The organism is Rhodanobacter sp. FW106-PBR-R2A-1-15 (assembly GCF_058789735.1).
In genome coordinates this window covers 54,198-111,868 of the sequence record NZ_JBYTEM010000008.1, presented here as the reverse complement: position 1 = coordinate 111,868, position 57,671 = coordinate 54,198, and the positions used below count along the sequence as shown (strand labels likewise).

Here is a 57,671-nt window from a genome sequence, read left to right as displayed (position 1 = left end):
CCCGCGCCGAGGTGCTGGACGTGGCCAACGCGGTGATCGACGGCACCGACGCGGTGATGTTGTCGGAGGAAACCGCGGCCGGCGCGCACCCGGACAAGGCGGTGGCGGCGATGGCGCGCATCTGCCTCGGCGCCGAGCGCCAGTTCGAGCCGAAGGAGGATCTGGCCAGCGCCAGCCACCACATGAATCGCACCGACCAGGCGATCGCGCTGGCCGCGATGGTGCTGGCCGGCCAGCTCGGCGTGCGGGCGATCGTGGCGCTGACCGAGTCCGGCGCCACCGCGCAGTGGCTGTCGCGCTACCGCAGCGCGGTGCCGATCTACGGCATGTCGCCGTCCGCCGCCGCGCGCCGGCGCATGCAGGTGCTGCGCGACGTGCAGCCGGTGGCGTTCGATCACGACGAGAAGCGGAGCATGGCCGCCTCCACCCGGGCCGCGGTGCGGCTGCTGTTCGAGCAGGGCAAGCTGGCCGAGGGCGACAGCGTGGTGATCACCTATGGCGACCGCGTCGGCCACGTCGGCGGCACCAACACGCTGAAACTGCTCGCGGTCGGTCCCGGCGGCACGGTCGAGAGCCTGCGCGACCTGTGACGGCTGACGCGCCGCTGTCCGGCCGCCCGCCGCCGGCTGATGGCGGGTCGCAATGCCGCTACACTTCATGCCGTCACCCCGGCCAGGAGAACGCCATGACATCCGTGTCCCGCCTGCTTCGCCAGGGCCTGCTGCTGGCGTTGGTGCTGGGCTTCGTCGCGCCGGCGCTGGCGCAGATGCGCCGGATCGACCCGCAGGAGCTGTATCGCTACTGGATCCTGCTCAACACGCAGGTGAAGATGGATGTGCCCAACAGCGGGCTCAACCTGGACCAGCCCAGCTGCGCGGCGGTGACCTATACGATCGGTTCGGATGGCGTGCCGATGAACGTGCAGGTGGTCAAGCTGGTGCCCAAAAGCGACCTCGGTCCGGCGGCGCGCAGTGCGGTCTCCAATTTCCGCTACGGTCCGTCACTGACCAACCGCATCGGCGAGCCGGTCGCCACCTATTACGTGGTGCCGTTCAACGCGCCGAAGGACCCGGCCCAGCGCCAGCAGCTGACCGACCAGTGCAAGCTGCCCGGCTACGCCCCCTGAGCCGGGGCCGTCCGTCGGCGCGCTGGCGCTGGCGGACGCCATCTGGCCTATAATCCCCGTTTTGAACCGTGCCGCTTCGGCCCCGAGGCGGCTTCCACCTTGTGCGGGCGGGCATGCCCGTGCACCACGGAGTCGTCATGAGTATTGAAGATCTCGAAAGCATCGCCCTGGCGATGGTTGCGCCCGGCAAGGGCATCATCGCCATCGACGAGTCGACCAACACCATCAGGAAGCGCTTCGAGGCGGTCGGCATCGAGAACACCGAGGAAAACCGCCGCGCCTACCGCGAGCTGCTGCTGACCACGCCGGGCCTGAACGAGCACATCTCCGGCGCGATCCTGTACGACGAGACGATCCGCCAGAAGACCCGCGACGGCGTGCCGTTCACCGAGGTGATGAAGAAGAACGGCATCATCCCCGGCATCAAGGTCGACAAGGGCCCGCAGCCGCTGGCCGGCTTCCCCGGCGATGTGGTCACCGAAGGCCTCGACGGCCTGCGCGAGCGCCTGCAGGAATACGTGAAGCTTGGCGCCCAGTTCGCCAAGTGGCGCGCGGTGATCAATATTTCCGAGGAAAACCCCAGCTCCACCGCGATCGAGGCGAACTGCTACGTGCTGGCGCGCTACGCCGCACTGTGCCAGGAAGCCGGCCTGGTGCCGATGGTCGAGCCGGAGGTGATCATGGACGGCGACCACAGCATCGAGGTCAGCTACGAGGTGCATGAAGCCGTGCTGCGCAGCCTGTTCAACGCGCTGTACGAGCAGAACGTGATGCTGGAAGGCACCATCCTGAAGGTCAGCATGGTCATTCCGGGCAAGGATTGCGACGAGCAGGCCGACGTCGAGGAAGTCGCCGAGGCCACCGTGCGCGTGCTGAAGTCCACCGTGCCGGCCTCACTGCCGGGCATCGTGTTCCTCTCCGGCGGCCAGACCGACCAGCAGTCCACCGCGCACCTCAACGCGATGAACCAGATCGGCCCGCACCCGTGGCCGCTGTCGTTCTCCTACGGTCGCGCCATGCAGCAGGCGGCGCTGAAGCTGTGGTCGAAGGATATGAAGGCGAACTACGCCGAAGCGCAGAAGACCGTGCACGCCCGCGCCCGCGACAACGGCCTGGCTGCGCTGGGGCAGTGGAACGGCTGAGGGGTTAGCTCCCGCGATTATCGACGATCGCGAGAGTCAAACGGGCAGCCATCCATGGCTGCACTGCTCAGAAAAGAAACGGGCACCGTGAGGTGCCCGTTTCTTTTTCCGTGTGATCGGCCAACCGATCAGAAGCCGTAGGAGCCCGCTTGCGGGCGATGCTTCTGCTCTTCGAATTCCGGCTCTCAACAGACGAAGGTCTGGTCATCCCGGCTTCAAAAACATCGCCCGCAAGCGGGCTCCTACAGTAAAAAGGGCGCCTTGCGGCGCCCTTTTTTTGATGCATGAAACATCGAGACTCAGAAGCGGTATTCCGCGCTGACCGAGACCATGTCGGTGCTCAGGTTCACGCGGTCCTTCTTGGCGTCGTAGTAGTCGTAGTTCAGGCCGACACTGACGTTGTTGCTGAAGTCGTAGCCCACGCCGGCACCGGCGTACCAGCTGGTGTCGTCCAGGCCCTTGCGGATCGGGTTGGCGTCATTGCTGAGGCCGTGGCCCTTCCAGCCGTAGATGCCGGTACGCGCGCTGACGTACCAGTTCGGGCTTACGTTGAAGTGGCCGTTCACGCCGGCGGTCCACCCGTGCAACTGCGACTTGCCGCGGTCGACGACCGGCTGGCTGTTGAAGATGTTCTTCGGGTGGATGTTGCCCAGGTCGTTGTAGCCCACCTCGGCGCCCAGCGCGACCGACGGGTTCAGCGCCCAGCGGTAGCCGCCGTTGATGCCGTAGCCGGTGGTGCTGTCGTCGTACGGGCCATGGTTCAGCGAGGCCTGGCCGACGTTGCCGTTGATGAACCAGCCACCCTTGTCGGTGGACGCGCTTTGCGCGAACACGGCGGGAACGGCCAGCAGGCCGGCGGAAGCGAAGGCGAGGGCAAGCAGGGTCTTGTTCGTTTTCATGGAGCTTCTCCAATTTGTTGTCGTGGCAGTCGGCCCTGAGGGGGAATGGCCGCTGCTGGCGGTGCGCCGTCCGTTCGGCCGGCGACACCTGATTCCTTAGATGGGTCGTGCCCTGGAAGATTCAATACCGATTAGTTCAGTATTAAGCTTGAGTTAATTCGGCACCGGGCTCAAAAGCGGTACTCCGCGGTCAGCGACGCCGTATCGGAACTCAACTTGATCTGATCTTTGTTCGCGCGGTAGTAGTCGTACGACAGGCCCAGGCCGAAGTGCTCACTGAAGTCGTAGCCGGTACCCACGCCGGCGTACCAGTCGACCTTGTCCATCTTGTGCCGGTTGATGTCCTGGTTGGCGTAGCCGTGACCCCGCCAGCCGTACACGCCGGTGCGGCCACTGACGTACAGGCCCTGCCACACGTTGATCTTGCCGTTGACGCCCGCGGTCCAGCCGCGCAAGGCCTGACGCTGCGAGGTCAGGTTGACGTCGTTGCTGTTGAACACGTTCTTCAACCTGAAGTTGCCCAGGTCGTTGTAGCCGGCTTCCACGCCGAGGCCCAGATCCTGGCCCACCTTCCAGCGGTAGCCGCCATTGAGCGCGTAGGTGGTCGGGTGGTCGTCGTACGGGCCCACGCGCATGTGGGCCTGGCCGACGCTGCCGTTGATGAACCAGTTGCCGCTGCCGATCGGCTGTGACGGCTGGAAGTTGCCGCCGGCGACCGGCGTGGTGTCTTGAGCAAAGGCCGGCAGGGCGCACAGCGTGGCGGAGGCGAGGGCAAGGGCGATCAGATTCTTTTTCATGGGGATACTCCTCGTTTTTGGACCGGGCCGGCGCTGTGGACCAGGCGCGCGGCCGGGCAGCACCTGGGGATGGCGCTGCGGGGCGCAGTGATAGTGGGTCGTGGCTGAAGCTCGCCGAACCGTATGGTGGGGAATTAAGCGGCGATTAATTCCGTGGCCGCGGGCGACAGCTGGCGGCCGGATCGGCGACAATGGCGCTTTTGCACCCTCCGGAGACCGCCCGATGACCACCCGCCGCGAACTCGCCAATGCCGTGCGCGCCCTTGCCATGGACGCCGTGGAGGCGGCCAGGTCCGGTCATCCGGGCATGCCGATGGGCATGGCCGACCTCGCCGAGGTGCTCTGGAACGACTTCCTGAAGTTCAACCCGGCCAACCCGAAGTGGTTCAACCGCGACCGCTTCGTGCTCTCCAACGGCCACGGCTCGATGTTGCAGTACGCGCTGCTGCACCTGACCGGCTTCGACCTGCCGATGGACCAGCTGAAGCGTTTCCGTCAGCTGCACTCGAAGACCGCCGGCCACCCGGAGGCCAGCGAAACGCCGGGAGTGGAAACCACCACCGGCCCACTCGGCCAGGGCCTGGCCAACGCGGTCGGCTTCGCGCTGGCCGAGAAGGTGCTGGCGGCGCACTTCAACCGTCCGGGTCACGACGTGGTCGACCACCACACTTACGTGTTCCTCGGCGATGGCTGCCTGATGGAAGGCATCTCGCACGAGGTCGCCTCGCTGGCCGGCACCTGGCAGCTGGGCAAGCTGGTGGCGATCTACGACGACAATGGCATCTCGATCGACGGCGAAGTGCACGGCTGGTTCACCGACGACACCCCGGCGCGCTTCGAGGCGTACGGCTGGAACGTGATCCGCGGCGTGGACGGGCACGATGCGGGGGCGATCAAGCAGGCGATCGCCAGCGCCACTGCCCAGCACGACAAGCCCACCCTGATCTGCGCGAAGACCGTCATTGGCTTCGGCGCACCGCACAAGCAGGGCAAGGAGGAAAGCCACGGCGCGCCGCTGGGCAAGGACGAGATCGCCGCCGCGCGCGAGCAGCTGGGCTGGCATCACGCGCCGTTCGAGATCCCGGCCGAGATCTACGCCGGCTGGGATCACAAGGCCAGGGGCGCCACTGCCGAACAGGCCTGGAACGACGCGTTTGCGAAATACGCCGCCGCCCATCCACAGCTGGCCGCCGAGTTCAGCCGTCGCATGAGCGGCGAGCTGCCGGCGGACTGGGCCGCGAAGTCGCAGGCGTTCATCGACAAGCTGCAGGCCGACGGCCCCGAAGTGGCTTCGCGCAAGGCCTCCCAGATGAGCATCGAGGCGTTCGCGCCGCTGCTGCCGGAGCTGATCGGCGGCTCGGCCGACCTGGCCGGCTCCAACCTCACCAAGTGGAAGGGCAGCCTCGACGCCGCCACCGGCGACAGCGCCGGCGGCAAGGGCAACTACGTCCACTACGGGGTGCGCGAGTTCGGCATGACCGCGATCGCCAACGGCCTGGCCCTGCACGGCGGCTTCATTCCGTACGATGCGACGTTCCTGGTGTTCTCCGACTACGCGCGCAACGCGGTGCGCATGAGCGCGCTGATCCCGGCGCACGCGATCCACGTCTACACGCACGACTCGATCGGCCTGGGCGAGGACGGCCCGACCCACCAGCCGGTCGAGCACATGGCGTCCCTGCGCTACATCCCGGACAACCAGCTGTGGCGCCCGTGCGATGCGGTGGAGTCGGCCGCATCGTGGAAGGCGGCGATCGAGCGCAACGGCCACCCGGCCTGCCTGGTGTTCTCGCGGCAGAACCTGAAGCACCAGCAGCGCAGCGCACAGCAGGTGGCCGACATCATGCGCGGCGGCTACGTGCTGTCCGATCCGCTGGATACGAAGTTCCAGGCGATTCTGATCGCCACCGGTTCGGAAGTGGAACTGGCAATGGAGGCCGCGCGTGCGCTGGCGCAGCAGGGCGTGGCCGTGCGCGTGGTATCGATGCCGTGCACCGAGGTGTTCGATGCGCAGCCACTGGAATACCGCGAAGGTGTGCTGCCGGGTTGGTGCCGCGCACGCGTCGCCGTGGAAGCCGGCACCGCCGACTTCTGGCGCAAGTACGTGGGCCTGGACGGCGAGGTGATCGGCATGACCACGTTCGGCGCCTCGGCGCCCGCACCGCAACTGTTCGAGCACTTCGGTTTCACCGTGGCCCATGTGGTCGATGCGGTGAAGCGCACCCTTCGCTGAGACTCATCAGCTCTTGTAGGAGCCCGCTGGCGGGCGATGCTTTTTTTCGCCTTGATGTCCCCTACGTTGCACCAGGGCAGGAGTATCGCCCGCCAGCGGGCTCCTACAATCACGTCTCCGATATACCGGATAGTCGTCATGAGCAAGCAAACCCCTGTCATTGCCCCGTCCATTCTCGCTGCCGATTTCGCCCGGCTCGGCGAGGACACCGCCGCCGCACTGGCCGCGGGCGCCGACTGGGTACATTTCGACGTGATGGACAACCATTACGTGCCAAACCTCACGATCGGCCCGATGGTGCTGCAGTCGCTGCGCAAGTACGGCATCATCGCGCCGGTCGATGTGCACCTGATGGTCAAGCCGGTCGACCGCATCGTGCCGGATTTCGCCAAGGCCGGCGCCAGCCTGATCAGCTTCCACCCGGAGGCGAGCGAGCACGTCGACCGTACGCTGGGCCTGATCAGGGAATCGGGCTGCCAGGCCGGACTGGTGTTCAACCCGGCCACGCCGCTGGACTACCTCGACTATGTGATGGACAAGCTCGACCTGATCCTGATCATGTCGGTCAACCCCGGTTTTGGCGGGCAGAAGTTCATCCCCGGCGCGCTGGACAAGTTGCGCCAGGCGCGTGCGCGCATCGAGGCCAGCGGCCGCGCGATCAGGCTGGAAGTCGACGGCGGCGTCACCGCGCAGAATATCGGCGCGATCGCCGGCGCCGGTGCCGACACCTTCGTCGCCGGCTCGGCGATCTTCCACGCTCCGGATTACGTGGCCGAGATCGCCGCGATGCGCAAGGCGATCGCTTGAGCGTGCCCGCCGCGGGGCGCGATGCGATCGGCTAAGCACGATCGCGCGAACCTGCCGCGCATAAAAATCCCGACGCAGTGAACGGCTGCGCCGGGACAAAACGTCATCGATGACGTGAGAGGAAACACCATTGATTGGTGTGCCGGCACGACTGCTTCACAGGGAGGGTGTCTGCCGTCGTGCCGGCACGTTCCATGGCAAGGGGAACGGTACCAATCAGTACTATTGACCGGGGTGATCCGGTTTGGTTCCCGCAGATTCCTGAACGGAGCCGATGCCACGACGTGGCGCGGTCCCCGGCCGAAAAAATCCCCGCGCAAGGAGGGGAAACCGACCACCCTGCGGGACGGGCGCGGTGGTCGCGCTACAGCGGGCGCCAGTCGGGATCGGGTTGCGCTTGCCCCGCATCCGGCGCGACTCCCTTCGCGCCGGATGCACCGCCGTCTTCCACGGAGAGGGGATCGAACGGGTACGGGTCGAAACAGGATGTGTCCATGGCACTCGCCTCAGAGGCTGAGCAGCAGCCCGAGCAGCAACGCGCCGATCGCCAGTGCGGCGCGCAATGGCTCGAAGCCGTGCAGTTCGGCGTTGGGATCTCGGTCGGGGGATTCGGGCTGCGGCATCGTTGAACGTCCTGCGGATGGCTTGATGCACATCAAACCGTCGCCGCGGGCGCTGGCGCCGGCGGAATCGGGCCGGGCGGCTGTCGCCGTGTGGCAAAACGCGGGCAGCCGCGCCGCGCGGCTTGCGTACGCGCGATTCGCATAGCACGCTGCGCGCACCACTACAGGGAGCGCGCCATGGGCCGCAGCATTGCCATCGTCGAGGACGAACCGTTGATCCGTGCCAACTACGTCGAGGCGCTGAACCGTTTCGGCTACGACGCGCGCGGCTACGGTTCGCGCCGGGAGGCCTCCGGCGCCTTCGCGATGCGCCTGCCCGAGCTGGTGATCATCGACATCGGCCTGGGCGACGAGCCGGAGGGCGGCTTCGACCTGTGCCGCGAGCTGCGCGCGAAATCGGCCACGCTGCCGATCATCTTCCTCACCGCGCGCGACTCGGATTTCGACGTGATCTCCGGCCTGCGCCTGGGCGCCGACGATTACCTTTCCAAGGACACCAGCCTGCACCAGCTGGCTGCGCGCATCGCCGCGCTGTTCCGCCGCATCGAGTCGCTGAAGGTGCCGGCGTCCAGCGAGACGGTGATCGAGCACGGCCTATTGAAGCTGGAATCCGAGCGCATGCGCATCACCTGGAACGGCGAGGAGATTCCGCTCACCGTCACCGAGTTCTGGATGGTGCACACGCTGATCCGCTTCCCGGGCCACGTGAAGAACCGCGACCAGCTGATGCGCGAGGCGGAGCTGGTGGTGGACGACGCCACCATCACCTCGCACATCAAGCGTATCCGCAAGAAGTTCATCGCGGTGGCCCCGGAGTTCGACGCGATCGAGACGGTGCACGGCGTGGGCTACCGGTGGAAGCCGTGAGGCGGCGCCTGCTGCCGGCGTTGGCGTGCTTGCTGTTCACCGTCGCGGCGCCGGCCACCGGCAAGGACGACGGCGTGCTGGCGCGCGGTGCCCGGGACGGCGACGCGCCGGCCTGGGCGATCAGCGCGGCCACGCCGCCCGGCTGGACGCGCGACTGCTGCACCTATGCGCGCGCGATCGGCGTCAACGCCGTGCTGTACCAGGGCGAGTGGAGCGGCAAGCCGCAGCGGGTGATGGTGCTCAACGTGTGGCCGCGCCAACTGGGCATGCTGGCCGACGAGGTGCAGGCTGATCGCAAGCGCTACCTGCAGCACGACCCCGCCGGCAAGGTGTCCGCCTTCGTCGTGCGGCATCCGGCCATGCCGTGCGAGGCTTCGGTCTACCAGGGCAGCGATCGCATCGACGACGTGCTGGTGTTCTGCGACCCCGGCACGGCCAGCGGGGTGCGGCTGAGCTGGTCGATGGCATTCGACGACGCCGACCCGTCGCGCCACGCACTGCTCGACGACTTCATGCGCGTGGTGGTGGCCACGCGCTGGGCGAAGGACGCGGCGCCCGCGCATGGCCGCTGATCGCCGGCGCCGATGACGCTGCGCCGCAAGCTGCTGCTGGTCGCACTGTGCACGCTGGCGCTGCCGGTGGCCGGCTGGCTGTACGTGCGGCAGATGGAAACGCTGCTGCGCGAGGGCCAGGCGCAGGCGCTGCTGGCGTCGGCGAATGCGGTGGCGCGCAGCCTGGTGGTGACCGGCGCGGTGGCGCCGGCATCGGGCCGGGGCTGGTACGTGCAACAGGCAGCCAATCCGATCACCGTGGACGGCTACGGCGACGACTGGGCGCCGCTGACGCCGTGGAGCCAGCCGCTTGGCACGAACGGCAAGCTGTTGCTGGCCGCAGACGACGACGGGCTGTACCTCTACGCCGACGTGCGCGACACCCGCCGCACGCGTGCCGACGCCGGCGATGCGAATGCGCTGGCGGCTGATCACCTGATCCTCGTGCTGGGCAACGCGGAAGGCCGGCGCCGCTACCTGCTGGCCAGCGCGGCGCCCGGTCCGCTCACCGCGCAGCCGCTCGATCCTCCGGTGGAGGGCCTGCCCGAGCTGATCGCCGCGCAGTGGCAGGAAGACGGCAGCGGTTACCGGGTCGAGTTGCGCCTGCCGCGTGATCTCAAGCTGCGCACGCTCGGCATCGGCGTGTACGACACGGCCGCGGGCGGCGACCGGCTGGCCGCCGATACGCGGCCACTGCTCAGCTATTCGGGCAAGCTTGCCGGCGAGCTGGCGCAGCTGGTGCCCGACCGCGTGCAGGCGCGCGTGCTGGCGCCGCAGGGCTGGCTGCTGGCACGCAGCGGCCGCCTGAACACGATGCCCGGCAGCGACGGCCAGCCAGGCTGGTTCGCCGCGCTGGTCTACCGCTCGCTGCTGGCGACGCGGCTGGAAGATGCAAACCTGTGGGCGCAGGACGTGCCGCGGCTGGACACCCGCGAAGTGGCCGAGGCGGGTGCCGGCCAGCCGGTATCGGTGTGGCGCAGCGGCGAGGAGCGCGGCAGCGTGGTGCTGGCCGCCGCGGTGCCGATCGGACATGCCGGCCGGGTCGGTGGCGTGCTGCTGCTGGAGCAGGCCAGCCGCAGCGTGCCGCTGCTCGCCAACCGTGCGTTGTTTGGTCTGCTGCTGACCAGCTTCGGCGTGCTGCTGGTCGCCGGCGGCATCCTGCTGCTGTTCGCCACCAAGCTCAGCCTGCGGCTGGGCCGCCTGCGCAACGCGGCCGAGCGCGCCCAGCTCAACGATGGACGTCTGGACGGCCTGTTCGAACGCGGCAAGTTCCCGATGACCGACGCGCCCGACGAGATCGGCGACCTGGCGCGCAGCTTCGAGCGGCTGTTCGAGGTGGTCGGCAGCTACACCGATTACCTGCGCACGCTGGCCTCGAAGCTTTCGCACGAACTCAACACGCCGCTGGCGATCGTGAAATCGTCGCTGGACAACCTCGAGCATGCCGCCTTGCCGGCCGAGGCGCAGCCGTACCTGGCGCGCGCCCGCGACGGCGTGGCGCGGCTGGGCGCACTGGTGCGCGCGATGAGCGAGTCGAGCCGGATGGAACGCTCGATCCTTGCCGCCGAACCGGAGGATGTCGACCTGCGTGACGTGGTGCGCGGCTGTGCCGATGCCTACCGGCCACTGATCGGGGCGCGCCGGCTCGACTGCACACTGCCTGATGCGCTGCTGCCGTTGCACTGCGCGCCCGAGCTGATCGCGCAGGCGCTGGACAAGCTGCTCGACAACGCATTGTCGTTCACGCCGCCGGATGGCTGGCTGCGTCTCGCGCTGCGCGCCACACCCGATGGCGCCGAGATCGAGCTGGCCAACCAGGGCCCGCCGCTGCCTGCGGCGATGCAGGGCCGGCTATTCGACTCGCTGGTCAGCCTGCGCGACAAGGCCACCCCCGGCGGGGTCCCGCACCTGGGTCTGGGCCTGTACGTGGTGCGGCTGGTCGCCGAACGCCACGGCGGCATCGCCAGCACACGCAACCTCGACGACGGCAGCGGCGTGGCGTTCACCCTGCGCTTGCGCGGTATGCCGCGACAACGGCTGAGTGGCTGAGGGCGCGCTTCGCCTACAATGGCCGCTTCCTCGTTTGGCCATCCGGATCTCCCCTACGTGATCTCCCGAGACGAATACGACGCGCTGGTGGCCCAGGGCCACACCCGCATCCCGCTGGTGCGCGAGGTGTTCTCCGACCTCGACACGCCGCTGTCGGTGTACCTGAAGCTGGCCGATGGCCCGTACACCTTCCTGTTCGAGTCGGTCGAGGGCGGCGCCACCTGGGGGCGCTATTCGATCATCGGCCTGCCGGCGAAGCGGGTGTTTCGCCTGCATGGGCATGAGCTCGAAGTGGAAGACTCCGGCGAAGTCAGCGAGCGCCGGCACCTGGATGATCCGCTGGCGGAAATCGAGAAGCTGCGCGCGCAGTACGACGTGCCGCGGCTGCCGCAGCTGCCCGCGTTCTCGGGTGGCCTGGTCGGCTACTTCGGCTTCGAGACGATCGGCTACATCGAGCCGCGCCTCGCGCAGTGGGATCGCGCCGACGAATTGCGCACGCCCGACGTGCTCCTGATGCTGGCCGAGGAAGTGGCCGTATTCGACAACCTCAAGGGCCGGCTGTACCTGATCGTGCATGCGGACCCCGAGCAGCCGCAGGCGTATGCCGCCGCGCAGCGCCGGCTCGATGCGCTGGTCTACCGGCTGCGCCAGGGCGGCGCGTCATATCCGCAGCTCACGCAGTCGATCGCGCTGGACGAGGGCGACTTCAAGTCCTCGTTTACCAGGGACGAGTTCGAGGCGATGGTGGAGAAGGCGAAGGAATACATCCGCGCTGGCGACATCTTCCAGGTGGTGCCGTCGCAGCGTCTCAGCGTCGGCTTCAACGCGCGGCCGGTGGACGTGTACCGCGCGCTGCGCGCACTGAACCCGTCGCCGTACATGTACTTCGTCGACCTCGGCGAAACGCAGATCGTGGGCTCCTCGCCGGAGATCCTGGCGCGGCTGAAGGACGGCAAGGTGGTGGTGCGCCCGCTCGCCGGCACGCGCAGGCGCGGTGCCACGCAAGCGGAAGACCGGGCGCTGGAAGCCGAGCTGCTGGCCGATCCGAAGGAGCGCGCCGAGCACGTGATGCTGATCGACCTCGGCCGCAACGACCTGGGCCGGATCAGCGAGACCGGCAGCGTGGAGGTGAGCGACTCGTTTGCGATCGAGCGCTACTCGCACGTGATGCACATCGTGTCGCAGGTGCAGGGCACGGTGCGCAAAGGCTTGAGCTATATGGACGTGCTGAAGGCCACCTTCCCGGCCGGCACGCTCTCGGGCGCGCCGAAGGTGCGCGCGCTGGAGATCATCCAGGAACTGGAACCGTACAAGCGCAACATCTACGGCGGCGCGATCGGCTGGATCGGCTGGTGGGGCGACGCCGACACCGCCATCGCGATCCGCACCGCGGTGATCCATGGCGGCCGCCTGCACGTGCAGGCCGGCGCCGGCATCGTGTTCGACTCCGATCCCGCCGCCGAGTGGGAGGAGACGATGAACAAGGGCCGCGCGCTGTTCCGCGCGGTGGCGCAGGCGGCGAAGGGGCTGTAGGCGCGGCTGTCGCCGGCTGCTTCGTCCAGCCTGCGACTCGTTCGGGCGGTGTGCCCGTACGCGGTTGTTCCGACGTTCGAGGTGCGACTCGACGAGCAGGCCTGCGCGTCGGACCCCGTGGTTGCCAGCACATCGTTGAACGCAATTTCTTGCAGGGTTTTGCGGCGAATTGGTACGTTATATCGTTGCGTCTCCGATCTTCTCGCCAAGACGCGCCCGCATGAACGACCCGTGGTTCGAGTGCTTGCCGGCACCGTCGACATGATGGCTGCGATGATCGGGCGAGCGCGCTCATTGCGATCCACGGCGTGGTTGCCGTTGTGGCGTCTGCTTGCGGCTGTCGTCGTGCTGGGTCTCGCCGGGTGCGCGGTGGGGCCGGATTTTCAGCGGCCGGCCGCACCCGCAGTCGGCCGCCTGACCGCCGCCCCGCTGCCGACCACCACCGCCGGTGCGGATGTCGCGGGCGGGCAGCCGCAGCGCTTCGTCCTGGACGCCGACATTCCCGCGCAGTGGTGGACACTGTTCCATTCCACCGAGCTCAATGCGCTGATCGAACAATCGCTGGCGCACAACTCCGATCTGAAGGCCGCGCAGGCAGCGTTGGCGGTGGCGCACGAGAATGCCCGGGCGCAGCGCGGTGCCTACTACCCCGCGGTCAACGCCGGCTTCTCGGCTACCCGCCAGAAGCAATCACAGCAGGTTGCGCCCGGGCCGAACTATCCGGTGGTACCCCAGGAGTATCTGTACAGCTTCTTCACTCCGCAGCTCAGCATTTCGTATGCGCCGGACCTGTTCGGCCTGAACCGGCGCACGGTGGAGTCGCTGCAGGCGCAGGAGCAGTTCGTGCGTTTCCAGATGATCGCCGCCCGCATCACGCTGAGTACCAACGTGGTGGCGGCGGCCGTGCAGCAGGCCTCGTTGCGGGAGCAGATCGCCGCGAGCCGCGAGCTGATCGCGATCGACTCGAAAATGGTGGACATCCTGCGCTACCAGCTGGCCAAGGGGTATGCCGACCGGCTCGACCTCGCCGCGCAGGAATCGCAGCTGGCTCAGCTGCAGGCCACGCTGCCGCCGTTGCTGACCCGACTGGATCAGCAGAACGATTTGCTGGCGGTGCTGGCCGGGCGGTTGCCCAGTGGGGCGCCGGCGCCGGCATTCGATCTGGCCAGCCTGCACTTGCCGCAGCAACTGCCGCTGAGCCTGCCATCCAGGCTGGTGGCACAGCGTCCGGACGTGCGCCAGGCCGAGGCGAACATGCATGCGGCCAGCGCCAATATCGGCGTGGCGATCGCGAATCGGTTGCCGAATGTTTCATTGACCGCGAACGCGGGCAGCACCGCGGTGGCGATCGGCCAGGTGTTCAAGAGCGGTACGGGCTTCTGGGGCATCGGTGCCGATATCGCCGCGCCGATTTTTCACGGCGGCAGCCTGCTGCACCAGGAACGCGCCGCCAAGGCGGCCTACGTGCAGGCGTCCGAGCAATACCGCAGCACGGTGCTGACGGCGTTCCAGAATGTGGCCGATACGCTGGCCGCATTGCAGCACGACGCCGAAGGCCTGCAGGCGGCGAGCAGCGCCGCACAGGCGGCGAAGCTCACCCTGGATCTGTCGCAGCGGCAGTACAAGGACGGCTATGCCGGCTACCTGTCGCTGCTCGGTGCCGAGCAGGGCTACCAGCAGGCGCGCATCGCGCTGGTGCAGGCGCAGGCCAGCCGCTACGCCGACACCGCGGCGCTGTTCCAGGCGCTGGGCGGTGGCTGGTGGAACGCCGCGGACGGCGCGCAGGCCCATTCCGCAGCGACGCAGCCACGCCCCTCCGATTCGGATCACGCCAAGGCAGACCGGGACAGCGATGAAAAGTAGATCATCTTCGGCGTCGTGCCGGATACCGTGGCGTCCTGTGGCATTCGCGCTCGCGCTGGGCGCGGTGCTTGCTGCGGCCGGCTGTTCCTCCAGGTCCGAAGCGCAACACGCTGCGGCATCCGACACGCCGCAGAACGTGACGATGACGCCGGCGCAGCGCCAGCGCATCCATCTGTTCACCGTCGCGCCGGCCAGCTTCCATCGCGCGATCGAGACCACCGGCGTGGTGGATTTCGACAACGACCAGGCGACCGGCGTGCTCGCGCCGTTCTCCGGACCGGTGTTGCGCGTGCTGGTGGCGCCGGGCGACCAGGTGCACCAGGGCCAGCCGCTGGCGCTGGTGGACTCGCCGGACTTCGCCGCCGCGATCGGCGCCTATCGCAAGGCACTGGCCAGTGCGCGCAACGCCCGCAAATTGGCCGACACCGACCAGGACCTGCTGCAGCACCAAGGCGTATCGCGGCGCGAGGCCGAGCAGGCGCAGACCGACGCCGCCAGCGCCGAAGCCGACCGCGATGCAGCGTTGCAGGCGCTGGTGGCGCTGCATGTCGACGCCGGCACGATCGAGGCGATCCAGTCCGGCCGCACGGTGGCGCGCACGCAGGGCATCATCCGCGCACCGGTCGCCGGTACCGTGGTGGAAAAGCTGATCAGCCCCGGGCAGCTGTTGCAGGCGGGCACGACGCCGTGCTTCACCGTGGCCGACCTGTCCAAGGTGTGGGTGATGGCGCAGGTGACGGCAGCGGAGCTTGCCGGAATCCGGGTCGGCGACCCGGCGCAGGCCGAGGCTGCAGCGGGTGGCGAGCTGGCGGGCACGCTGGACAACATCGCCGCGGTGGTGAACCCGAACACTCGTGCGATTGCCGCGCGCATCGTGGTGCCGAACCCGCAGGGCGCGCTGCGCAAACAGATGTACGTGCGCGTGCGGATCCAGTCGCGCCAGGCCAGCAAGGGCCTGCTGGTTCCGGCGTCGGCGCTGCTGCGCGACGACGACAACCTGCCGTTCGTCTATCTCGCCCAGGCCGACGGCAGCTTCGCGCGGCGGCACGTCACGACGGGTTCGCGCACGGGTGACGACTACCTGGTCAGCGACGGCCTCAGGCCGGGCGACCGAATCGTGGTCGACGGCGGCATCTTCGTGCAGTTCATGCAGAACCAATGAGCGACCCGCTGCCGCCCATGCCGTCGCGTGCGGCCTCGCTGATGAATCGCATCGTCGGTGCCTCGCTGGCGCAACGCTTCCTGGTCGCCTTGCTGGTGCTGGTGCTGATCGGCGCCGGTGTGCATGCGCTGCACCGCCTGCCGGTGGATGCCTACCCCGACCTGTCGCCGCCCAGCGTGGAGATCGTCACGCAGTGGCCGGGGCATACCGCCGAGGAAGTGGAGCGGCTGATCACGGTGCCGGCCGAGCGCGGCATGACCGGTATCCCGAAGACCGCCAACGTCCGCTCGATCTCGCTGTACGGCCTGTCGGTGGTCACGCTGACCTTCGACATCGGCACCGGCAACTATTTCGCGCGGCAGCAGGTGTTCAATCGGCTCGGTGGTCTCGAGCTTCCTGACGGCGTGAAGCCGTCGGTGTCGCCGCTGTCGTCGCCGTCGGGGCTGATCTACCGCTACGTGCTGCAGAGCTCCGACCGTTCGCCGATGGAGCTGAAGACGTTCGAGGACTGGGTGGTCGAGCCGCAGTACCGCGCGGTCGCCGGCGTGGCGGACGACTCCGGCTTCGGCGGCGGCACGATGCAGTACCAGGTGCTGCTCGACCCGGCCAAACTCGCCGGCGTCGGCCTGAGCGCAACGCAGGTGCAGGCCGCGCTGGCCGCCAACAACGCCAACGCCGGCGGCGGCTTCTATTCGCAGGGTGGCCAGTTCTACTACGTGCGCGGCGTGGGCCGGCTGCGCACGCTGGAGGACATCGGCAATGTGGTGCTGGCGGTGCACGACGGCAATCCGGTGCTGGTCAAGGACGTCGGCCGCGTGGTCATCGGCATCGCGCCGCGGCTGGGCCTGTTCGGTTACGAGAAGCAGAACGACGCGGTCGAGGGGGTGATCTCGCTGCGCACCGGCGAGAAGACCCAGGACGTGCTGCAGCGGGTCGAGGCGAAGACGCAGGAGCTCAACGAGCAGATCCTGCCGAAGGACATCAAGGTCCACCCGTTCTACGACCGCAGCGACCTGGTGACGATCACCACCCAGGTGGTCAGGGACAACCTGCTGCGCGGCATGCTGCTGGTCGTGGTGGTGCTGATCTTCTTCCTGTACGACGTGCGTACCGGGCTGATCGTGGCGGTCACCATCCCGCTGTCCCTGCTGGTCGCCTTCATCGGGCTGGACCTGCAGGGCGCCTCGGCCAACCTGCTGTCGATCGGCGCGATCGACTTCGGCATCCTGGTCGACGCGGCGGTGGTGATGGTGGAGAACATCCATCGCCAGCTCGCCGATCGCGCGGGCACGAAGTTCAACGTCGTCGAGGTGATCCGCGACGCGGCGGCGGAGGTCGACCGCCCGCTGTTCTACGCGGTGGCGGTGATCGTGGTCAGCTTCCTGCCGATCTACGTGCTGTCCGGGCCGTCCGGCACGCTGTTCAAGCCGATGGCGGACACCATGGTGTTCGCGCTGGTCGGCTCGCTCGCCGTTACGCTGACGCTGCTGCCGGTGCTGTGTTCGTGGCTGATGCGCAAGGGCGTACGCGAGCGGCGCAACCGCATGTTCGAGGCGATCAGGTCGGTCTATGCCAAGGGTCTGGATTTCTGCCTCGCCCGGGCATGGCTGACCACGGCGGTCTCGGCGTTGCTGCTGGGCTTGTCGCTGCTGCTGGTGCCGCGCATCGGCGCGGAGTTCATGCCGCACCTGGACGAGGGCGCGCTGTGGGTGCGCGCGACCATGCCGTACACCATCTCGTTCGACGAGTCGGCGAAAATCGCGCCACAGATCCGCGCCATCCTGCGCTCGTTCCCCGAGGTCACCACGGTTGCCTCGGAGCTGGGCCGGCCCGACGATGGCACCGATCACACCGGCTTCTTCAACGTCGAGTTCTACGTCGGCCTGAAGCCGTACGCGCAGTGGAAGGGCGCGTACCACGACAAGGCCGAACTGATCGCAGCGATCAACCGCAAGCTGCAAGTCTTCCCCGGCATCAGCTTCAACTACACCCAGCCGGCCGAGGACGCGGTGGACGAGGCCGAGACCGGCCTGAAGAGCGCGCTGGCGGTGAAGGTGTTCGGCACCGATCTGAACACGCTGCAGGCGAAGGGCAAGGCGATCAAACACGTGCTGGAACAGGTGCGCGGCATCCGTGACGTGACGCTGGTGCAGGAGCTCGGCCAGCCCAGCCTCAGCATCACCATCAACCGCGCGGTGATCGCCCGCTACGGCCTGAACGTGGACGACATCAACGGTCTGATCCAGACCGCGATCGGCGGCGACGTGGCCACCCAGGTGATCCAGGGCGAGAAGCAGTTCGACCTGGTCGTGCGGCTGGACCAGCCGTTCCGCGACAACGCCGAGGCGATCGGCAACATCCTGGTGGCCACGCCCGGCGGCCAGCAGCTGCCGCTGAAGGAATTCGCCGATATCCGGGTGACCAACGGCGCCTCCTTCATCTACCGGCAGGACAACTCGCGCTATATCGGCGTGCAGTTCTCGGTGGAAGGCCGCGACCTGGCCGGCGCGGTGGAGGATGCGATCGCCCAGGTCGACGCGAAGGTGAAGCTGCAACAGGGCTACCGGCTGGACTGGGGCGGCGAGTACAAGGAATACACCGCCTCGCGCGCGCAGTTGAACCTGATCGTGCCGCTCACCGTGGGTTTGATCTTCCTGCTGCTGTTCGCGCTGTACAGCAACTTCAAGTTCCCCTTCATCACCGTGCTCGGCGTGGTGCTGTCCGCGCCGGCCGGCGGCATCATCGCGCTGTGGCTGACCGGCACGCCGTTCTCGGTGTCCTCGGGCATCGGCTTCCTCGCGCTGTTCGGCGTCTCGGTGCAGACCGCGGTGGTGTACATCTCCTACGTCAACGAGCTGCGCCGCAACGGCGTCGGCGTGGCCGAGGCGATCCGCGAAGGCGCGATCCTGCGCCTGCGTCCGATCATGATGACCGCGCTGGTGGCCGCGCTCGGCCTGCTGCCGGCGGCGCTGGCCACCGGCGTCGGCACCGACACGCAGCGGCCGTTCGCGCTGGTCATCGTCAGCGGCCTGTTCACCCGCCTGCTGATCAGCGTGTTCCTGATGCCGGCGCTGTACGCGATCGTGGCGCGGCCGGACGACCGCCTGGAGGTGTAGCCGGGGTGGCTCAGTTCCCGCTGCCGCCCACGATCCGCTGCGCCAGGTTGTACAGGATGCGCAGGTCTTCGTCGTCCAGCGTGTCGCCCTGCATGCCGCGGAAGTGGTGGTGGAACGCGCGCACCGCAGCGGGGCGGTCGTCCAGCGGGTAGCCGACCAGGCCCAGCGCCATCCACGGGTCGAAGCCGGCGGGCGGCTCGACCAGTTCGCCCTGTGGCCAGCGGCCGTAGCCGGCGGCGGCGAGCTGCTGCCACGGGAACAGCGGGCCGGGGTCGTCCTTGCGGCCGGGGGCGAGGTCCTCATGACCGATGATCTGGGTGGGCGGGATGCGCAGCCGCGTGGTGAGGTCGGCGAGCAGGCGCAGCAGGCCGTCGATCTGCGGCTGGGCGAACGGCGTGGCACCGTCGTTGTCCAGCTCGATGCCGATCGAGGCGGAGTTGAGGTCGGTGATGGTGCCCCAGCGGCCCGGACCGGCCTGCCAGGCGCGCCACTGGTCGGGCACCAGCTGGTAGATGTGGCCGTCGGCGCCGATCAGGTAATGCGCGCTGACCGGGCCCATGCTGTTGCTCGAGCGCAGGGTGTCCAGGCTCTGCTGCACCGACTGCTGCTGTGTGTAGTGCAGCACGATCAGCACCGGCCGACGGATGTCGTGGTTCGGCGATGGCACCCAGGTCGCCAGCGGGTTGCGCGGCGGCAGCGGGGCGCAGGCGGCGAGCAGGGCGAGCGGGATCAGCAGGCCAACGATGTGCAGAAGGCGGAATGCAGGGAGTGTCGGGCACATGGCGTTGGGCTTGATGGCTCGTCATTCCGGCGAACGCCGGAATCCAGTCGGGTGACTCGTGCGAAGTACTCAAAATCCATTTCGTGTGCTTCGCACGCATATATCACTGGATGACCAGCCTACGACTGTTGAAATGCGTCTCCGGCTTTCGCTGGAATGACGGTGAAGGTGGGCGAAAGTGATGGCAGCGGTCAATGCAGATAGGGCTCGGCGATCGCCAGTGCGGTGCGGTAAGGCTCCGGGTCGTTGCGGTTGCTGAGCAGGATCACCGTGAGGCGCTGCTGCGGCCAGCGCACGATCACGTTGCGGAAGCCGATGCTTTCGCCGGAGTGCCACAGTGTGTCGCCGGTGATGCGCCAGCCGTAGCCGTAGCTGGCCTGGTACGGTTCGCCGGTGACCTTCACGTGCGGGCTGAAGGCCAGCCGCCGCGAGGCGGCGCTGAGCAGGCGGTCGTCGTACAGGGCGGCGTCCCACTTGGCCAGGTCGTCGATCGAGGAGTAGATGCCGCCGTCGCCGCGGGTGGCGCTGGTGATGCTCTGGTCGGTGCGCGTCCAGTGGCCGTGCTCCTCGCTGTAGCCGTAGGCGCGGTCCGCCACTTCCGGCCCCTTGCCGTGCTCGTAGAGCAGGGTGTGGTCCATGTGCAGCGGCCGGAAGATGCGCTGCTTGAGGTACAGCGGCAGGCTCATGCCGGAGGCGCGTTCCACCACCAGGCCGAGCAGCACGTAGCCGGAGTTGCTGTAGCGGTAGGCACTGCCCGGCGCGAAGTAGGTCCTCGGCGTGGCGGAGAGCAGGCGCAGCACGTCGTCGTCGCTGACCTGGGCGGTGGTGCCGGGCGGGATCAGGTCCTCGTAGTCGACCAGGCCGCCGGTGTGGTCGAGCAGCTGGCGCAGCGTGACCGCGGCCGTCGTCTGCGGCAGCGTGGGCAGCCAGCGCTGCACCGGGTCGTCCAGGTGGAGGTGGCCGTCCTCGACCAGCAGCAGGATCGCCGCGGCGGTGAACTGCTTGCTCACCGAGGCGAGCCGGTAGTTGGTGGCCGGCGTGGCGCGCTCGCGGTCTTCGAGATTGGCCAGGCCGTAGCCGCGGCGCACGATCGGCTTGCCATCCTTGAGCACCAGCAGCGAGGCGCCGGGCACGTCGCCGGCGTACTTCTGCATCAACTGATCGGCGTGGCGGATGGCATCGGCGGTCGATGCGCCAGCGCTGCCGGCGCAGAACAGCATCGAGACGAAGATCGTGGCGAGACGCATGGCAAGGCTCCGTGCCTTTGGTTTGAGCCCCTCTCCCGTCGGGAGAGGGGTTGGGGTGAGGGTGCGGGATCGCCGCGGTGCTCGGCTCCGCCCGGACCCTCTCCCCCGACCCCTCTCCCACGGGGAGAGGGGAGTTTCGATGGGTACGGCGTCATTGCACCGGCACGTCGTACAGCGTGTGCGGCGTGGGTTCCGGCGTTAGCGTGTAATGCCACCACTCCAGCGCATAGTTGCGGAAACCCTCGCGCTCCATTGCATCGCGCAGCAGCAGACGGTTCGCATGCTGCGCGGCAGTGATGCCGGGCGCATCGGTGTGCGCGCGCACGTCGAAGAAGTCGAAATCGGTGCCCATGTCCAGCGGCGTGCAGTGCGTGCCGTCGGCGGCGCAGCGCTGCAGGGTGAGGTCGGCGGTGGCGCCGCGGCTGTGGCCGGAGACCGGTGCGATGTAATCGCCGAGCAGTTTCGACTTGTCCAGCGTGGGATAGTGCTGCGGCTTGGTACGCTGGTCGTTGAGGTCGTGCGCCCAGCGCACGAAATGCGCCACGGCGCGGGCCGGGCGATAGCAGTCCCAGATCTTCAGGCGCAGCTGCTGCGTGCGCAGCTCGCGCTCGACCCGCGCCAGCGCTTCGGCGACCGGGCGCAGCAGCAGGCACTTCGGTGCCAGGTAGCCATCGACCGGCGCACCCACGAAGTTGTTGTGGCCAGCGTACTTGATGTCTTCGGCGATGTCCGGCACCAGCATGCGGATGTCGACGAGGTTCGCCGCAGCGGCCGTCCTGACGGGCGACAGGGTGGGTGGCTGCTCCGCGCGGGCGATGCCACCGGAGGCGACGAGCCAGGCGAGCACGAACAGACACCAAGCTGTCGTAGGAGCCCGCTTGCGGGCGATGCTCTTGGGGTCGGGATTTGGGATATGGGATTCGGGATTCGTGAGAGCAAAAGCATCGCCCGCGAGCGGGCTCCTACGGGGCGTCACTAGTGAGTGGGTGATCATGGGCAGCGTCCTACGCGGCGGAAGTCGAGGTCTTCATAATCGGAGCTGAAGTCGCCCAGCGGGTCGAGCTTGGCCATGCGCAGGGCGATCGGCTGGTCGTTGCTGACGGCGCGAAAATCCAGCCAGGCGTCGAGGTTGGCCGAATCGTCCCAGTGCACCAGGTAGCGATCGCCCAGGCGCATCACCGTGCCGGCCAGTGTCGGCGACTTCGCGGCGGCGAAATGCATCGTTCCATCGCGCGGGCATAGCGTGACGTCGCCGAACCACGCGTCGCGATACTGCCCGCTCCAGTGCGCCAGTTCGGCCGGCGAGGCTGGCCGCTGCGCCGAGGTATCCGGCGCGGACGACGACGGCGCCCGCTGCTTCGCCCGCTGCGCCAGCGCATCGGCGTACCAGTCCACGCCGCGATCGTCGCCGGGCGCGGTGAAGTGCTTCATCAATACTTCGCCAAGCACGGTGCGCGCTTCGTCCGCGTCGCCGTTGATCATGAACACGAAGCCGTCGTCGCGGTCGGGCAGCAGGGCCAGCATCGAGTACATGCCGTTCAGCGTGCCGGTGTGCCACACGCTCCACTGGCCGTCGACGTCGGCCATGCGCCAGCCGTAGCCGTAGGCCATCACGTGCGTGTTATCCCAGGCGCGGCGCTGTTCGGAAATCGGGATCAGCATGTGCGGCGCCTGCAGCACTTCGCGCTGCACCGGCGACAGCCATTGCAGCTGCGCGTGGGTGGGTGTCAGCCAGTTGCGCGCCCAGCTCAGCATGTCGGTGAGGCCGCAGCGGATGCCGCCGGCCGCCGCGGAGGTGATCGCGGGGATTGCCGCGGCCTCGGGCATCGCCACATTGCGCTTGCCGTCGCGACGGTGCGGCGCGGCCACGTCGCCGACCGCGTCGCGGTTCCATGCGCCGACCTGGCAGCGGTCCAGCCCCAGCGGCGCGAACACCTCGCGGCGCATCAGCGTCTCGTACGGCGCACCGCCTGCGGCGGCGGCCACTTCGCCGGCCACCACGTAGAGCAGGTTGTCGTACTGGTACTGCGCACGGAAGCTGTAGCTGGGCTTGATGAAGGCCAGGCCGTGGATGATGTCGGCGCGGGTGAACGCATTCGGCTCCGGCCACAGCATCAGGTCGCCGCCGCCCTCGGGCAGGCCGCTGGAATGGGTGAGCAGGTCGGCCACGCGCATGTTCGTGGTGACCCACGGGTCGTGCATGCGGAACTGCGGCAGGTACTTCGTCACCGGATCGTCCCAGCGCAGCTTGCCCTGGTCGACCAGCCGGCCGAGCAGGGCGGTGGTCATCGCCTTGCTGTTGGAGGCGATCTTGAACAGCGTGCGCGGGGTGACCGGCTGGCCAGAGCCGGCGACGGTCTCGCCGGCGGTGCGCATATAGACGACCTGCCCGTTCTCGATCACGCCGACGGCGATGCCGGGCAGGTGATAGCGGGCGACGACGGCGTCGACGATGGGGTCATAGATGCGGTTGGCGGATCGGGCGTTGGTGCCAAACGGTGCGAGCAGGAGCAGAAGGGCAAGCGCACCCCACCCCAGCCCTCCCCTGCGTGGCAGGGGAGGGAGCGAATGCTTCTGGCTCCTCCCCCTGCCTGCAGGGGGAGGTTGGGAGGGGGTGGCTCGGGCGTGCGGGAGAGCACCCCACCCCAACCCTCCCCTGCAATGCAGGGGAGGGAGCAGAGCGTCGGCGCTGCGCTTCTGACTCCTCCCCCTGCTTGCAGGGGGAGGCAGGGAAGGGGTGGCCCGGGCGTGCGGGAGAGCACCCCATCCCAACCCTCCCCTGCAATGCAGGGGAGGGAGCAGAAAGTGCGCGGCGTCAATGTTGCGCATGCCGCTCGACCTCGCCCCACACGCGCAGCAGGTTGCCGCCCCACAGTTTGGCGATGTCGGCGTCGCTGAAGCCGGCCTTGCGCAGCGCAGCGGTGACGTTGCGGGTTTCGCTGGCGTCCTTCCAGCTGGTGATGCCACCACCGCCGTCGAAGTCAGAGGCGAGGCCGACGTGGTCGATGCCAGCCACTTTCACCATGTGCCGGATCTGCTTCACGTAGTCGTCCAGCGTGGCCAGCGGGTAGGTCTTCTGGATCTCGGCCATGCCTGCTTCCATCTCGGGCCGGTAGTCGTCGTTGTCGCTGTCGTATGCCTTCTCGCCGGCCTGTTTGGCCACGGCCTCCTGCAATTTCTTCTCGGCAGCCTCGCGGCCGGGGTCGTGCTTCAGGAATTCCTTGTACGCCACTGCCTGCACCACGCCGCCCTTCGCGGCGATCGCGCGCAGCAGCTCGTCGGGCAGGTTGCGCGGGTGGTCGAGCACGGCGCGGGCACCGGAGTGGGTGGCGATGATCGGGGCGGCGGATGCCTGGAGCGCATCGCGCACGCACTTGTCCGAGGCGTGCGAGATGTCGACCAGCATGCCGAGCTGGTTGGCGCGCTTCACCACGGCGCGGCCGAACGCGCTCATGCCCTGGTCGCCGGCGCTGTTCATCGCCGGCTCGCCGTGTTCGGTGTCGGGCAGCGAGCTGGTGCACAGGTCGTTGTTGCCGACATGGACCAGGCCGACCGAACGGGCGCCACGATCGAACGCGGCGTCGAGGCGGCGGAGGTCGTGGCCGAGCGAGTAGGCGTTCTCGATCTCGATGGTGGCCGAGAGCAGGCCGGCCTTGTGGTTGGCGACGAGCTGCTCCGGTGTGGTGGCCAGGCGGATGCGGTCGGGATACATCATCAGCATGCGGCCGATGCCGTCGTACTTCTGGCTGGCCTGCTGCACCGCCTTGGCGTAGCCGGCGGCGTCGAGTGCGTGCTGCGGCACCCACACCACGAAGAACACCGCGTTGAGGCCGCCGCGCTCCATCTTGCCGAGGTCGACCAGCAGGCGGGTGTCCTTGCCGACGTCGAAGCGCGGCTCGGCCATGTAGTTGAACGGAATGTCGACGTGGGTGTCGATGGTGACCGGTGGGTCCTGCGCGGCCTGCGCCGGCGAAGCGGCGGGCCAGGCCAGGGCGGCGAGAAGGGCGAGGCGGACGGTCAGGTTCATGCGGTTTCCCAGTTCCGCGCCGGCTGCTCGCCGGCGATCATTTCCTCGAAGTGCTGGCGACGGCGCACCACGGCATAGCGGCCCTGGTCGAGCAGGACCTCGGCCGCCAGCGGCCGCGAGTTGTAGCTGGACGCCATCGACGCACCGTACGCGCCGGTGGCCCTGATCAGCAAGAGGTCGCCCGCCGAGCACTCGGGCAGCTCGCGCGCCCGAGCGAAAGTATCGCCGGTTTCGCAGACCGGGCCGACGATGTCGTAGGTAGCCGGCGGGCGCGGTTCGTCCGCGACCGGCACGATGTCGTGCCAGGCGTCGTACAGGCTGGGCCGCTGCAGATCGTTCATCGCCGCGTCCAGCACCAGGAAGCGCCGCTCGGCGCCTTGCTTGATGCGCAGCACGCGGGTCAGCAGCACGCCAGCCTCGGCCACCAGCCAGCGGCCCGGCTCCAGCAGCAGGCGGCCGCGGAAGCCGGCCAGCGCGGCGCGGATCACGCCGACGTAATCGGTGGCAGCGAGTGGCCGGTCCACGCCGGCGCGGTAGCACACGCCGAGACCGCCGCCCACGTCGATGCTGTTGACCGGATGGCCGGCCTGTTCGAGTTCGCGCCAGAACGCGGCGACCCGCTGCAGCGCGAGGCGGAACGGGTCGAGGCTGAGGATCTGCGAGCCGATGTGCACGTGCAGGCCGTCGAGCTGCACGTGGGTCAGCGCCTTGCGGCCGGCGAACCAGCGGCGTGCCTCGTCGATGCTGACGCCGAACTTGTTTTCCGATTTGCCGGTGGAGATCTTCGCATGGGTCTGCGCGTCCACGTCGGGGTTGATGCGCACTGCGGCGCGCGCGGTCACCTCTTGCGCTTTCGCGAGGCGCTGCAGGGTGTGCAACTCGTCCAGCGATTCGACGTTGAAGTGCATGATGCCGACGTTCAACGCGCCGGCGATCTCGTCGGCGCTCTTGCCGACGCCGGAAAACACGATGCGCTCGGCCGGGATGCCGGCGTTGAGCGCGCGGCGCAGTTCGCCGACCGAGACGATGTCGGCGCCGACGCCGGCGTTCGCCATCAATTGCAGGATGGCGAGGTTCGGGTTGGCCTTGACCGCGAAGCAGATGGCGGCGTCGAGGCCGGCCAGCGCGACCTGGAGTTCGTCGATGCGCTGGCGGATCGCGCTGGCGGAGTAGGCATGAAAGGGGGTGGCGATGCGTTCGGCCAGTTGCCGCAGGTCGACGCCGTCGAACATGCCGGGGGCACCGTCCGTTTCCCGGGCGGTTTCCCGCGCTGCCGGGCGGTTCGTCGTCTGCGTGTGCATGGGTTCGCTATCGGTGGCTGGTGCGGTGGCGCCGGAAAAAAAGCGGCCCGCCAATTGCGCGGGCCACGACCGGGGGAGGCCGATCAGAAGTTGACGGACATCGTCAGCTGGGTGAACCGCGGCGACTGGAAGCCCAGCGGCTGGCGGAAGGTGTCGCTGGTGGAGTTGGAGATGGACGTCTGCAGGTCCTGGTCCACCGCGGTGGTGTGCTTCTGGTTGAGCAGGTTGTAGACGGCCAGCTTGACCCGGAACTCGCCGCCTTCGAACGGCAGGATGTAGCTGATGCCGGCGTTGAGCGTGAAGGTCCACGGCAGGCGGCCGTACTTGCCGCGCGGCGAGCGCTGGTAGACGCGGTTCTCGGATACTGGCGAGTCGCAGTTCTGCACGCAGATGAAGTAGCTGTGGTAGTTGGTGGCGTCGTAGGGGTTGCCTACGCCGAAGCCGGTGATCGGGCCGCCGGAGGCGGCGTTCACATCGGCGCCCAGCTGCCAGTGCGGGGTGAGCGCATAGGTGCCGCGCAGCTTGAACTGGTGGCGGCGGTCGTTCGGCAGGTAGCCGTTGCCGCCCAGGTTCACCCACGGATCGTCGAAGTTCTCGGTGCGGCCGGTGTCGTCGAAGTCGGTATCCGAGTTGACCGGGCCTTCCGCGTTGCCGCGGTTCCACGACATCGTGTACGAGGCGTTCATCGCCCATTTCTCGTCCCACGCGCGGTTCAACTGCAGCTCGACGGCGGCGTAGGTTCGCTTCGGCTTCACCCAGCCGCGCTGGCCGAGATAATTGCCGGAGGCGTCGTACATCGCCCAGCCTTGCTTGGAGGTATCGATGGTGACCCAGCCGTCGGCGGTGCCGGTGCAGTGGGTGTCGCCCCACACGGTGACGTTCTTGCCTGGGTTGGCCATCACCCAGCCAATGTAGCCGTTGCCGCCGCACTGCGGGGTGGCGGTGATCTCCATGTCGTCGATCGCGTTGTGCAGGCGCCGGTAGGTGGCGCTGACGCCCCACGACCACTGCGACGTGATCAGCTGCTGGAAGCCCAGGATCGCCTCGTCCTGGTAGACCGGGTCCATGTTCTTGTCGACCTCGGAACGCAGGTCGCCCACGGTGCCGTCGCCCTGCGAATTGTCGACCGCGCCGATTTGCGGCCCGAGCTTCGGGACAGCGTACTGCACGCCGTTGAGGGTCTTGTACTCCCAGCCGGCGAACGCGTAGTAGGTGCGCTCGTCGAGCAGGCCGCCGGCCTGCTTGATGTTGATCACGTTGGCCACCGGCAGGTAGTAGCGGCCGAGGTTGCCAAACAGCTTGGTGCTGCCGTCGCCCTTCATGTCCCAGGAGAAGCCCAGCCGTGGCGCGATCTGCCGGCTCATCTTGATGTAGCTGCGGCCGGCGGCGTCCTGGTTGTCGAAGCTGTCGTTGCGCACGCCGGCGTTGATCACCAGGTTGGGCGTGAGCTGCCAGTTGTCCTCGATGTAGTACGCGGCGTTTTTGGTGGTGAAGGTGCCGGCGATCTCATAGCGCCGCGCGCGCACGTAGGCGTCGTAGCCGGCCGGCACCACGCCGCCGTTGGAGATGGTGGAGCCGGCGCTGGCGGCGTACAGGTTGTAGTAGTACGCACCCGGTCCGGCGTAGTGGCGGCTGTAGTCGGAGGTGTCGTTCTCGTGGTCGTAGCCGAAGCGCAGCAGGTGGTCGCCCAGCGTCCACTCGAAGTCGGCGCGCGCCTGCTTGCGGGTGTCGTTGCGCTTGTACACGGAGGAACTGCTGGTGCAGCCCAGCCGCACGCCGGGGTCGTGCAGCCGCCTGAAGGCGTTGTTGGCCGCGACGTAGTTGCAGTCGATGTCCAGCTGCGAGTGGGTGAACGCCTCGCGCTCGTTGCGACCGGTCATCAGCTTCATCGACAGGTCGTTGGTGAGGTAGCTGGTCCAGGTCAATGCCCAGTTCTTGCCGCCGGTGTCGGTGAAGACCTGGTTGGTACGGGTGCCGGTGGTGTTGGTGTCGTAGTCGTAGCCGTAGACGTCGCCGGTGTTCTTGTTCTTGTCGGAGAACGCCATCAGCTGCAGCACGTTGCTGTCGGTGATGTTCCAGTCGATGGTGGTGCCCCAGAAGCCGGTGTGCGAGTTGTTGGAAGTCAGCGTGGTGCCGGCGTTGTTGGTGTTGCGCGGGCTGCTGCCGCGCGCCTCGTACATGGCGAAGATGAACAGCTTGTCCTTGACGATCGGGCCGGAGGCCCAGACGTTGGTCTTCACCAGCGAGTCCTGGTCGCGGCTGGCGGTGAGGTAGCGCCGGCCGCTGGCGTCGTAGTGGTCATCGGCGCGCGAATGCCAGTTGCCCGGTTCCAGGGTGATCTCCATGCCGCCCTTGAATTCGTTGGAGCCCGAACGCACCACCGCGTTGACCACACCGCCGGTGGTGCGGCCGAACTCGACCGAGTAGCCGCCGGTCTTGACCTGGAACTGGTCGTAGAACGCGAACGGTGCCTCGGAGAAACCGTTGCGGTTGTAGAAGTCGGTGACGTTGAGGCCGTTGACGTAGAACGCGTTCTCGGCGATCGAGGAGCCGCCGAAGGAAATGCCGCCGAAGGCAGCGTTGCCCTTGACCACGCCGGGGGCCAGCAGGGCCACCGAGGTGACGTTCTGGTCGACCGGCAGGCGCGCCAGTTCGGCGCGCGAGACGATGGTGGCCGACTCGGTGGAGCTCACGTCGATCACCGGCAGCACCGAGCCGGTGACGTTGATGGTGGCCAGGCTGGTCGCGTTCGCCGCGCCCAGGTCCACCGTGGTGGTGGTGCCCAGCGCCACGGTGACGTTGCGCGTCGGCCCCACCGGCTGGCCGCTGCTGCTGGCGCTGATGGTGTACTGGCCCACCGGCAGGAACGGGAAGCGGTAGTTGCCGTCGTTGTCGGCGGTGATCGTGCGGGTCAGGCCGGTGGCCGGATTGGTCACGACCACGGTGGCGCCGGCCTGGGTGCGGCCGGCCACCGAGCCGTCGTTGTTGGCTGCGTACACCTGCGGTCCGCCGAAGGCGGCCAGTGCCATTCCGAGCGCCGTGCCGAGTACGGTCCTGCGCAATGTCCGGGTATTGCTCATGTCCCCATCTCCCCCATCGACGCCGTCGATGCCATGTTCATGAAAAGCTGCTGGTTGGTTAGTTGCTGCTGCGTCCCTGCGCCGCTGGCAGAACCTGCCAGTCGAAGTCGTAATCCAGTTGATCGAAATAAAGGTTGCCGCCGCGCCATTCGGCTTCGCCGCGCTGCGAGTCCACGTCGTCGGAACGGAAGTGCCGTTTGGACGGCTGGAAGTGGCGGCCGAAGTCGTCGTTGAAGGCGATGTGCCAGTTGTCGAGGCCGCCGAGGTAGAACCACTCCAGCGCCTGGTCGTCGCCGGGTTTCGGCTGCAGGCGGCCGGTGGTGACGTCCATCGGCACCCAGCCGTACGGCGGCAGGTACAGGTAGCCCCAGTCGTGGATGTTGCTGTAACGGCTGCCGTCGTCCGAATAGACCATGCCCGACTGCCAGCGCGCGGGGATGCCGTTGAGCCGCAGCAGGGTCATCAGCAGCAGGGTCTGCTGGCCGCAGTCGGCGTGGCCGGCGTGCAGCGCGTAGTCGCTGATGTTGGAGATCGTCGAGTACTCGCGCGCGCCGGCCCAGGGGATGCGGTCGACCGCGGCGAACAGCTTCTGTGCGATGCGGTACGGGTTCTTCTCGTCGCCGACGACCTTGCGCGAGAACGCGCGCATCGCGTCGGTGAACACGATGTGCGGCGCGCGCTCGGCCACGAACGGGGCCAGTTCCGGCGTGATTTTTTCCGCGGTGACCTTGGCCGGGTCGAGCGCGTGGTACTGCGCCAGCAGGGTCAGCTCGTAGGTGACCGAGAACACCGTCTTCTGCCCGGCCACGGCGGGCTTTTCCAGGTACACCGTGCGCTGCGGCGCCGACGCCGGCGCGATGTCGTGTTTCGCCGGCATGCTGGCCACGTAGCGGATGTCTTCCTGCTGGCCCGGCACCGCCTGCGGGTAGGGGATCCATGCGCGCACCGTCTCGCCGGCGGGCACCGCGTCGGCGTCGATGCTCAGCGTCTGCGTCATGCGCAGGCGCTGCGGCAGCACGCTGCTCTTGTGTTCGGCCAGCGCGGCCTGGTAGATCGCGCGCTGGTGGTCGTTCAGCACTTCCATCGGGCCGTCGCTGATCGGCGTCCGCACCGCTCGCCGCGCCACCGCTTCGGGGCTGAGCCGGAACAGGTTGCCGGGCGCGCGCTTGAAGTACAGCGTGCGGCCGTCAATCAGCTGATGTTCGAACAGGCCGGCCGCGTCCCATTTGGCGAACTCGGCATCGGTGAGGTCGGGGATCTGCTTGTGCACGCGCGCCTCGACATCGTCGGCGCTCAGCGTGAAGTCGAGCAGGATGCGGCGCATGCGTTCGCGCTGGAAGGCGAGCGCGTCGCGCGTGCCGGCGGTCAGTCCGGGTTGTGCCAGTGCGTCGGCGATCGCCGCTTCGGCGGCCTTGAAGTGGCCGGCGTCGATCTGGGCGATGATGGGGGTGACGGCCTTGCCGTCTTTGTTGTTTTCGGCATGCGCGAACGGCACGACGAGCAGCAGGGCGAGCAGGGGCGCAGCGAGGCGCAGGCCGCGAGTGCGACGGCATATTCCCGGTGCGACAGGCAGCAACGTATCCATCGACAAACGTCCCCGCAACGAATCCCCTGAAACCGCTGTGTAACACGCTTGCAAATGCCGGTCAATAATTTATGCTTCTTGAATATTAAAGAAGAATCAACTATTCCTTGATGGCGGAAGCCGGCCAGCCTGCGAATACCCGCGAACGATCCACGAGGGGATGCAAGTGATCCATACGGTCTGGCCTTACCTGGCGCTGATGCTGCTGATCGCCGGGCTGTTTCCGGCGATCGAACGCCGCTTCGGCTGGAAGGTGTTTTCGGTGCTGCCGCCGATCGTGCTGACCTATCTGTTTGTCACCGCGCTGGCGGTGTCCGGGCTGTGGCAGGTCAACGCGGAGATCAAGGCGGCGCAGTCGATGCTGGTCTCCCACCTGGTGCCGGCGCTGCTGTTCCTGCTGATGATCAATTGCGACCTGCGCGCGATCTGGCGGCTGGGACCGCGCGTGCTCGGCGTGTTCGCCTGCACCTCGCTCAGCCTGTTCGTGGCCTTCATCGCCACCTACCTGCTCTACCGCCACTGGCTGCCCGGCGACGCCTGGCAGCCGCTGGCCGCGCTCTCCGGCAGCTGGGTTGGCGGCAGCGCGAACATGATCGCGGTGAAGCAGGCGATCGGCATGTCCGATACCTATCTGGCGATGTCGCTGCTGACTGATGCGCTCGGCTACTCGATGTGGGTGGTGGTGCTGTTCTCGGTGGCGCGACTGGCGCCGGCGTTCAACCGCTGGACCCGGGCGGTATCCAGCGGCGACATCCCGCTGGCGCCGGCGAAGACCAAGGCGCCGACCACCTACGACAGCGTGCTGCTGTGGCTGGGCATGGCGCTGGCGGCGGCGGCGCTGGCGGGCTGGCTGGCCGACTGGCTGCCGGTATCCGGCATGGTCAGCGCGACCACCTGGACCATCCTGCTGGCTACCGGCTTCGGTCTGGTGGCGGCGCACACGCCGCTGGCGGAGTTCCCCGGCGCCAGCACGATCTCCAGCGCGATGCTGATCAGCGTGGTAGCGGTGCTGGCCTCGCAGAGCAACTTCGAAGGCATCGCCGCGGCGCCGCTGTACCTGCTGTGTGGCGTCACCATCATCGCCATCCACGCGGTGCTGCTGGTCGGCTTCGCCAAACTGTTCCGCTTCGACCTGTACCTGTGCGGGATCTCCTCGCTGGCGCATATTGGCGGGGTGGCGGCCACGCCGATCCTGGCGGCGAGCTATTCGGCCGCACTGGTGCCGGTCGGCATCCTGCTGGCGCTGCTCGGTTACATCCTGGGTACCGGCTTCGGGCTGGTGGTGGCGATGGTGTTGTCGGCGCTGGCCGGCCCGTGACGCGGTTTCAACATAGGACCAAGACGATGCGAATTCCCCTGCTTGCCGCCACCGTACTCGCGCTCGCCTTCGCCGGCGCACCGCTGCAGGCGCGCGCGGCGAACGATGCGTTGACCGTGCCGCCGTCCGGCGTGCTAGGCGTCGGCGAGGCGCAGCTCACCCCCACGTTCTGGATCGGTCTGCAGGCCGAGCCCGACCGGGTGATCCTCGACCGCGCGGCGATCGAGGCGCAGAACGCGAAGCTGCTGCAGGTCGATCCGTCGATGCACGACCTGCGCGCGTTGCCGAAAACGCTGAGTCGCGAGCAGGTCGCCGGCTGGATCACGGCGTTGTCCGAGCGACCGGACCGTCCGCTGTTCGACGTCGACGGCCAGCCGGTGCCGGCCGCCACGCTGGACGCCATGGTCGGCAACCTCGCCCTCGGCGCGATCCCCGCACAGCAGCCGACACGCTACGGCCTGGTGGTGCGCCGCGCTGCGCTGCGCACGTTCCCCACCGCGCTGCGCGTATTCAGCGAGAAGGGCGACACCGACATCGACCGTTTCCAGGAGACCGCCGAATTCCCCGGCACGCCGGTGGCGATCGTGCACGCCAGCGCCGACGGCCGGTGGCTGTTCGTGGTCAGCCCCCGCTACGCCGCGTGGACCGGGAAGGAAAACGTGGCCGAAGGTAGTGCTGCGCAAGTGTTTGGCTACGCCGACAAGACGCCATACCGGGTGATCACCGGCGCCACCGAGCACACCGTGTTTACCCGCGAGCAGCCGGCGGTATCGCAGCTGCAACTGGACATGGGTACGCGCATACCGCTGGTCACCGACCTGCCGCCGGACCAGCCGGTCAACGGCCAGACGCCGTATACCGCGCACGTGCTCGAGCTGCCGCTGCGCAAGGCTGACGGCACGCTGGCGTTCACCCCGGCGCTGCTGCAGAAGAACACCGATACCGCCGCCGACTACCTGCCGCTGACCCACGCCAACATCATCCGCCAGGCGTTCAAGTTCCTCGGCGAGCGCTATGGCTGGGGCCACGCCTACGACGGCCGCGACTGCTCGGGCTTCGTCTCCGATGTGTACCGCAGCATGGGCGTCGAGATGCCGCGCAATACCAGCAGGCAGGCGATCAGCCCCGCGCTGGAGCACCGCGCGTTCACCACGAAGGACAGCCGCGAGGCGCGCATCGCGGCCGTGCAGGCGCTCGAGGTGGGCGACCTGGTCTACATCCCAGCTCACGTGATGATGGTGATCGGCCACCTGCACGGCCAGCCGTACGTGATCCACGACACCACCGGCATGAGCTACCGCAAGGCCGACGGCAGCAAGGCGCGGGTCAAGCTCAACGCGGTGTCGGTGACGCCGCTGCTGCCGCTGCTGTTCAACGACCAGCAGAGCTATGTCGAGCGCATGACCAGCATCGTGCGCATCCGCCCATGACGGAAACCCATCCCCTCTCTCGCGGCGTCATTCCCGCGCAAGCGGGAATCCACTTTGCCTTCCCGGTCCGGAGCAGGATGGATGCCCAGCTTCGCTGTTGAAAAAGCATCTACCGCTTGCGCGGGAATCACGTCGTGACATGTCATCGCACAGGATCAGAGCAAGCCAATCCATGAAGATCACAGACATCCAGTTCGGCATGCTGCGGGTGCCGCTGAAAACCCCGTTCAAGACGGCGCTGCGCACGGTCAACACGGTGGAGGACATCGTGGTGATGGTGCACACCGACTCGGGCCAGGTCGGCTACGGCGAGGCGCCGGCCACCGCGGTGATCACCGGCGACACCCACGGTTCGATCATCGACGCGATCCGCCACTACATCTCGCCGCGGCTGATCGGCCAGGACATCGCCAACCTCAATCACCTCACCCAGCTGATCCAGTCTTCGATGGAGAAGAACACCAGCGCCAAGGCGGCGGTGGAGATCGCGCTGTACGACCTGTGGGGCCAGCTCTACGGCGCGCCGCTGTACAAGCTGCTGGGCGGCGGCGACCCGGTGATCACCACCGACATCACCATCAGCGTCGACTACATCGACAAGATGGTGGCCGACTCGGTCTCCGCGGTGGAGCGCGGTTTCGAATCGTTGAAGATCAAGGTGGGCAAGGACATCGGCGTCGACATCGAGCGGGTCAAGGCGATCTATGCCGCGGTGGAAGGGCGTGCGCTGCTGCGGCTGGACGCGAACCAGGGCTGGACCGCGAAGCAGGCGGTGTACGCGCTGCAGACGCTGGAGGACGCCGGCATCAAGCTGGAGCTGATCGAGCAGCCGGTGAAGGCGCGCGACCTGGCCGGCATGCGCTACGTCACCGAGCGCGTGCACACGCCGGTGATGGCCGACGAGAGCGTGTTCGGCCCGATGGAGGTGATCGAGCTGATCCGCCTGCGCGCGGCCGACATCATCAACATCAAGCTGATGAAGACCGGCGGCATCTCCAATGCGGTGCGCATCGCCGACATCGCCGGCATGCACGGCATCGAGTGCATGATCGGCTGCATGCTGGAAACCTCGATCAGCGTGGCCGCGGCGGTGCACGTGGCGGTGGCGAAGTCGAACGTGATCACCAAGGTCGACCTGGACGGCCCCTCGCTGTGCCAGTTCAACCCGGTCGACGGTGGGGTAATCTTCAACGAGTCGGAGATCTCCGTGACGGACGCGCCCGGACTGGGCATCCGCGAGATCCGCGGATTGGAGAGGATCGAAGCCTGATGTCGCCGCTGGTCAAAATCCGTTCGGAACGCGACCAGATGTCGGCAGTGGAGCGGCGCATCGCCGACTTCATCCTGGAGAACGCGCAGCTGCTGCGCGACTACTCGTCGCAGCAGCTGGCCAATGCGCTGGGGATCAGCCAGTCCAGCGTGGTCAAATTCACCCAGAAGTTGGGCTTCAAGGGTTACCCGGACCTGAAGTACTCGGTCGGCGAGGCCATCGCCCGCGCCGACAACGGCGACACGCCGCAGGTCGCGGAGGCGAGCGGCGGCGAAGGCGGCGGCGCATCCGCCGGCCACCTGTGGCGGCGCAAGTCCGAAGCCGAGGAGGCGACCCGGCTGATCAACCCGCCGGGAACCCTGCATGCCGTGGCCGACGCGATCGAGCAGGCCGGCCGCGCCGGCAAGGTGTTCATCATCGGGCTGGGCGAGGACGACATCCATGCGCGCGGCTTCGCGCTGAGGCTGTCGCTGCTGGGCATCCTCACCGTGCACAATTTCGACACCGCGCGGATGACCGCGAACGTCTCCGCCGCCGGTCCCGGCGACGTGCTGCTGGTGTTCTCCGAGCACGGTAACCACCCGGCGCTGTGCAAGATCGCCCGCTATTTCCGCGAGCGCCGCGGCCAGGTGATCACGGTGACCCGGCACACCGCCAACCCGCTGCGCGCGCTGGCCGACCTCAGCCTGGTGGTATCGGCGCACGATGAGCTGCCGTACATCCAGCCGCTGCTGTACCAGTCGGCGCTGCAGCACCTGCTCGACGGCGTGTTCGTGCAGTTGTGCGAAGGCCACGACGACCTCCACGCGCAGCTGCTGGCCAACCTTGACCGCATCCAGCTGATGCTGGAGCCGTGATTTGGCCGTTCAGGCGTTCCCGATGCCTCGGCGCCTGAGCCCCTCTCCCCCCGGGAGAGGGGTTGGGGAGAGGGTACGGCAAGGCCGCACGCTCCGCTCCGCCCGAACCCTCACCCCTGCCCCTCTCCCAAGGGGAGAGGGGTCCCACCGTGCGAGGTCGTCGCAAACCATGCGTATTTCCCTGCTGCTCGGCTTTGCCATCCTGTTTGCCGGCACCGCGCACGCCGGCGCCGCGAACGCGCCATGGCAGAACGCCCGCCAGATGATCGTGGTCACCACCGCCGACTGGAACGTCGATCACGGCGAGCTGCGCGCCTTCGAGCGTAGCGGTGACGCCTGGCAGGAGGTCGTCGCGCCCGCGCCGGTGACCGTCGGCAAGAACGGCGCCGGCTGGGGCCTGGGCCTGAGTGCGCCGCAAACCGGTGGCCCAGTGAAACGTGAGGGTGACAAGCGCAGCCCGGCCGGCGTGTTCCGCATCGGCGAGGCGTTCGGCTACGCCGCCCACGCGGCCACCGCGCTGCCGTACCGTGCGCTCACCGCCACCGACTGGTGCATGGATGTCAGTGGCGCGGCGCAGTACAACCGCATCGTCGATGCGGACGTGGTCGGCCTGGAGGCGGTGAACAGTTCCAGCGAACCGATGCGGCGCGACCTGCACGCGAACGGCGACCAGCGCTACCGGCTCGGCTTCGTGATCGAGCACAACGCGCAGGCGGCGCCGCAGGGCGGCAGCTGCATTTTCGCGCACCTGTGGAAGTCGCCGGCCGACGCCACCGCCGGCTGCACCGCGATGGCGCCCGCGCTGATGCAGAGACTGCTGGCCTGGCTGAAGCCGCAGGATCATCCGGTGTTCGTGCTGCTGCCGCAGGGTGAGTACGAACGCCTGCGCGCATCGTGGCAACTGCCGGCGCTGGCGGAGGCTGCGCGGTGAGTGCCACTACCCGGGTGCTGATCGGGCTGGCCGCCGGCGCGGTGATCGGTTTACTGCTGGCCGGCTGGAACGAAACCGTGGCGCTGCAGGTGGCGAACGTGGCGCAGCCGATCGGCAAGCTGTGGCTGAACGCGCTGCAGATGACGGTGGTGCCGCTGGTGCTGGCGCTGGTGGTGGTGGGCGTCAACACCGCCACCGACGCGGCCGCCTCGGGCCGCATCGCGCGCCGCGCGATCGTGGTGTTCATCGTGGTGCTGAGCGGCGGCGCGCTGTTCGCGGCGCTGGCCGCGCCGCTGGTGTTTTCGCTGTTCCCGCACAACCCGGCGCTGATCACGGCGCTCGACCACGCCAGCGTGCCGGCGGCCGCGCAGGCGGCGCCGAACTGGATCGACACGCTGGTGGCGATCGTGCCGAACAACGCGATCATGGCCGCGGCGCAGAGCGCGATGCTGCCGCTGGTGGTGTTCGCGCTGTTCCTCGGTTTCGCGCTGACCCGGATCGAAGCAAAGCGGCGCGCGCTGCTGATGGAGTTCTTCCAGGCGGTCGCCGACGCGATGATCGTGATCGTGCGCTGGGTGCTGTGGATCGCGCCGCTGGGCGTGTTCGCGCTGATTCTTTCGGTCTGCGCCCGCTCGGGCCTGGGCATGCTCAGCGCGCTCGGCGTGTACGTGCTGGTGGAGTGCCTGCTGTATCTGTCGGTCACCGCGATGATGCTGCCGCTGGCGGTGGCGTTCGGCGGCGAGAAGCTGCGCCGTTTCGCGCTGGCGCTGGTGCCGGCGCAGGTGGTGGCGATCAGCACGCAGTCCTCGCTGGCCTCGCTGCCGGCGATGCTGGAAAGCGCCGACCGTCGGCTCGGCTACCCGCAGCAGGTGGCTGCGCTGGTGCTGCCGATGGCGGTGAGCCTGTTCCGCCTGACCAGCCCGGTGCAGTACGTCACCTCGGCGGTGTTCATCGCCTGGGCCTACGGCATCGACCTCGGCACCGCGCAGCTGTTGGCCGGTGCGCTGCTGGCGGTGGTGATCAGCCTGGGTTCGGTCGGCCTGCCGGGCCAGGTCACCTTCATCGCCACCAATCTGCCGGTGGCGCAGGCGATGGGCCTGCCGCTGTCCCCGCTGGGCCTGATGCTGGCCGTCGACACCATCCCCGACGCGCTGGCCACGCTGGGCAACGTCACCGGTGACATGACCGCCACCAGCGTGGTGGCGCGGCAGTCGCGGGGCGACCTCGGCCGGGCGCTTCCGTGAATTGACGCGGTGGCGGTGGCGCGGGCCGGCGACCCGGCGCGGTCACGCGCGGTGCGCGCAGTGCGGTTATCATGATGCACTGCGCCAATGCGACCGAAGCGACTCCCGCCATGCTGCTGATGATCGACAACTACGACAGTTTCACCTACAACCTCGTGCAGTACCTGGGCGAGTTGGGGCAGACGGTCAAGGTGGTGCGCAACGATGCGCTCACCGTGGCCGGCATCCGCGCGCTGAAGCCCTCGCACATCATGATCTCGCCGGGACCGGGCACGCCGAACGATGCGGGCGTGTCGCTGGACGTGCTGCGCGAGCTGGTCGGCGAGATTCCGGTGTTCGGCGTGTGCCTGGGCCACCAGGCGATCGGCCAGGTGTTCGGCGGCAAGGTGGTCCGCGCCAAGCGGATCATGCACGGCAAGACCTCGCCGGTGATCCATCGCGGGCAGGGCGTGTTCGCCGGCCTGCCGAATCCGTTCGAAGCCACGCGCTACCACTCGCTGGTGGTGGAGCAGGGCTCGCTGCCGGATTGCCTGGAAGTCACCGCGTGGACGGAAAACCCGGACGGCTCGATCGACGAGATCATGGGCCTGCGCCACAAGACGCTGGCGGTCGAGGGCGTGCAGTTCCATCCCGAATCGATCCTGACCCAGCACGGCCACGACCTGCTGCGCAATTTCCTGGGCCAGCCGCTGAGGGCGGCGGCATGAACGGCCACGCCCGCGACATCACCATCACGCCACAGGAAGCGTTGCAGCGCACGATCGAGCACCGCGAGATCTTCCACGACGAGATGATCGCGCTGATGCGGCAGATCATGGGCGGCGAGGTGAGCCCGCTGATGACAGCGGCGATCATCACCGGCCTGCGCGTGAAGAAGGAAACCGTGGGCGAGATCACCGGCGCCGCGCGGGTGATGCGCGAGCTGTCGGCAAAGGTCGAGGCGCCTGCGCACGAGCACTTCGTCGACATCGTCGGCACCGGCGGCGACGGAGCCTCCAGCTTCAACATCTCCACCACGGCGATGTTCGTGGCGGCCGCGGCCGGCGCGCGCATCGCCAAGCACGGCGGGCGCAGCGTGTCGTCGAAGTCCGGCAGCGCCGACGTGCTGGAGGCGCTGGGCGCGGCGATCGAGCTGCCGCCGGCGCAGGTCGCGCAGTGCATGGCCGAGACCGGCATCGGCTTCATGTTCGCGCCGAACCACCACCCGGCGATGAAGGTGGTGGCGCCGGTGCGCAAGGAAATGGGCGTGCGCACGCTGTTCAATATCCTCGGCCCGCTGACCAATCCGGCTGGTGCGCCGAACATCCTGATGGGCGTGTTCCATCCCGACCTGGTCGGCATCCAGGTGCGCGTGCTGCAGCAGCTTGGTGCACGCCATGCGCTGGTGGTGTGGGGCCGCGACGGTCTGGACGAGATCTCGCTGGGCGCCGCGACGCTGGTCGGCGAGTTGCGCGACGGCGTGGTGCGCGAGTATGAGGTGGAGCCGGAGGATTTCGGCCTGGCGATGGCATCCAGCCGCAACCTGCGGGTGGAGAATGCGGACGAGTCGAAGGGCATGCTGCTGGACGTGCTGCAGGGTCGTCATGGCGTGCAGCACGACATCGTCTGCCTGAACGCCGGCGCGGCGCTGTACACCGCCGATGTGGCCGCTTCGATCGGCGAAGGCATCGAGCTGGCTCGCGCCACGATTGCCAGCGGCGCGGCGCATGCGAAAATGCAGGCCTTCGTGGCAGCCACCCGGCGGCTTGCCCCTTCGCGGTAGCTGCACGCGGCGCCGGTATCCTTAGTTGCGCACTGGACGCGCCCCACACCACCAGTGAGATGCCATGACTGACATCCTCAATCGCATTCTTGCGCGCAAGACGGAAGAGGTGGCCGAGCGCCGGACCCGGCTGCCGGAAACCGAGCTGGTCGCGCGCATCGCCGAGCTGCCCGGCACCCGCGGTTTCGCCGCGGCGATCGAGGCCAAGATTGACGCCGGCCTGCCGGCGGTGATCGCCGAGGTGAAGAAGGCCAGCCCGAGCAAGGGGCTGATCCGCACCGACTTCGACCCGGCCGCGATCGCCAGGAGCTACGCGGCGGCCGGCGCTGCCTGCCTGTCGGTGCTGACCGACAGCGATTTCTTCCAGGGCAGCGAGGCGTTCCTGCAGCAGGCGCGCGAGGCGTGCTCGCTGCCGGTGCTGCGCAAGGATTTCATCATCGACGCCTACCAGGTGTACGAGGCCCGCGCGATCGGCGCCGATTGCGTGCTGCTGATCGTCTCGGCGCTGGATGACGACGTGCTGCTGCAACTGTCGCTGCTGGCGGCGGAGCTCGACCTGGACGTGCTGTGCGAGGTGCACGACGAGGAGGAGCTGGAGCGCGCGCAGGCGCTGCCGGTGCCGTTGATCGGCGTGAACAACCGCAACCTGCGCAGCTTCGAGACCTCGCTGGAGACCTCGCTGGCCCTGCAGGGGCTGATCGAGTACGACCGCGTGCTGGTGGCCGAGTCCGGCATCCACACGCAAGAAGACGTGGCGCGCCTGCGCGAGGGCGGCATCCAGGCGTTCCTGGTCGGCGAGGCGTTCATGCGCGCCGAGGACCCGGGCAGCGAGCTCAAGCGGCTGTTCGCCCTGCCGTGACCGTGATGACCGAGGGGGAAAGGCTGGCCGCGTCGCCACGCGTGGTGCTGTTCGATTTCGACGGTGTGCTGATCCGCGGCGATACGTTCCGCCAGTTCGTGCGCGAGCGCTACCGGCGGTCGCCGTGGCGCTGCGCGCTGGCCCTGCTGTGTTCGCCGCTGTTGCTGGCGCAGCGCCCGTTCTCGCGGCGCCTGCCGCTGTACACGCTGGTGCGCATCGCCCTGCTGGGCCTGGGCGAGCAGCGCTACCGGGCGGCGGCGGACGCGTTCGCGGCGACGCTGGCGCGGCGGCCGAAGCAGTTCTGCCGCGATGGCCTGCAGGCGTTGCGTCGACACCAGCTGGCGGGGGACCGCGTGCTGGTGGTGACCGGTTGCGAGCACACGCTGGCCAGCGGGATCCTGCAGCAGCTCGGCCTGACCGGGCTGGAGGTGCTGGCCTCGCAGCTGCGGCCGGGTTGGCTGGGCATGCGCTTGCTGCGGCACAACGTGGGCCGCCGCAAGGTGCAGTCGCTGACCGAGTACGGCGTCGGCGGCTGGCAAGTCGCCTACGGCGATTCGATGCACGACGCGGCGATGCTGGCGCTGGCCGCCGAGGCGGTGCTGGTCAACGGCACGCCCAAGCTGTGCAAGAAGATCGAGAAGGCGCTGGGCCGCGCGGTCACCCGCGTCGAATGGTTCTAGCCGCTACAGCAGCGTCTGCGCCAGCTGGCCCAGGCTGATCAGCACGATCAGGCTGCCCACCGCGGCCATCACGGCCTGTTCGGGCAGGTGGCGCACCAGCCAGGCGGCGAACGGCGCGGCGACCACGCCGCCGGTAAGCAGGCCCAGCACGATCGGCCAGTGGCCGACGCCGACGTGCCAGACCAGGGTGGCGGAGACGCAGATCGTCACCACGAACTCGGCGGCGTTGACCGAACCGATCGTGCTGCGCACGCCGCCGCCGCGTGCGATCAGCGTGCTGGTGGCCAGCGGGCCCCAGCCGCCGCCGCCGATCGCGTCGAGCAGACCGGCGAAGAAACCGAGCACGCCGCTGTGCTGGACCTGGTGGCGGGTCAGCCGCCGGCCAAACGCGCGCAGCAGCACCATCGTGCCCAAGATCAGCAGGTAGGCGTTGACCCAGGGCCGGATCGCCTCGCCCGGCACGCTGGCCAGGAAAGTCGCGCCGAGGATGCCGCCGATCGCGCCGGGGATGGCCAGCTGCCAGAACAGCCGCCAACGCACGTTGCCGAACCAGGCGTGCGATGCGCCGGAGACGCCGGTGGTGAATACCTCGGCGGTGTGCACGGTGGCGCTGGCCACCGCCGGTGGCAGGCCCAGCGCCAGCAGGATCGAGTTGGAAACCAGCCCGTAGGCCATGCCCAGCGCGCCATCGACCAGCTGGGCGAGCAGGCCGACACCGGCGAAGACGAAGAATTGCCCGTAGTCCAAGCGTTGTCTCGCAGCCGGTGGCGGAACGCCATCCTTGACCAGTCTCCGTAAAAAACCGGTTCAGACGGCGGATGGTCGAGCCTGCGTGGAATCAGCGCGTGCCGCGCACCACGATGGTCTTGCCGGAGACGTCGATCATGCGCTGTTCCTCCAGCTGCTTGAGCACGCGGCCGACCATCTCGCGCGAGCAACCGACGATGCGGCTCACTTCCTGGCGCGAGATGCGGATCTGGGTACCGTCCGGGTGGGTCATCGAGTCCGGCTCCTGGCATAGGTCCAGCAGGGTGCGCGAGATGCGGTTGGTGACGTCCATGAAGGCCATCCGGCTGACCTGGCGCGAGGTGCGCAGCAGGCGGTTGGTCAGCTGCGAGCCGATCGCGAACAGGATCTTCGGGCATTCCTCGCGCAGCGGGCCTTCCATCAGCTGGAACAGGCGCTCGTAGCTGACCTCGGCCATCTCGCACGGCGCGCGCGTGCGCACCATCGACTCGCGCTGCGCCTGCTCCACGAACAGGCCCATCTCGCCGATGAACTGGCCGCGGCTGATGTAGGCGAGGATCAGCTCGCGCCCCTGCTCGTCCTCGGTGCACACCGCCAGCGAGCCGTCGATCACGTAATACAAGGTGTTGGCCGGGTCACCAGGGCGGATGATCGCGGTCTTGCCCGGGTAGCGCCGGCGGTGGCACAGCGCCAGGAAGCGCTCCATCGCGGCGGGGTCCGGGGCAAAGCCGAGCGGCGCCTGCGAACGTTCGAAGGCCTGTTGGAGCTGATACTTGAGTTGCGCCACGATCATCTCCTAACGGTGGTTGTCATTGAACAGCGGCAACCATTGCCACACGCCGTGCGTGTTCATGAACCATCCTTGCAAGCCGCCATTATGGCAAACCTGAGCGCTTGTCGCTGGTTCAATTTCTGTTCTTTTTGCCTCATACTTCGCGGTCTTCCGGATGCGGCGAGGCCGTCGCATGCGGTTCACAAGGGTCGTGCAGGCTGCGCGCCTGTACTTCACACCATATCGCGGGGACCCTTGTCGCTAACCCGCCTCTGCTGCTGGCCGAGTGTTCGGCCATGGAGAGCCGCCTGTGGTCAAGCCACTCCCCCGTCTGCGCCTGCAGGGTTTCAACAACCTGACCAAGGCGTTGAGCTTCAACATCTACGATATCTGCTACGCGGTGTCCGAGGACCAGCGCCAGCACTACATCGAGTACATCGATGAGCAGTACGACGCCGACCGCCTGACCCAGATCCTCACCGACGTGGCCGAGATCATCGGCGCGAACATCCTCAACGTGGCCCGCCAGGACTACGACCCGCAGGGCGCCTCGGTGACCATCCTGATCTCCGAGGAGCCGGTGGTGGAGAAGCTCGGCCGCGACTCGATCGCGGGCGCGGTGGTGGCGCACATGGACAAGAGCCACATCACCGTCCACACCTACCCGGAAACGCATCCGCACAACGGCATCGCCACCTTCCGCGCCGACATCGACGTGGCCACCTGCGGCGTGATCTCGCCGCTGAAGGCGCTGAACTACCTGATCGACAGCTTCGAGTCGGACATCGTCATCGCCGACTACCGCGTGCGCGGCTTCACTCGCGACGTGAAGGGCAAGAAGCACTTCATCGACCACAAGATCAACTCGGTGCAGGACTACCTGGCCAAGCACATCCGCCAGAAGTACGAGATGTTCGACGTCAACGTGTACCAGGAAAACATGTTCCACACGAAGATGCACATCAAGGACTTCGACCTCGACACCTACCTGTTCGAGGCGCACGCCGACGATCTCTCGTTCAAGGACCGCCAGCGCATCGAGCAGTTGCTGCGCCGCGAGATCGAGGAACTGTTCCACGGCCGCAACCTGATGTGACGAAAAACCCGCCGGAAGGCGGGTTTTTTTTCCGTTTTTCTGTCGGATCTGCGTCGGGGGCTGTGCCATGCGGTGCCTGCTGTTCAGGCTCCGCCGAACAACTGCTCGGCGCGCTGGAACAGCACCCAGCTCGTCGCGATGACCTTGTCGCCGCCCTGCGGGCGGTTGCCGCGGTGGGTATGGGTGAACGAAGCCGGCGCCAGCAGCAGCGTGCCGGTGCACGGAACGATCTTCCGCCGCTGATGGAGGAACTCGGTTTCCCCCTCGCCGAAATCGTCGTTGAGGTAGATTGTCCACAGCAGGTGCCGGTGCAGGGTGTCCGCGCGCAGGTCGCGCGGGTACAGCTCGCAATGCCAGTAGGGGTAGCCGCCGCGCCCCGCGCTGTAGCGCTGCAGGTTGATGGCACCCGGCCGGAAGACCATTTCCGCCATGGCCGACAGCGCGCCGTCGTCCATCGCCCGGAGGCGCTCGGGCGTCAGCCGGTGGCGGGTGCCGTCGGGGCCCGGGACCTCGAGCATCAGCGGCGCAATCAGCACGTGCGGATAGCGCCGCAGGTACGCCAGCAGGCCGCGGAACACCGCCTGGTTGAGCAACGCTTCCGCGTCGCGCCAGTCGGCCTGTTCGCTGAGGGCCAGATCCTGGCTGTCCTTCAGTTCGGGCAGCACGCCGCTGCCGACCCGGCCCGGGCGGGTTTTTCCGCTGGCGGCAAAGCGCTCCACCAGTATCGCGCACTGCGCCGCCGTCAGCGCGTCGCGGTACGTCTCGATGAAGTCAGCCGGGCCATCGACGGCATCGGAAGCAGTGGACATGCGGGGCACCGTTGGCAGGCAGCGCGGAACGAAGCGGAAGAACACAGACACCATCATGGCACGCGGCAGGCCGGTGCTGGATGCACCATGCGGCGCGCTGCTAATGCCTAGTCGAGCAGACCGCGGCGCAGCGCGTATCGCACCAGCTCGGCGGTATTGCGCACGGCGATCTTGGTCAGTACGCGGGTGCGGTGGTTTTCCGCCGTCTTGGTGCTGATCGATAGGCGGCGCGCGATCTCCTTGGTGGTCAGGCCCTCGGCAATCAGGCCGAACACTTCGCGTTCGCGCGCGGTGAGCAGTTCGTAGCGATCGTCAGGCAGGCGCTCGGGATGCTGCAACTGCTCCGCCAGCGCGCGCGAGGCGTGCGGTCCGAAATGCGCGCGCCCGGCGTGGACGTTGCGTACGGCGGCGAGCAGTTCGGCCGCCGCGCTGTCCTTGACCAGATAGCCGCTGGCGCCGACGCGAACGGCCTGCAGCACGTACTGGTCTTCCTGGTGCATGGTCAGCACCAGCACCCGCGTGTCCGGCAATTCCTGGTTCAGGCGGCGCACCAGCTCGATGCCGCCCAGGCGCGGCATCGACAGGTCGGTGATGACGATGTCCGGATGGGTGGCCAAGGCCTTGTCGATGGCCTCGACGCCGTCGGCCGCCTGCGCGATGACCTCGATGTCGCCGTCGCCCTGCAGGATGCCGACGAGGCTCTCGCGGACCAGGTTGTGATCGTCCACGAGCAGGACGCGGATGGGCTTGGGCGGCATGCGGATACCCTGCCCGCCATCCCGGATGGCGTCAAGCGCAGACCCGGCGGGCCCGGGTCAGCGATTGTCCAGCGGCACGACCGCGCGCAGACGGGTGCCGTGGCCGGAAGCGGAACGCAGCTCGAACTGGCCGTTGAACAATTGCAGGCGTTCACGGATGCCGCCCAGGCCGGTGCCGCCGGCAGCCTGTGCCTGCACCGGGTCGAAGCCGCATCCGTCGTCGACGATCTGCAGCTGCATGCGGCCGCTGCGCTCGACCAGGTGCACCAGTACGCTGCGCGCGCCGGCATGCTTGACCACGTTGTTGAGCGCTTCCTGGGCGATGCGGAACAGCAGCGTCTGCAACTCCTCGTCAAGGGCGGGTATCGGTTCGATTTCCACGGTGATCGCCATGCCGGCCGCTTCGCCGAGGCTGCGCGCCAGCCAGCGCAGTGCCGGTTCAAGGCCGAGGTCGTCGAGGATCGGCGGGCGCAGCAGCCGCGAGAGCTGGCGGGTGTCATCGAGGGTGTCGGCGCACAATGCGATCGCCTCGTCGAGGCTGGCGCGCAGCGTCCCGAATTGCACCGGCAGCGCGTCGCCGATCTGTGCGAGCCGGTGCTTGAGCGCCGTCAGGTTCTGGCCGATGCCGTCGTGCAGGTCGCGCGCGAGGCGACGCCGCTCGTCCTCCTGCACGTGCAGCACCGAGCGGCCGAGGCGACGGAATTCGCGCTCGCTCGCTTCGAGCCGCTGCAGCAGGTGCTGATAGCGCAAGTGGGCTTCGGCGGGAGGAGGCGGGACGTCGTGGGTCATGGCGTGGGTGCGTCCGCTTCCGTGCGGCGGGCTGGCGGACTTCCTGCGTCGTGCAATCGGTCGGGCAATGTGGCCTGGAAGGCGGCCTGCGCCGCCGCCGCGGCTTGCTCGGCAGCCGTCGCCCCGGCGCCGTCGCCGGCCAGCCGCTGGGCGCTGGCGCCCAAGGTGTGGATCTGCGGCGCTCCCAACACCTCGCTGCCGCGCATCAGGTTGACCGCTTCGCGGTAGGCGCGGACTGCCGCCGTCGCATCATGCGCGGCGAGCGCGCGTTGCATCGCCAGGGTCAGCCAGTCCAGCCGCAGCTCGGCATTGCCGAGCATGGCGGTCGCAGCATCCAGGCCGGTATTGGCGCGCGGGTCGAGGTGCGCGCGCAGCAGCGCCACCCGCAGCTGAAGTTCGCGCACCCCCGACGCTTCGGCCAAGGGCTGCGCGGCGTCCAGGGCTGCAGCCGCGCTCTTCGGGTCGCCCGCATGCAGGGCCAGCTGCGCACGCACGATCTCGACTCCTGCACGCTGTTCGCCCGAGGTGCCAGGGTCGGCACCTTCGAGCGCCTTGAGTTCGCGTCCTGCCGCGGCCTCGGCGCCACCGGCGAGCAAGGCCTGCACGCGCAACAGGCGGGTGTCGGCTTCGCCGCGCCGATCGCCGCGCTGGCTGAACAGGGCGATGGCCTTGTCGGCCTGGGCGAGCGAGCCGGCCACGTCGCCCTGCATCAACGCGAGCTTGGCCAGATTGCGCCGGCTCACGGCCGCCTCTTCGGGCATCTGCTGCTTTTCGGCTTCAGCCAGCGCGCCTTCCTGCAGCTTGCGCGCCTCTGGCCAGCGGCCGCGCGCCGCCGCCAGCAGCCCCAGGTTCTGCCCGGTGCGGATGCGGCCGGTGTCGCCGAGGCCGGCCTCGCTTTCCGCGGTACGTTGCCAGTAGCTCTGCGCGTCGTCGTAGCGGCCGAGCTGGAAGTTGGCGAAGCCGATGTCGTTGAGTGCCTGGGCCAGTCCGTGCGCATCGCCGACCTGCTGCCAGCCCTGCAACGCACGACGGTAGGCGTCGAGTGCTGCATGGTAGTCGCCGCGTTCCTCGGCGAGCACGCCCAGCTCGTTGTCCACGGCAGCCAGCCCTTCGCGGTCGTCGATCTCGACCGTCAGCGCGCGGGCCTGCGCGAGTGCGCTGCCGGCTTCGTCGAAGGCTCCGCGCAGGCTCAGCACGTTGGCCAGATTGCGCAGGCTGGTGGCCACGCCGCGACGGTTGCCGACGTCGCGCTGCAGCGCCGCCGCCTTGCGGTATTGCTCTTCGGCATTGGCGGTCTGGCCGAGGCGGCCATAGCCGATGCCGAGCGCGTTGGTCGTTTCCGCCACCCCGTAGAGGTTGCGGCCACGCTTGTACAGCACCAGCGCGCGCACCAGGTAATCGTCGACGGCGCGTCTCGCCTCACCCTGCATGATCGAGAACTTGCCCAGCTCGAACCAGGCGCGCGGATCGTCGCTGTCGCGGGCAGTAAGTTGCGACAGCCTGGCAATGGCGGCGCGAAAATCGCCGCCGCCGCCCTGGGCTCGCGCCAGTTGCAGATCGGCCAGGGTGTCGTCGGGCGTTTCGGCCAGTTGCGCACGCCATTGCGTGATCGCAGCCGGAACGTCGCCGTCGGACAGCGCGCGTTCTGCGGCGAACACGCGCTGCAGCCGGGCAGGCCCGGCGTTGGCCGCGCGCTGCCCGTGTTCGATCGCCTCCAGCGCCACATCGCGCTCGCCGATCGCCTGCGCCAGGCGGAGCTGGGTGCGCCACAGCTCGGGGTCGTCGCGTTCATGCCGGGTGAGGGCGCGCAAATCCGTCAGTGCGGCGGGGATGTCGTTTTTCTCACGCGCCTGCAGAACCGCGCCGAAGGTATCCAGCGTCGCTATGGCGGTGGGTAGTTTCAGCTCCGGTGCGGGCGCAGGTGCGCCGAGCGCCTTGGCCAGGGCCGGCTCGGTGAGCCAGGCGTGCAGGGCGCCAACCGTATCCGCGGCCAGCGGACCGTCCACGGTTTGCGGTACGCCGTCGTCCCCGCGCAGCTCGGCGTGCACGTACCAGTGACCGTCGCGCTGGCGCAGATCCGGGGACAGGGTGCGGTCGGCCACGGCAAGGCGGCGCAGCGTGGCGGGGTCGGGGGCGCTGCCGGCGGCGTCCAGCTGGCGCAGCGCCTGGAGGGTCCGGTCGGCATCGACGCTGGCGACGCCGGGCAGTGCGAACAGGGTTGCGCGAAGGTAGGCGTCCAGCGCGGTCACGCGCGGCGCCGGCAGCGCCGCGCCGCGCAACGGCAACACCAGCACCCGGTGGAGCGGCGGCGCGGCGGCGATGCCGGCCGCCTTGTCGTGCGGCATCCACCACAGCGTGCCGGCGACACCGATCGTGGTCAGCAAGGCCGCCGTGGCGAGCCAGGCGCGACGATGCGCGCGCAGGTCGGGCGGCATCGCGCGGCGGTCGATGGCCTCGATCACGGCGGCCGCATCCGGCAATCGGTGCGCCGGGCGCGGTCGCAGCAGCTGTTCGATCAGCCGGGCGACCCAGGTCGGCACGTCGGGGCGTTCGCGGGTGACCGGCGACGGGGTACGGACCAGTCGCTGGGCGATCGCCTCGGCGGCGGTGGCGCCCTGGAACGCAGGCGTGCCCGTCAGCATCTCGCGCAGGATCAGGCCCAGCGCATACAGGTCGCTGCGCGTGTCCACCGGATCACCACGGGCCTGTTCCGGGGAGAGATAGTCAGGAGTGCCGATCACCGCGCCCGTACCGGCCAGGGTAAGGCCGCTGCTGGCGAGCGAACGGGCCACGCCGAAGTCGCTGATGTACGCGTTGCCCTCGCGATCGATGAGCACGTTGGCCGGTTTCAGATCGCGATGCACCACCTGCCGGGCATGCGCAGCCTGCAGGCCGAGAGCGATCTGCCGCGTGATCCGCAGCGCGTCCTCCAGCGGCAGCGCGCCACGGTCGATGCGCCGGTCCAGCCCTTCGCCGTCGACGTAGTCCATGCTGATCAGCCAGTGGCCATCGTGCTGGGCGAGGTCGTGGATGCGCACCACCTGCGGGCTGGAAACCTGGCGCGCGAGCAACAGCTCCTGGCGGAATCGTTCGAACGCATCCGGCCGGGTCGCCAGCTCGGGCCGCAACAGCTTGAGCGCGACCGGCACGTCCAGCGCGGTGTCGTGGGCGCGGTAGACCACGCCCATGCCGCCCACCCCGAGCAGCGCCTCGATGCGAAAACGCCCGGCAAGCATGGTGCCGGGCGCCAGGTTCATGTGCGCATAGATGCCAGTGGCGGTCGGCTCGCTCGTCATGTCTCCAGCATTCTCTCGCCGAGGATGCTGTTCCAGTCGAGCGGCGTGGGCGGGACCATGGCCAGGTCCCCGCGCGCGCGATGCGCGATGAGCCACAGCGCGGTGCGCTCGGCAAATGCCTCCAGCAGTTCCAGGTCGAGCGTGGTCAGGGGCGGGCCCGGTTCGCGGCGGTCGGCGTAGATCGCGCCCAGCGCCCGGTCGCCGTCCAGCAGCGGCAGGCAGACCAGCGTACGCAAGCCGCCCTGGACGACCGAAGCACAGGCGCCGGGCCACGCATCGCCGCCGATGTCGTTGAAGACGACCGCGCGGCGTTGCTCGATGGCACGGGTGACTGCGCTGAGGCTGCCGGCGAATTCGCGACCGATCATCTGCGACGGTTCCAGCGCGAGCGCGGCGAGGACGCGGTGGCGGCCGTGCGTGTCGACCAGCAGGAAGCCCCGGCTGCAGCCGGCGAGTTCGGCCACCGCACGCAGGCTGGCGTCGGGCAGCGACTGGCCGGAGGCGGCATCATCGGTGCTGTCGTTGCGGGCGATCGCGTCCAGGTGGGCGGTGCATGCGGTAGCCGTGAGGCGGCGTTCGCTGCGGCGTTTGGCGTCCGCTTCCGCCGCGGCGCCGTCGAGCAGCGCGAACTCGCAGTGGACGTCGCCGAAGCGCAGCCAGCAGGACGTGTCGATCACCGCGGAGTCGATCCGGGCGCCTTCGACGAAGCTGCCGTTCTTGCTGTGCAGGTCGGCCAGCTGCCAGCGTCCGTCGCTGGCGAAAAGTTCGGCGTGCATGCGCGATATCGATGGGTGTTCCAGCCGCAGGCCGCTGTCGTCGGCACGACCGATCCGCAACCGGTCACCCGGGCCGAGGGGGCGGGTGAGGGCGGCGTGATCTGGGACGAATGCGGTCAGCCGTGCCTGCATGCGGCGATATTAGCGCACGGCATTCGCGTGCACAGGCGACCGCACAAGGCCCGGCGAAGCCCATGCGCCGTCCAGACCCACGTTCGCGCTGGCGAACCCTTCAGCGACCGAAATCGCGCTGGTAGCCGATACTGAAGGCCAGCGTGGAGGTGGCGGCCAGCAGTTCGCCGGCCTGGTTGTCGGTATCCCGGGTGGCCCGCCATTGCGAGGGAATCGCCGTGCCGGCCCGGCTCGCCACGCGTGCGCGCAGCTGATCGAGCGAGTTCAGGGCGTCGCCGAACTGCCCCTGGTTGACGGCGCTCTGCGCCGCGTCCGCGCTCATCTGCAGCGGTCCGCGTTCGGACAGCGGCAGCGCCGCGATCAGCGACTGCAGCCGGTCGAACTTGTCGGCCACCACCTCGCTGCTGGGGCGAGCATCGGTCAGCACCAGGAACTGCGAGAAACCTCCGGTGGTGCCGCGTGCGCGCACGCTGCCGGGCGCAATCTCATCGGTGATGTCGCGGAAACTTCCGTTCAGCGGTGCCTTGAACAGACGCAGCTGGCTTCCCGCCGCGTAGGTGAGCGCATGGGTGTGCACCTCGACGCGCACGGTGCGCTGAAAGCTGAGCCCGCCCAGTGCCGGCGGCTCGATCGTGACCATCAGCGGAAACGAGGGATCGAGCCGGTTCAGGCCCGCATTGGGCAGCCGCGCCAGCAGCGCCGGACTGGACAGGTCCACCAGTTGCGCACTCACGCCGAGACTGTCGGGACTCAAGCCCAGGCTGTCGTCGAAAGTCAGGATCACTTCGGCCAGCGTCTGCTGGGTCGGCAGGTCGACCCGCGCCGTCGCTACGTTGCCGGCGACCGCGACGGTGACCGGCAGGTTCTGCGCCAAGGCCAGCGGGGCGCACAGGCAAAGGGCCAAGCCAAACACCAGCTTGGCTGCAAGGGCGGATTTCGGCATGGCGGGCCTCCTGAATGCGGCGCCGGTGACGGCAGGCGCTCGAAAAATCGTGCGGACGCCTGAACCTAGCTGATCCGGTCCGCTGGCGCCAATAGGGAAGTTCACTCAGTACGCACGCGTCTGGCGCAGCGAGGGCGTGCCTGCAGGATGCCAACGAGGTGGCGGCGTGGGTGATTTCCCCTGTGGCGGCTGGGTGCAATCCCGGATGGAGAAGCCGTCATGCCGGCCGGGATACTCCAAAAAGCGCCCCATCCCGGCGGGCGAATTTCCGGAGCCATCACCATGTCGTCCAGGTTTGTTCCAAACGTCAAACGCAGGACCTTCCGCCTCTGTGCCGTGGCGGCAGGCCTGCTGGCCAGCGGCGTTGCGCTGGCCGATGCCCAGCTCGACCCCCAGCTGCTGGCGAAGATGGGCGTTGCCGCCCCCACGGACCAGTTGCAGGTCGTCATCAGTTACCAGCAGTCCGGCCCGGTCACCGCCGAGCAGGTTGCCGCGCTCAAGGCGCTTGGCATCGACAGGGGCGTGACCATGCGCACGCTGCCGATCGCCGGCGCGCTGGCCACCCCTGGCGAGATCCGCGCGCTGGCCACGCGCAGCGACGTGGTTTCGATCTATTTCAACGCCCCGCTGCAGTACCTCAACAGCGAGGCGCGCAAGATCTCCGGCGCCGCGCGCACGGTGGAGAACCCGGCCGACTACCACCGCGCGATCCCGTTCAGCGGCAAGGGCGTGAGCGTGGTCGTCAACGACTCCGGCGTCGACGGCACCCACATGGACCTGCAGTACGGCCCGCACCTGGTGCAGAACACGCAGGGCGTGACCAACCTCGCCTCGTTCGATTCGATGCTGCCGATCACCTATGTCGAGGGCGTGCCCAACACCGACTGGGGCTCGGGCCATGGCACCCATTGCGCCGGCACCATCGGCGGCACCGGCGCCCGCTCGAACGGGCTGTATCGCGGCGTGGCGCCGGGGGCCGACCTGGTCGGCTACGGCTCCGGTGCCGTGCTGCTCATCCTTGACGCGGTCGGCGGCCTCGATTACGCCGCGACCAACCAGTTCAGCTTCCGCAACCCGATTCGCGTGACCAGCAATTCCTGGGGCAGCTCGGGCAAGTTTGATCCCCTGAATCCGGTCAACATCGCCAGCTACGAGCTTTACAAGCGAGGCATCGTCAGCGTGTTCGCCGCAGGCAACGACGGCCCGGGCGAAGACACTCACAATCCCTACGCCCAGGCGCCATGGGTGATCTCGGTGGGCGCCGGCGAGAAGAACGGCGTGCTCACCGGCTTCTCCTCGCGCGGCAAGCGCGGCGAGTCCGGTACCTTCAAGATGCCGGACGGCGTGCAGTGGACCTACATCAACCAGCCGACCATCGTGGCGCCTGGCGTGGACATCGTCTCCACCCGCGACAGCACGGGCACGCTGCCGGCACTCGCGGCTGAAAAGGACGCGGCGACGCTTGCGCCGGCCGAACTGCCGTTCTACACCGTGATGAGCGGCACCTCGATGGCCACGCCGCACGTGGCGGGCATCGTCGCGCTGATGCTCGAGGCCAACCCGAACCTGACCCCGGCGAATGTCCGCGACATCATCACGCGCACCGCCACCAACATGACCGGACGGCTGCCGTGGGAGGCGGGCGCTGGCCACATCAACGCCTACACCGCGGTGGCCGAGGCCGCCGGCGTGCGCGGTGGCTTCGGTGCGACCGTAAACGCGCTGAACAGCTTCAACAGCAGCGAGGTGCTGGTCGCGGGGCCGCCGCCGGTACCGTTCTCGGTGAACTTCGCGCCGATCGGGCCGGTGGGCGAGCAGTCCTTCACGGTCGGGCCGGAGACGGCCTGGGTGAGCGCGCGCGCCACCATCGACGCCAACACCCTCGCGCTGGTGCTGATCGATCCGGACGGCGTGCGCTACGGCTCGTCGATCGCGCTGCCGGTGCTCGGCGACACGGTGACCACCGGCGCGCCGGCCAAGCCGGGCGTGTGGGGCGTCACCGTGCGCGGCATCGGTTCGGTTTCCGGCGTCGCCCTCGATCCGGCCAAGGTCACCAACGGCTATGCGGCGCCCGGCACGGTGAACGGCGAGATCGGCTTCCTCAACAGCGGCGGTTACACCGGACTCGGCGACATCGCCAACCATCCGGCCAAGTCGGCGATCCAGTTCGCCGTGGCCAACCGCCTCGTCGACGGTTACCCGAATGGGCAGTTCCGTCCCGACCAGTTCCTCAAGCGCGGCGAGCTGGCGCAATACCTGCTGATGGGCACCAGCGTGCGCCAGTACCTGCCGTTCTCCGGCCAGCGCAGCTTTACCGATGTCGGTACCAGCGACAGCGTGTATCCGTTTGCCGAGTCGGCCGTCGCCAGCGGGGGCGCCTTGCGCGATCTGAGCAACAAGCAGGACGGCGTGATGACGCTGCAGCCGAACGCCACGTTCCGGCCGAACGACAGTGTCAGTCGGCTCGGTCTCGCCTATTCCCTGGTGCAAAGCCTGGCGTTGCAGAACGAGGCGCGTTCGTTCACTGGCGACCTCACCGCGTTCTACGACGGACGGCGCATCCCGCTCGACGATGCGGCCTCGATTCCGGCCAACCTGCGCGGTTACGTGCAGCTGGCGCTGGATCGCGGCGTCATCAATGCGCGCTTCACGGTGGTCCAGGGTCCGTATGACCTGCAGCCGACCCTGCATGCCTATTTCGATCCGGGCCTTTCTGTCACCCGCGCGGCCTATGCCGTCGCCGCCGGTCGCTATCTCTCGCTTTACCAAAGCGGCAAGTAGGCCGGAGAGTCCGCGAAGCGTTTTGGATCTGCCATGCGGCCCGGCTCCCCGGGCCGCATTTTTTGTGGCGCTGGCTCGTGCCCCGCGGGAACCCGGACCTATACGCGGTAGGCCACCGCTTTCATCACCAGCGAGCTGAACCGCATCAACGTCGGCAGCGGGGCAGGCAGGTCAACGCCTCCTCGCTGCTGCGCGGCCTGCGCGTGGCGGATCTCGTCCGACTGCATCTGGGTCAACACCGCGCGCGAGCGCTGGTCCTGCGCGGGTAGCTTTTCCAGGTGCTCGGCCAGGTGGGCTTCCACCTGGCGCTCGGTTTCCACTACGAAGCCGAGGCTGAGCGGGTCGCCGGCCAGTGCGGCGGCGGCGCCGATCGCGTAGCTGCCGGCGTACCACAGCGGGTTGAGCAGGCTGGGGCGGCTGTCCAGTTGCTTGAGCCGCTCGGCACACCAGGCCAGGTGGTCGGTTTCCTCGACGGCGGCATGCAGCAGGTGCTGGCGGTTGTCGGCGTTGCGCGCCAGCGCAGCCTGGCCGAGGTACAGCGCCTGCGCGCAGACCTCGCCGGTATGGTTGACGCGCATCAGGCCGGCGGCGTGTCGGCGCTCGGCATCGTCGAGCGCGGCCTCGGCGAGGCCGGTGGCGGGCGAGCGGCGGTGCGCCGCGGGCGTGCCGGCGATCGCTTCCAGCGCGCGTTCGCAGCCGGCAAGCAGGCGGTCGAGGTGGCTCAGCGTGCGTATGTCCATAGGATTTCCAGCAGTGGTTCGGACCCGAGGCCGGTGGATGCCTCGCCGCCACCGTCTGCGGCAGGTGGCCCGCATGGTGGGGGCTTTTCAAGCGGTCCGGTGGTCATGCTATCATTGCCAGCTCACAGCTCGCCGGCCGGTGGGCTTGCGCCGTGGATGACGGCTCCGCTATCATCTCGCGCCTTTGTTCCACCGAAGCATGCTTCCTGAATCATGCGTACCGCCTCACGGCGGCAGACAGGTATTCTGAAATGAAAACGTTTAGCGCCAATGCCGACAACGTCAAGCGCGACTGGTTCGTGGTCGATGCCACGGACAAGACGCTCGGTCGCCTATCGACCGAAATTGCCCGTCGTCTGCGCGGCAAGCACAAGCCGGAATACACCCCGCACTGCGACACCGGCGATTATATCGTGGTGATCAACGCGCAGAAGGTGGCGGTCACCGGCGCCAAGCTGGACGACAAGATGTACCACCGCTTCACCGGCTACGTCGGCAACCTGAAGACCACCAGCCTGAAGGACCTGCTGGCCACCTACCCGGAGCGCGTGATCGAGATCGCCGTCAAGGGCATGCTGCCGAAGAACCCGCTGGGCCGCGAGATGTACCGCAAGCTCAAGGTCTACGGCGGTGCCGAGCACCCGCATACCGCACAGCAGCCGCAGGCGCTGGAGATTTAAGGAAATGAGCATGGCAACCCAGCAGAATTACGGCACCGGCCGCCGCAAGACCTCCGCCGCCCGCGTGTTCCTGCGCAAGGGCAAGGGCGCAATCGAAGTCAACGGCAAGTCGCTCGAACAGTTCTTCGGCCGCGAGACCTCGCGCATGATCGTGCGCCAGCCGCTCGAGCTGACCCAGAACACCGACAAGTTCGACATCAAGGTGACGGTTGCCGGCGGCGGCATCACCGGCCAGGCCGGCGCGATCCGTCTGGGCATCGCCCGTGCGCTGATCGAATACGACGAAAGCCTGAAGTCGCCGCTGCGCAAGGCCGGCTTCGTGACCCGCGACGCCCGCGAGGTCGAGCGCAAGAAGGTCGGTCTGCACAAGGCACGTCGCGCCACGCAGTTCTCGAAGCGCTAAGCCAAGTTCCATAGCCCCGTCGCCAAGCGGTAAGGCACCTGACTCTGACTCAGGCATTCGGTGGTTCGAATCCATCCGGGGCTGCCAAATCCAGATGCCATCACGCGCCAGCATGCATGGCGCCGAATCGGAAGCCCGCCTCTTGGCGGGCTTCTTCGTTGTGGCGACCCGGGTGCGGCGAACCGCATGAATCCGCAGGAAATTTCGCCGCCATTCTGGCGTCCCGCCTCTTCGGTTACGCATCGCGGCAGCGTAAAATTTCCAATTTCCTCCATGGTCACCCCATGACGCGAGCCACCGACACCCCCGTGGCGCACATTGACGTGCGCACGGTAGGCAGCACCGATGCGCTGCCGATTGCCCCGGCCCTCGGCCTTTCGCTGGACGCGGCGCGGATGCCGCGCAAATCAACCCTGGTCACCCGCCGCATCCTGCTGATCAGCGTGCTGGCGGTGATCCTGGGCGTGCTGGCGGCGTATATCGCGCAGTTGCTGATGCTCACCATCAACCTGATCACCGACCTGTGCTTCTACGGCCGGGTGTCGGACGTGATCGGCCCGCATGCGCGCGGCGGCTCGTTCGTACTGTCGCCGGCGGGCAACCAGCTGGGCGCCTGGGTCATCCTGGTTCCGGTCATTGGCGGTCTGCTGGCGGGCATCATGGCGCGCTGGGGCTCGCGCGCGATCCAGGGCCACGGCATTCCCGAGGCGATGGAGCAGATCCTCACCAACGAGTCGAACATCCCGGCGCGGATCACCTGGCTGAAGCCGCTGTCCTCGGCCTTCGCCATCGGCACCGGCGGTCCGTTCGGCGCCGAGGGTCCGATCATCTCCACCGGCGGCGCGATGGGTTCGTTGATCGGGCAGCTGCTGCGGGTCACCGCGAACGAGCGCAAGGTGCTGCTGGCCGCCGGCGCGGCGGCCGGCATGGCGGCGGTGTTCGGTGCGCCGGTGGCCTCGCTGGTGCTGGCAGTGGAACTGCTGCTGTTCGAACTGCGCCCGCGTTCGCTGATCCCGGTGGCGCTGGCGGCGGTGACTGCGGTCGGCGTGCGTTACGCGACCTACGGCGCGGAGCCGGTATTCCCCATGCCCGTGGTGCCGCAGCCGGGCGGCTGGGCGCTGATCGGCTTCGTCCTGATCGGCGGCCTGGTTGGCTATGCCTCGGTGTGGGTGACCAAGGCGGTGTACGGCGTCGAGGACCTGTTCGAGAAGCTGCCGATCCACTGGATGTGGTGGCCGGCGCTGGGCGCGCTCGTGGCTGGCGTGGTCGGCTGGATCGAGCCGCGCACCCTGGGCGTGGGCTACGACAACATCGACGCGCTGGTGCAGGGCCACTTCGGCCTTGCCATGCTGCTCAGCTTCGGCGCGCTGAAGTTCATCTCCTGGGTGATCGCGCTGGGCAGCGGCACGTCCGGCGGCACGCTAGCGCCGTTGTTCATGATCGGCGGTTCGCTGGGGGCGGTGATCGGCATCGGCCTGGATCATGTCCTGCCGGCTTTGGCCATCGACCCACGTATCGCAGCGCTGGTGGGCATGGCGGCCATCTTCGCCGGCTCCTCGCGCGCGCTGCTGACGGCGGTGGTGTTTGCCTTCGAGACCTCGCACCAGCCGGCCTGCCTGCTGCCGCTGCTGGGCGGCTGCACTGCGGCCTACCTGATCTCCGCGCTGATCATGCGCAACACCATCATGACCGAGAAAATCGCCCGCCGCGGCGTGCGCGTGCCCTCCGAGTACGCGGCGGATTACCTCGAACAGGTGGCGGTGGGCGACGTGTGTTCACGCGAAGTGGTGACGCTCAGGACCGGCCAGA

46 protein-coding genes and 1 tRNA gene (2 of these 47 cut by a window edge) are annotated in these 57,671 nt (G+C 68.2%); 28 read left to right on the top strand and 19 right to left on the bottom strand.

From position 1 onward, the window contains the following. From pyk to AC3WTD_RS06705, 3 genes are all read left to right on the top strand, one after another. Positions 1 to 590 carry the 3' end of a pyruvate kinase gene (pyk, locus tag AC3WTD_RS06715; protein ID WP_027492294.1) on the top strand. It extends 883 nt beyond the left edge of the window, so only the last 590 of its 1,473 coding nucleotides appear in the window; the start codon falls outside the window, past its left edge; the stop codon is at positions 588 to 590. Between the two features lie 95 nt (positions 591 to 685). Continuing rightward, positions 686 to 1,126 (top strand): energy transducer TonB, encoded by a 441-nt coding sequence (locus AC3WTD_RS06710; protein WP_492613303.1) that lies wholly within the window; start codon positions 686 to 688, stop codon positions 1,124 to 1,126. A 137-nt stretch (positions 1,127 to 1,263) separates the two neighbouring features. Continuing rightward, complete coding sequence (locus tag AC3WTD_RS06705) at positions 1,264 to 2,268, top strand: class I fructose-bisphosphate aldolase (protein WP_492613302.1); 1,005 nt, start codon at positions 1,264 to 1,266, stop codon at positions 2,266 to 2,268. A gap of 299 nt (positions 2,269 to 2,567) precedes the next feature. Here the strand turns inward: AC3WTD_RS06705 and AC3WTD_RS06700 are convergent, their stop codons facing one another. After that, positions 2,568 to 3,167, bottom strand: coding sequence for a porin family protein (locus tag AC3WTD_RS06700; protein ID WP_027492291.1), 600 nt, complete (start codon positions 3,165 to 3,167; stop codon positions 2,568 to 2,570). A 170-nt stretch (positions 3,168 to 3,337) separates the two neighbouring features. After that, positions 3,338 to 3,964, bottom strand: a complete 627-nt coding sequence (locus AC3WTD_RS06695; RefSeq protein ID WP_492613301.1) for an outer membrane beta-barrel protein — start codon at positions 3,962 to 3,964, stop codon at positions 3,338 to 3,340. Positions 3,965 to 4,187: 223 nt separating this feature from the next. On the opposite strand from AC3WTD_RS06695, the gene tkt reads away from it, so the two are divergent. The 9 genes from tkt to AC3WTD_RS06650 all read left to right on the top strand — a co-directional run bounded on the left by tkt (position 4,188) and on the right by AC3WTD_RS06650 (position 18,768). Next, positions 4,188 to 6,197 carry a transketolase gene (gene tkt, locus AC3WTD_RS06690; protein WP_027492289.1) on the top strand — a complete coding sequence of 670 codons (2,010 nt, stop codon included), beginning with the start codon at positions 4,188 to 4,190 and terminating at the stop codon, positions 6,195 to 6,197. A 138-nt stretch (positions 6,198 to 6,335) separates the two neighbouring features. Beyond that, on the top strand, positions 6,336 to 7,004 hold the full coding sequence (gene rpe, locus AC3WTD_RS06685; RefSeq protein WP_027492288.1) for a ribulose-phosphate 3-epimerase: 669 nt from the start codon (positions 6,336 to 6,338) through the stop codon (positions 7,002 to 7,004). Positions 7,005 to 7,804: 800 nt separating this feature from the next. Then, on the top strand, positions 7,805 to 8,494 hold the full coding sequence (pdsR, locus tag AC3WTD_RS06680) for a proteobacterial dedicated sortase system response regulator (protein WP_492613300.1): 690 nt from the start codon (positions 7,805 to 7,807) through the stop codon (positions 8,492 to 8,494). Continuing rightward, on the top strand, positions 8,482 to 9,066 hold the full coding sequence (locus AC3WTD_RS06675; protein ID WP_492613299.1) for a hypothetical protein: 585 nt from the start codon (positions 8,482 to 8,484) through the stop codon (positions 9,064 to 9,066). The genes pdsR and AC3WTD_RS06675 overlap by 13 nt, the downstream gene beginning before the upstream one ends. A 12-nt stretch (positions 9,067 to 9,078) precedes the next feature. Further along, positions 9,079 to 11,094 (top strand): ATP-binding protein, encoded by a 2,016-nt coding sequence (locus AC3WTD_RS06670; RefSeq protein ID WP_492613298.1) that lies wholly within the window; start codon positions 9,079 to 9,081, stop codon positions 11,092 to 11,094. A 57-nt stretch (positions 11,095 to 11,151) separates the two neighbouring features. Next, positions 11,152 to 12,627: an anthranilate synthase component I gene (trpE, locus tag AC3WTD_RS06665; RefSeq protein WP_492613297.1), complete on the top strand. Its 1,476-nt coding sequence runs from the start codon at positions 11,152 to 11,154 to the stop codon at positions 12,625 to 12,627. 318 nt (positions 12,628 to 12,945) lie between these two features. Next, entirely contained in the window at positions 12,946 to 14,490 is a 1,545-nt protein-coding gene (locus AC3WTD_RS06660) for an efflux transporter outer membrane subunit (RefSeq protein ID WP_492613296.1), read from the top strand. 37 nt (positions 14,491 to 14,527) lie between these two features. Continuing rightward, positions 14,528 to 15,652, top strand: coding sequence for an efflux RND transporter periplasmic adaptor subunit (locus AC3WTD_RS06655; protein ID WP_235642403.1), 1,125 nt, complete (start codon positions 14,528 to 14,530; stop codon positions 15,650 to 15,652). Continuing rightward, complete coding sequence (locus tag AC3WTD_RS06650) at positions 15,649 to 18,768, top strand: efflux RND transporter permease subunit (protein WP_492613295.1); 3,120 nt, start codon at positions 15,649 to 15,651, stop codon at positions 18,766 to 18,768. The genes AC3WTD_RS06655 and AC3WTD_RS06650 overlap by 4 nt, the downstream gene beginning before the upstream one ends. A gap of 10 nt (positions 18,769 to 18,778) precedes the next feature. On the opposite strand, the gene AC3WTD_RS06645 is transcribed toward AC3WTD_RS06650, so the two are convergent. The 8 genes from AC3WTD_RS06645 to AC3WTD_RS06610 all read right to left on the bottom strand — a co-directional run bounded on the left by AC3WTD_RS06645 (position 18,779) and on the right by AC3WTD_RS06610 (position 30,789). After that, positions 18,779 to 19,549 (bottom strand): N-acetylmuramoyl-L-alanine amidase, encoded by a 771-nt coding sequence (locus AC3WTD_RS06645; protein ID WP_235642402.1) that lies wholly within the window; start codon positions 19,547 to 19,549, stop codon positions 18,779 to 18,781. 191 nt (positions 19,550 to 19,740) lie between these two features. Next, positions 19,741 to 20,769, bottom strand: coding sequence for a serine hydrolase domain-containing protein (locus AC3WTD_RS06640; protein WP_235642668.1), 1,029 nt, complete (start codon positions 20,767 to 20,769; stop codon positions 19,741 to 19,743). Between the two features lie 178 nt (positions 20,770 to 20,947). Beyond that, positions 20,948 to 21,643 (bottom strand): M15 family metallopeptidase, encoded by a 696-nt coding sequence (locus tag AC3WTD_RS06635; RefSeq protein ID WP_027492279.1) that lies wholly within the window; start codon positions 21,641 to 21,643, stop codon positions 20,948 to 20,950. Between the two features lie 143 nt (positions 21,644 to 21,786). Then, on the bottom strand, positions 21,787 to 23,334 hold the full coding sequence (locus AC3WTD_RS06630) for a serine hydrolase (RefSeq protein WP_492613306.1): 1,548 nt from the start codon (positions 23,332 to 23,334) through the stop codon (positions 21,787 to 21,789). 277 nt (positions 23,335 to 23,611) lie between these two features. After that, positions 23,612 to 24,823, bottom strand: coding sequence for a dipeptidase (locus tag AC3WTD_RS06625; protein ID WP_492613294.1), 1,212 nt, complete (start codon positions 24,821 to 24,823; stop codon positions 23,612 to 23,614). Continuing rightward, positions 24,820 to 26,055 carry a diaminopimelate decarboxylase gene (lysA, locus tag AC3WTD_RS06620; protein WP_492613293.1) on the bottom strand — a complete coding sequence of 412 codons (1,236 nt, stop codon included), beginning with the start codon at positions 26,053 to 26,055 and terminating at the stop codon, positions 24,820 to 24,822. Before lysA ends, AC3WTD_RS06625 begins: the two co-directional genes overlap by 4 nt. A 152-nt stretch (positions 26,056 to 26,207) precedes the next feature. Continuing rightward, on the bottom strand, positions 26,208 to 29,204 hold the full coding sequence (locus AC3WTD_RS06615) for a TonB-dependent receptor (RefSeq protein WP_492613292.1): 2,997 nt from the start codon (positions 29,202 to 29,204) through the stop codon (positions 26,208 to 26,210). Positions 29,205 to 29,262: 58 nt separating this feature from the next. After that, the gene (locus tag AC3WTD_RS06610) at positions 29,263 to 30,789 is read right to left on the bottom strand and encodes a transglutaminase-like domain-containing protein (protein ID WP_492613291.1); all 1,527 of its coding nucleotides are present in this window, start codon (positions 30,787 to 30,789) and stop codon (positions 29,263 to 29,265) included. Positions 30,790 to 30,949: 160 nt separating this feature from the next. Between AC3WTD_RS06610 and AC3WTD_RS06605 the strand changes: the two genes are divergently transcribed. From AC3WTD_RS06605 to AC3WTD_RS06560, 10 genes are all read left to right on the top strand, one after another. Further along, positions 30,950 to 32,107 (top strand): DUF819 family protein, encoded by a 1,158-nt coding sequence (locus tag AC3WTD_RS06605; protein ID WP_492613290.1) that lies wholly within the window; start codon positions 30,950 to 30,952, stop codon positions 32,105 to 32,107. 26 nt (positions 32,108 to 32,133) lie between these two features. Next, a complete protein-coding gene (locus AC3WTD_RS06600; RefSeq protein ID WP_492613289.1) occupies positions 32,134 to 33,537 on the top strand; it encodes a C40 family peptidase in 1,404 nt (467 codons plus the stop codon). Positions 33,538 to 33,709: 172 nt separating this feature from the next. Beyond that, positions 33,710 to 34,807, top strand: a complete 1,098-nt coding sequence (locus AC3WTD_RS06595) for a dipeptide epimerase (RefSeq protein WP_492613288.1) — start codon at positions 33,710 to 33,712, stop codon at positions 34,805 to 34,807. Then, on the top strand, positions 34,807 to 35,664 hold the full coding sequence (locus tag AC3WTD_RS06590) for a MurR/RpiR family transcriptional regulator (RefSeq protein WP_027492270.1): 858 nt from the start codon (positions 34,807 to 34,809) through the stop codon (positions 35,662 to 35,664). Before AC3WTD_RS06595 ends, AC3WTD_RS06590 begins: the two co-directional genes overlap by 1 nt. Before the next feature lie 169 nt (positions 35,665 to 35,833). Beyond that, entirely contained in the window at positions 35,834 to 36,595 is a 762-nt protein-coding gene (locus tag AC3WTD_RS06585) for a L,D-transpeptidase family protein (protein ID WP_027492269.1), read from the top strand. Further along, positions 36,592 to 37,839, top strand: coding sequence for a dicarboxylate/amino acid:cation symporter (locus AC3WTD_RS06580; RefSeq protein ID WP_492613287.1), 1,248 nt, complete (start codon positions 36,592 to 36,594; stop codon positions 37,837 to 37,839). Before AC3WTD_RS06585 ends, AC3WTD_RS06580 begins: the two co-directional genes overlap by 4 nt. Positions 37,840 to 37,949: 110 nt before the next feature. Then, on the top strand, positions 37,950 to 38,546 hold the full coding sequence (locus AC3WTD_RS06575; RefSeq protein WP_492613305.1) for an anthranilate synthase component II: 597 nt from the start codon (positions 37,950 to 37,952) through the stop codon (positions 38,544 to 38,546). Further along, positions 38,543 to 39,601, top strand: a complete 1,059-nt coding sequence (trpD, locus tag AC3WTD_RS06570) for an anthranilate phosphoribosyltransferase (RefSeq protein WP_492613286.1) — start codon at positions 38,543 to 38,545, stop codon at positions 39,599 to 39,601. Before AC3WTD_RS06575 ends, trpD begins: the two co-directional genes overlap by 4 nt. Positions 39,602 to 39,665: 64 nt before the next feature. Beyond that, complete coding sequence (gene trpC, locus AC3WTD_RS06565; RefSeq protein WP_027492265.1) at positions 39,666 to 40,460, top strand: indole-3-glycerol phosphate synthase TrpC; 795 nt, start codon at positions 39,666 to 39,668, stop codon at positions 40,458 to 40,460. A gap of 5 nt (positions 40,461 to 40,465) precedes the next feature. Then, positions 40,466 to 41,140, top strand: coding sequence for an HAD family hydrolase (locus AC3WTD_RS06560; RefSeq protein WP_492613285.1), 675 nt, complete (start codon positions 40,466 to 40,468; stop codon positions 41,138 to 41,140). A gap of 3 nt (positions 41,141 to 41,143) precedes the next feature. Here the strand turns inward: AC3WTD_RS06560 and AC3WTD_RS06555 are convergent, their stop codons facing one another. Together AC3WTD_RS06555 and crp are read right to left on the bottom strand one after the other, a co-directional pair. Further along, positions 41,144 to 41,887 carry a sulfite exporter TauE/SafE family protein gene (locus AC3WTD_RS06555; RefSeq protein ID WP_027492263.1) on the bottom strand — a complete coding sequence of 248 codons (744 nt, stop codon included), beginning with the start codon at positions 41,885 to 41,887 and terminating at the stop codon, positions 41,144 to 41,146. A 91-nt stretch (positions 41,888 to 41,978) separates the two neighbouring features. Then, a complete protein-coding gene (gene crp / locus AC3WTD_RS06550; RefSeq protein ID WP_008435116.1) occupies positions 41,979 to 42,680 on the bottom strand; it encodes a cAMP-activated global transcriptional regulator CRP in 702 nt (233 codons plus the stop codon). 289 nt (positions 42,681 to 42,969) lie between these two features. On the opposite strand from crp, the gene speD reads away from it, so the two are divergent. Beyond that, the gene (gene speD, locus AC3WTD_RS06545) at positions 42,970 to 43,755 is read left to right on the top strand and encodes an adenosylmethionine decarboxylase (RefSeq protein WP_492613284.1); all 786 of its coding nucleotides are present in this window, start codon (positions 42,970 to 42,972) and stop codon (positions 43,753 to 43,755) included. A gap of 83 nt (positions 43,756 to 43,838) precedes the next feature. Here speD and AC3WTD_RS06540 read toward each other — a convergent pair whose 3' ends face one another. The 6 genes from AC3WTD_RS06540 to AC3WTD_RS06515 form a co-directional block, all read right to left on the bottom strand. After that, positions 43,839 to 44,564: a 2OG-Fe(II) oxygenase gene (locus tag AC3WTD_RS06540; RefSeq protein ID WP_492613283.1), complete on the bottom strand. Its 726-nt coding sequence runs from the start codon at positions 44,562 to 44,564 to the stop codon at positions 43,839 to 43,841. A 107-nt stretch (positions 44,565 to 44,671) separates the two neighbouring features. Then, positions 44,672 to 45,322, bottom strand: a complete 651-nt coding sequence (locus tag AC3WTD_RS06535; RefSeq protein ID WP_492613282.1) for a response regulator — start codon at positions 45,320 to 45,322, stop codon at positions 44,672 to 44,674. Positions 45,323 to 45,379: 57 nt separating this feature from the next. Then, a complete protein-coding gene (locus AC3WTD_RS06530; RefSeq protein ID WP_492613281.1) occupies positions 45,380 to 46,111 on the bottom strand; it encodes a sensor histidine kinase in 732 nt (243 codons plus the stop codon). Next, on the bottom strand, positions 46,108 to 49,407 hold the full coding sequence (locus AC3WTD_RS06525) for a protein kinase domain-containing protein (protein WP_492613280.1): 3,300 nt from the start codon (positions 49,405 to 49,407) through the stop codon (positions 46,108 to 46,110). The genes AC3WTD_RS06530 and AC3WTD_RS06525 overlap by 4 nt, the downstream gene beginning before the upstream one ends. Continuing rightward, positions 49,404 to 50,315 carry an FHA domain-containing protein gene (locus tag AC3WTD_RS06520; RefSeq protein WP_492613279.1) on the bottom strand — a complete coding sequence of 304 codons (912 nt, stop codon included), beginning with the start codon at positions 50,313 to 50,315 and terminating at the stop codon, positions 49,404 to 49,406. Before AC3WTD_RS06520 ends, AC3WTD_RS06525 begins: the two co-directional genes overlap by 4 nt. Positions 50,316 to 50,415: 100 nt before the next feature. Then, positions 50,416 to 51,258, bottom strand: a complete 843-nt coding sequence (locus tag AC3WTD_RS06515; protein WP_492613278.1) for a DUF6689 family protein — start codon at positions 51,256 to 51,258, stop codon at positions 50,416 to 50,418. Positions 51,259 to 51,540: 282 nt separating this feature from the next. Between AC3WTD_RS06515 and AC3WTD_RS06510 the strand changes: the two genes are divergently transcribed. After that, positions 51,541 to 54,039, top strand: coding sequence for a S8 family serine peptidase (locus AC3WTD_RS06510; RefSeq protein WP_492613277.1), 2,499 nt, complete (start codon positions 51,541 to 51,543; stop codon positions 54,037 to 54,039). 98 nt (positions 54,040 to 54,137) lie between these two features. Here AC3WTD_RS06510 and coq7 read toward each other — a convergent pair whose 3' ends face one another. Next, a complete protein-coding gene (gene coq7, locus AC3WTD_RS06505; RefSeq protein ID WP_027492256.1) occupies positions 54,138 to 54,779 on the bottom strand; it encodes a 2-polyprenyl-3-methyl-6-methoxy-1,4-benzoquinone monooxygenase in 642 nt (213 codons plus the stop codon). Between the two features lie 251 nt (positions 54,780 to 55,030). Between coq7 and rplM the strand changes: the two genes are divergently transcribed. The 4 genes from rplM to AC3WTD_RS06485 form a co-directional block, all read left to right on the top strand. Further along, entirely contained in the window at positions 55,031 to 55,459 is a 429-nt protein-coding gene (rplM, locus tag AC3WTD_RS06500) for a 50S ribosomal protein L13 (protein ID WP_008435100.1), read from the top strand. Between the two features lie 10 nt (positions 55,460 to 55,469). Beyond that, positions 55,470 to 55,862, top strand: a complete 393-nt coding sequence (rpsI, locus tag AC3WTD_RS06495) for a 30S ribosomal protein S9 (RefSeq protein WP_008435098.1) — start codon at positions 55,470 to 55,472, stop codon at positions 55,860 to 55,862. Positions 55,863 to 55,874: 12 nt separating this feature from the next. Beyond that, positions 55,875 to 55,949: transfer RNA gene (locus tag AC3WTD_RS06490), tRNA-Gln, on the top strand. A 197-nt stretch (positions 55,950 to 56,146) separates the two neighbouring features. Beyond that, positions 56,147 to 57,671, top strand: partial view of a chloride channel protein gene (locus AC3WTD_RS06485; protein WP_492613276.1) — the 5' portion only. The gene runs 446 nt beyond the window's last position; 1,525 of the gene's 1,971 nt are visible here — the first part of the coding sequence; its start codon is at positions 56,147 to 56,149; the stop codon falls past the right edge of the window.

Coding starts and splice junctions, on each gene's coding strand:
- AC3WTD_RS06710 (WP_492613303.1), top strand. CDS start 686: ATGACATCCGTGTCCCGCCTGCTTCGCCAGGGCCTGCTGCTGGCGTTG.
- AC3WTD_RS06705 (WP_492613302.1), top strand. CDS start 1,264: ATGAGTATTGAAGATCTCGAAAGCATCGCCCTGGCGATGGTTGCGCCC.
- AC3WTD_RS06700 (WP_027492291.1), bottom strand. CDS start 3,167: ATGAAAACGAACAAGACCCTGCTTGCCCTCGCCTTCGCTTCCGCCGGC.
- AC3WTD_RS06695 (WP_492613301.1), bottom strand. CDS start 3,964: ATGAAAAAGAATCTGATCGCCCTTGCCCTCGCCTCCGCCACGCTGTGC.
- tkt (WP_027492289.1), top strand. CDS start 4,188: ATGACCACCCGCCGCGAACTCGCCAATGCCGTGCGCGCCCTTGCCATG.
- rpe (WP_027492288.1), top strand. CDS start 6,336: ATGAGCAAGCAAACCCCTGTCATTGCCCCGTCCATTCTCGCTGCCGAT.
- pdsR (WP_492613300.1), top strand. CDS start 7,805: ATGGGCCGCAGCATTGCCATCGTCGAGGACGAACCGTTGATCCGTGCC.
- AC3WTD_RS06670 (WP_492613298.1), top strand. CDS start 9,079: ATGACGCTGCGCCGCAAGCTGCTGCTGGTCGCACTGTGCACGCTGGCG.
- AC3WTD_RS06650 (WP_492613295.1), top strand. CDS start 15,649: ATGAGCGACCCGCTGCCGCCCATGCCGTCGCGTGCGGCCTCGCTGATG.
- AC3WTD_RS06645 (WP_235642402.1), bottom strand. CDS start 19,549: ATGTGCCCGACACTCCCTGCATTCCGCCTTCTGCACATCGTTGGCCTG.
- AC3WTD_RS06640 (WP_235642668.1), bottom strand. CDS start 20,769: ATGCTGTTCTGCGCCGGCAGCGCTGGCGCATCGACCGCCGATGCCATC.
- AC3WTD_RS06625 (WP_492613294.1), bottom strand. CDS start 24,823: ATGAACCTGACCGTCCGCCTCGCCCTTCTCGCCGCCCTGGCCTGGCCC.
- lysA (WP_492613293.1), bottom strand. CDS start 26,055: ATGTTCGACGGCGTCGACCTGCGGCAACTGGCCGAACGCATCGCCACC.
- AC3WTD_RS06615 (WP_492613292.1), bottom strand. CDS start 29,204: ATGAGCAATACCCGGACATTGCGCAGGACCGTACTCGGCACGGCGCTC.
- AC3WTD_RS06610 (WP_492613291.1), bottom strand. CDS start 30,789: ATGGATACGTTGCTGCCTGTCGCACCGGGAATATGCCGTCGCACTCGC.
- AC3WTD_RS06605 (WP_492613290.1), top strand. CDS start 30,950: ATGCAAGTGATCCATACGGTCTGGCCTTACCTGGCGCTGATGCTGCTG.
- AC3WTD_RS06600 (WP_492613289.1), top strand. CDS start 32,134: ATGCGAATTCCCCTGCTTGCCGCCACCGTACTCGCGCTCGCCTTCGCC.
- AC3WTD_RS06595 (WP_492613288.1), top strand. CDS start 33,710: ATGAAGATCACAGACATCCAGTTCGGCATGCTGCGGGTGCCGCTGAAA.
- AC3WTD_RS06590 (WP_027492270.1), top strand. CDS start 34,807: ATGTCGCCGCTGGTCAAAATCCGTTCGGAACGCGACCAGATGTCGGCA.
- AC3WTD_RS06585 (WP_027492269.1), top strand. CDS start 35,834: ATGCGTATTTCCCTGCTGCTCGGCTTTGCCATCCTGTTTGCCGGCACC.
- AC3WTD_RS06575 (WP_492613305.1), top strand. CDS start 37,950: ATGCTGCTGATGATCGACAACTACGACAGTTTCACCTACAACCTCGTG.
- trpD (WP_492613286.1), top strand. CDS start 38,543: ATGAACGGCCACGCCCGCGACATCACCATCACGCCACAGGAAGCGTTG.
- trpC (WP_027492265.1), top strand. CDS start 39,666: ATGACTGACATCCTCAATCGCATTCTTGCGCGCAAGACGGAAGAGGTG.
- AC3WTD_RS06560 (WP_492613285.1), top strand. CDS start 40,466: ATGACCGAGGGGGAAAGGCTGGCCGCGTCGCCACGCGTGGTGCTGTTC.
- crp (WP_008435116.1), bottom strand. CDS start 42,680: ATGATCGTGGCGCAACTCAAGTATCAGCTCCAACAGGCCTTCGAACGT.
- AC3WTD_RS06540 (WP_492613283.1), bottom strand. CDS start 44,564: ATGTCCACTGCTTCCGATGCCGTCGATGGCCCGGCTGACTTCATCGAG.
- AC3WTD_RS06535 (WP_492613282.1), bottom strand. CDS start 45,322: ATGCCGCCCAAGCCCATCCGCGTCCTGCTCGTGGACGATCACAACCTG.
- AC3WTD_RS06530 (WP_492613281.1), bottom strand. CDS start 46,111: ATGACCCACGACGTCCCGCCTCCTCCCGCCGAAGCCCACTTGCGCTAT.
- AC3WTD_RS06525 (WP_492613280.1), bottom strand. CDS start 49,407: ATGACGAGCGAGCCGACCGCCACTGGCATCTATGCGCACATGAACCTG.
- AC3WTD_RS06520 (WP_492613279.1), bottom strand. CDS start 50,315: ATGCAGGCACGGCTGACCGCATTCGTCCCAGATCACGCCGCCCTCACC.
- AC3WTD_RS06515 (WP_492613278.1), bottom strand. CDS start 51,258: ATGCCGAAATCCGCCCTTGCAGCCAAGCTGGTGTTTGGCTTGGCCCTT.
- AC3WTD_RS06510 (WP_492613277.1), top strand. CDS start 51,541: ATGTCGTCCAGGTTTGTTCCAAACGTCAAACGCAGGACCTTCCGCCTC.
- coq7 (WP_027492256.1), bottom strand. CDS start 54,779: ATGGACATACGCACGCTGAGCCACCTCGACCGCCTGCTTGCCGGCTGC.
- rplM (WP_008435100.1), top strand. CDS start 55,031: ATGAAAACGTTTAGCGCCAATGCCGACAACGTCAAGCGCGACTGGTTC.
- rpsI (WP_008435098.1), top strand. CDS start 55,470: ATGGCAACCCAGCAGAATTACGGCACCGGCCGCCGCAAGACCTCCGCC.